Source organism: Massilia sp. NP310 (genome assembly GCF_019443485.1).
Classification (GTDB): Bacteria; Pseudomonadota; Gammaproteobacteria; order Burkholderiales; family Burkholderiaceae_D; genus Telluria; species Telluria timonae.
Map to the genome: position 1 here is coordinate 627,671 of NZ_CP080379.1, position 56,408 is coordinate 684,078.

56 protein-coding genes and 1 tRNA gene (2 of these 57 running past the window's edge) are annotated in these 56,408 nt (G+C 66.5%); 40 read left to right on the plus strand and 17 right to left on the minus strand.

Annotation, left to right across the window (positions count from 1 at the left end; translation table 11 throughout):
* Together KY496_RS02895 and KY496_RS02900 are read right to left on the minus strand one after the other, a co-directional pair.
* A protein-coding gene (locus KY496_RS02895; RefSeq protein WP_219863792.1) for a protein kinase crosses the window boundary here: on the minus strand, positions 1-538 show its 5' portion. The gene continues 425 nt to the left of window position 1, outside the view; 538 of the gene's 963 nt are visible here — the first part of the coding sequence; its start codon is at positions 536-538; its stop codon lies off the left edge, out of view.
* Between the two features lie 99 nt (positions 539-637).
* Positions 638-1,117, minus strand: coding sequence for a hypothetical protein (locus KY496_RS02900; RefSeq protein ID WP_005670065.1), 480 nt, complete (start codon positions 1,115-1,117; stop codon positions 638-640).
* 195 nt (positions 1,118-1,312) lie between these two features.
* Between KY496_RS02900 and KY496_RS02905 the strand changes: the two genes are divergently transcribed.
* Positions 1,313-2,449 carry a metallophosphoesterase gene (locus KY496_RS02905; protein ID WP_219863794.1) on the plus strand — a complete coding sequence of 379 codons (1,137 nt, stop codon included), beginning with the start codon at positions 1,313-1,315 and terminating at the stop codon, positions 2,447-2,449.
* 112 nt (positions 2,450-2,561) lie between these two features.
* The gene (locus tag KY496_RS02910; RefSeq protein WP_219863796.1) at positions 2,562-4,004 is read left to right on the plus strand and encodes a M20/M25/M40 family metallo-hydrolase; all 1,443 of its coding nucleotides are present in this window, start codon (positions 2,562-2,564) and stop codon (positions 4,002-4,004) included.
* A 23-nt stretch (positions 4,005-4,027) separates the two neighbouring features.
* Here KY496_RS02910 and KY496_RS02915 read toward each other — a convergent pair whose 3' ends face one another.
* A complete protein-coding gene (locus tag KY496_RS02915) occupies positions 4,028-4,399 on the minus strand; it encodes a DUF1566 domain-containing protein (RefSeq protein ID WP_005670069.1) in 372 nt (123 codons plus the stop codon).
* Between the two features lie 221 nt (positions 4,400-4,620).
* Between KY496_RS02915 and KY496_RS27285 the strand changes: the two genes are divergently transcribed.
* The 5 genes from KY496_RS27285 (at position 4,621) to KY496_RS02935 (ending at position 9,704) form a co-directional block, all read left to right on the plus strand.
* Positions 4,621-4,755: a hypothetical protein gene (locus KY496_RS27285; protein WP_267877517.1), complete on the plus strand. Its 135-nt coding sequence runs from the start codon at positions 4,621-4,623 to the stop codon at positions 4,753-4,755.
* Positions 4,752-5,096, plus strand: coding sequence for a hypothetical protein (locus KY496_RS02920; RefSeq protein ID WP_219863798.1), 345 nt, complete (start codon positions 4,752-4,754; stop codon positions 5,094-5,096). The genes KY496_RS27285 and KY496_RS02920 overlap by 4 nt, the downstream gene beginning before the upstream one ends.
* A 335-nt stretch (positions 5,097-5,431) precedes the next feature.
* A complete protein-coding gene (locus KY496_RS02925; protein ID WP_219863800.1) occupies positions 5,432-6,583 on the plus strand; it encodes a choice-of-anchor Q domain-containing protein in 1,152 nt (383 codons plus the stop codon).
* 324 nt (positions 6,584-6,907) lie between these two features.
* Positions 6,908-8,059 (plus strand): right-handed parallel beta-helix repeat-containing protein, encoded by a 1,152-nt coding sequence (locus KY496_RS02930; RefSeq protein ID WP_219863801.1) that lies wholly within the window; start codon positions 6,908-6,910, stop codon positions 8,057-8,059.
* Positions 8,060-8,321: 262 nt separating this feature from the next.
* Positions 8,322-9,704: a DUF4214 domain-containing protein gene (locus KY496_RS02935; RefSeq protein ID WP_219863803.1), complete on the plus strand. Its 1,383-nt coding sequence runs from the start codon at positions 8,322-8,324 to the stop codon at positions 9,702-9,704.
* 57 nt (positions 9,705-9,761) lie between these two features.
* Here the strand turns inward: KY496_RS02935 and KY496_RS02940 are convergent, their stop codons facing one another.
* Positions 9,762-10,442 carry an SOS response-associated peptidase gene (locus tag KY496_RS02940; RefSeq protein ID WP_005670078.1) on the minus strand — a complete coding sequence of 227 codons (681 nt, stop codon included), beginning with the start codon at positions 10,440-10,442 and terminating at the stop codon, positions 9,762-9,764.
* A gap of 122 nt (positions 10,443-10,564) precedes the next feature.
* On the opposite strand from KY496_RS02940, the gene KY496_RS02945 reads away from it, so the two are divergent.
* The 3 genes from KY496_RS02945 (at position 10,565) to KY496_RS02955 (ending at position 12,253) form a co-directional block, all read left to right on the plus strand.
* Positions 10,565-10,969 (plus strand): hypothetical protein, encoded by a 405-nt coding sequence (locus KY496_RS02945; RefSeq protein WP_071363126.1) that lies wholly within the window; start codon positions 10,565-10,567, stop codon positions 10,967-10,969.
* The gene (locus KY496_RS02950) at positions 10,970-11,179 is read left to right on the plus strand and encodes a hypothetical protein (RefSeq protein WP_184237667.1); all 210 of its coding nucleotides are present in this window, start codon (positions 10,970-10,972) and stop codon (positions 11,177-11,179) included.
* 99 nt (positions 11,180-11,278) lie between these two features.
* The gene (locus tag KY496_RS02955; RefSeq protein WP_219863805.1) at positions 11,279-12,253 is read left to right on the plus strand and encodes a GGDEF domain-containing protein; all 975 of its coding nucleotides are present in this window, start codon (positions 11,279-11,281) and stop codon (positions 12,251-12,253) included.
* Positions 12,254-12,305: 52 nt separating this feature from the next.
* Here the strand turns inward: KY496_RS02955 and paoC are convergent, their stop codons facing one another.
* From paoC to KY496_RS02995, 8 genes are all read right to left on the minus strand, one after another.
* Entirely contained in the window at positions 12,306-14,513 is a 2,208-nt protein-coding gene (gene paoC, locus KY496_RS02960) for an aldehyde oxidoreductase molybdenum-binding subunit PaoC (protein WP_219863807.1), read from the minus strand.
* A gap of 4 nt (positions 14,514-14,517) precedes the next feature.
* Positions 14,518-15,471, minus strand: coding sequence for a xanthine dehydrogenase family protein subunit M (locus tag KY496_RS02965; protein ID WP_219863810.1), 954 nt, complete (start codon positions 15,469-15,471; stop codon positions 14,518-14,520).
* Positions 15,468-16,121 (minus strand): aldehyde dehydrogenase iron-sulfur subunit PaoA, encoded by a 654-nt coding sequence (gene paoA, locus KY496_RS02970; protein ID WP_005670084.1) that lies wholly within the window; start codon positions 16,119-16,121, stop codon positions 15,468-15,470. The genes KY496_RS02965 and paoA overlap by 4 nt, the downstream gene beginning before the upstream one ends.
* A 322-nt stretch (positions 16,122-16,443) precedes the next feature.
* The gene (locus tag KY496_RS02975) at positions 16,444-18,252 is read right to left on the minus strand and encodes an alpha/beta hydrolase (protein WP_219863812.1); all 1,809 of its coding nucleotides are present in this window, start codon (positions 18,250-18,252) and stop codon (positions 16,444-16,446) included.
* Between the two features lie 28 nt (positions 18,253-18,280).
* The gene (locus KY496_RS02980; protein ID WP_219863814.1) at positions 18,281-19,129 is read right to left on the minus strand and encodes a universal stress protein; all 849 of its coding nucleotides are present in this window, start codon (positions 19,127-19,129) and stop codon (positions 18,281-18,283) included.
* Positions 19,130-19,535: 406 nt separating this feature from the next.
* Positions 19,536-19,781 carry a hypothetical protein gene (locus KY496_RS02985; protein WP_157225693.1) on the minus strand — a complete coding sequence of 82 codons (246 nt, stop codon included), beginning with the start codon at positions 19,779-19,781 and terminating at the stop codon, positions 19,536-19,538.
* A gap of 62 nt (positions 19,782-19,843) precedes the next feature.
* Positions 19,844-20,185, minus strand: a complete 342-nt coding sequence (locus tag KY496_RS02990; RefSeq protein ID WP_184237648.1) for a hypothetical protein — start codon at positions 20,183-20,185, stop codon at positions 19,844-19,846.
* A 244-nt stretch (positions 20,186-20,429) separates the two neighbouring features.
* Positions 20,430-20,942 carry a hypothetical protein gene (locus tag KY496_RS02995; protein WP_219863815.1) on the minus strand — a complete coding sequence of 171 codons (513 nt, stop codon included), beginning with the start codon at positions 20,940-20,942 and terminating at the stop codon, positions 20,430-20,432.
* A 197-nt stretch (positions 20,943-21,139) separates the two neighbouring features.
* Here KY496_RS02995 and KY496_RS03000 point away from each other — a divergent pair, with 197 nt between their 5' ends.
* Genes KY496_RS03000 through KY496_RS03010 form a run of 3 tightly spaced genes read left to right on the plus strand, consistent with a single transcriptional unit; the run spans position 21,140 to position 22,304 of the window.
* On the plus strand, positions 21,140-21,631 hold the full coding sequence (locus tag KY496_RS03000) for a type VI secretion system tube protein Hcp (RefSeq protein ID WP_184237909.1): 492 nt from the start codon (positions 21,140-21,142) through the stop codon (positions 21,629-21,631).
* Positions 21,631-22,119, plus strand: a complete 489-nt coding sequence (locus tag KY496_RS03005) for a hypothetical protein (RefSeq protein ID WP_219863817.1) — start codon at positions 21,631-21,633, stop codon at positions 22,117-22,119. Before KY496_RS03000 ends, KY496_RS03005 begins: the two co-directional genes overlap by 1 nt.
* Positions 22,116-22,304, plus strand: a complete 189-nt coding sequence (locus tag KY496_RS03010; protein WP_219863819.1) for a hypothetical protein — start codon at positions 22,116-22,118, stop codon at positions 22,302-22,304. Before KY496_RS03005 ends, KY496_RS03010 begins: the two co-directional genes overlap by 4 nt.
* 68 nt (positions 22,305-22,372) lie before the next feature.
* Here KY496_RS03010 and KY496_RS03015 read toward each other — a convergent pair whose 3' ends face one another.
* Both KY496_RS03015 and KY496_RS03020 read right to left on the minus strand, forming a co-directional pair.
* Positions 22,373-22,516 carry a hypothetical protein gene (locus KY496_RS03015; protein WP_005670096.1) on the minus strand — a complete coding sequence of 48 codons (144 nt, stop codon included), beginning with the start codon at positions 22,514-22,516 and terminating at the stop codon, positions 22,373-22,375.
* Between the two features lie 212 nt (positions 22,517-22,728).
* Positions 22,729-22,815, minus strand: a tRNA-Leu gene (locus KY496_RS03020).
* 150 nt (positions 22,816-22,965) lie between these two features.
* Between KY496_RS03020 and KY496_RS03025 the strand changes: the two genes are divergently transcribed.
* From KY496_RS03025 to KY496_RS03050, 6 genes are all read left to right on the plus strand, one after another.
* Positions 22,966-23,814 (plus strand): hypothetical protein, encoded by an 849-nt coding sequence (locus KY496_RS03025; protein WP_229520404.1) that lies wholly within the window; start codon positions 22,966-22,968, stop codon positions 23,812-23,814.
* 22 nt (positions 23,815-23,836) lie between these two features.
* Positions 23,837-26,080 (plus strand): penicillin acylase family protein, encoded by a 2,244-nt coding sequence (locus KY496_RS03030; protein ID WP_219863821.1) that lies wholly within the window; start codon positions 23,837-23,839, stop codon positions 26,078-26,080.
* A gap of 67 nt (positions 26,081-26,147) precedes the next feature.
* Positions 26,148-26,675 (plus strand): sugar O-acetyltransferase, encoded by a 528-nt coding sequence (locus KY496_RS03035; protein ID WP_307729064.1) that lies wholly within the window; start codon positions 26,148-26,150, stop codon positions 26,673-26,675.
* Between the two features lie 98 nt (positions 26,676-26,773).
* The gene (locus KY496_RS03040; RefSeq protein ID WP_005670104.1) at positions 26,774-27,325 is read left to right on the plus strand and encodes a thymidine kinase; all 552 of its coding nucleotides are present in this window, start codon (positions 26,774-26,776) and stop codon (positions 27,323-27,325) included.
* Between the two features lie 7 nt (positions 27,326-27,332).
* Complete coding sequence (locus KY496_RS03045) at positions 27,333-27,911, plus strand: hypothetical protein (protein ID WP_005670107.1); 579 nt, start codon at positions 27,333-27,335, stop codon at positions 27,909-27,911.
* 182 nt (positions 27,912-28,093) lie between these two features.
* Positions 28,094-30,397, plus strand: a complete 2,304-nt coding sequence (locus tag KY496_RS03050) for a carboxy terminal-processing peptidase (RefSeq protein ID WP_005670109.1) — start codon at positions 28,094-28,096, stop codon at positions 30,395-30,397.
* 82 nt (positions 30,398-30,479) lie between these two features.
* Here the strand turns inward: KY496_RS03050 and KY496_RS03055 are convergent, their stop codons facing one another.
* Complete coding sequence (locus tag KY496_RS03055) at positions 30,480-31,448, minus strand: IS1595 family transposase (protein ID WP_219863825.1); 969 nt, start codon at positions 31,446-31,448, stop codon at positions 30,480-30,482.
* Positions 31,449-31,839: 391 nt separating this feature from the next.
* Between KY496_RS03055 and KY496_RS03060 the strand changes: the two genes are divergently transcribed.
* The 5 genes from KY496_RS03060 to KY496_RS03080 all read left to right on the plus strand — a co-directional run bounded on the left by KY496_RS03060 (position 31,840) and on the right by KY496_RS03080 (position 36,148).
* A complete protein-coding gene (locus KY496_RS03060; protein WP_219863827.1) occupies positions 31,840-32,580 on the plus strand; it encodes a PEP-CTERM sorting domain-containing protein in 741 nt (246 codons plus the stop codon).
* 128 nt (positions 32,581-32,708) lie between these two features.
* On the plus strand, positions 32,709-33,920 hold the full coding sequence (locus tag KY496_RS03065; protein ID WP_219863829.1) for an acyl-CoA dehydrogenase family protein: 1,212 nt from the start codon (positions 32,709-32,711) through the stop codon (positions 33,918-33,920).
* Positions 33,921-33,927: 7 nt separating this feature from the next.
* Positions 33,928-35,163 carry an acyl-CoA dehydrogenase family protein gene (locus KY496_RS03070; protein WP_219863831.1) on the plus strand — a complete coding sequence of 412 codons (1,236 nt, stop codon included), beginning with the start codon at positions 33,928-33,930 and terminating at the stop codon, positions 35,161-35,163.
* Positions 35,160-35,693 carry a MaoC family dehydratase gene (locus KY496_RS03075; protein ID WP_373889466.1) on the plus strand — a complete coding sequence of 178 codons (534 nt, stop codon included), beginning with the start codon at positions 35,160-35,162 and terminating at the stop codon, positions 35,691-35,693. The genes KY496_RS03070 and KY496_RS03075 overlap by 4 nt, the downstream gene beginning before the upstream one ends.
* A complete protein-coding gene (locus tag KY496_RS03080) occupies positions 35,693-36,148 on the plus strand; it encodes a MaoC family dehydratase (RefSeq protein WP_219863833.1) in 456 nt (151 codons plus the stop codon). Before KY496_RS03075 ends, KY496_RS03080 begins: the two co-directional genes overlap by 1 nt.
* 7 nt (positions 36,149-36,155) lie before the next feature.
* Here KY496_RS03080 and KY496_RS03085 read toward each other — a convergent pair whose 3' ends face one another.
* Together KY496_RS03085 and KY496_RS03090 are read right to left on the minus strand one after the other, a co-directional pair.
* Complete coding sequence (locus KY496_RS03085; RefSeq protein ID WP_219863835.1) at positions 36,156-37,109, minus strand: diguanylate cyclase domain-containing protein; 954 nt, start codon at positions 37,107-37,109, stop codon at positions 36,156-36,158.
* Positions 37,106-41,221 carry a response regulator gene (locus KY496_RS03090; RefSeq protein ID WP_219863837.1) on the minus strand — a complete coding sequence of 1,372 codons (4,116 nt, stop codon included), beginning with the start codon at positions 41,219-41,221 and terminating at the stop codon, positions 37,106-37,108. Before KY496_RS03090 ends, KY496_RS03085 begins: the two co-directional genes overlap by 4 nt.
* Positions 41,222-41,522: 301 nt before the next feature.
* Here KY496_RS03090 and KY496_RS03095 point away from each other — a divergent pair, with 301 nt between their 5' ends.
* From KY496_RS03095 to KY496_RS03170, 16 genes are all read left to right on the plus strand, one after another.
* On the plus strand, positions 41,523-43,226 hold the full coding sequence (locus KY496_RS03095; protein WP_071363109.1) for a GspE/PulE family protein: 1,704 nt from the start codon (positions 41,523-41,525) through the stop codon (positions 43,224-43,226).
* Positions 43,227-43,237: 11 nt separating this feature from the next.
* On the plus strand, positions 43,238-44,470 hold the full coding sequence (locus KY496_RS03100) for a type II secretion system F family protein (RefSeq protein ID WP_071363108.1): 1,233 nt from the start codon (positions 43,238-43,240) through the stop codon (positions 44,468-44,470).
* A gap of 198 nt (positions 44,471-44,668) precedes the next feature.
* Entirely contained in the window at positions 44,669-45,148 is a 480-nt protein-coding gene (locus KY496_RS27345) for a type II secretion system protein (RefSeq protein WP_219863839.1), read from the plus strand.
* Between the two features lie 195 nt (positions 45,149-45,343).
* On the plus strand, positions 45,344-46,276 hold the full coding sequence (locus KY496_RS03110; protein ID WP_071363106.1) for an agglutinin biogenesis protein MshI: 933 nt from the start codon (positions 45,344-45,346) through the stop codon (positions 46,274-46,276).
* Positions 46,273-46,920, plus strand: a complete 648-nt coding sequence (locus KY496_RS03115; RefSeq protein WP_184237599.1) for a hypothetical protein — start codon at positions 46,273-46,275, stop codon at positions 46,918-46,920. Before KY496_RS03110 ends, KY496_RS03115 begins: the two co-directional genes overlap by 4 nt.
* Positions 46,917-47,585: a type II secretion system protein GspM gene (gene gspM, locus KY496_RS03120; RefSeq protein WP_184237597.1), complete on the plus strand. Its 669-nt coding sequence runs from the start codon at positions 46,917-46,919 to the stop codon at positions 47,583-47,585. Before KY496_RS03115 ends, gspM begins: the two co-directional genes overlap by 4 nt.
* Positions 47,570-47,929 (plus strand): hypothetical protein, encoded by a 360-nt coding sequence (locus KY496_RS03125; RefSeq protein ID WP_071363103.1) that lies wholly within the window; start codon positions 47,570-47,572, stop codon positions 47,927-47,929. Before gspM ends, KY496_RS03125 begins: the two co-directional genes overlap by 16 nt.
* A 14-nt stretch (positions 47,930-47,943) precedes the next feature.
* On the plus strand, positions 47,944-49,758 hold the full coding sequence (gene mshL, locus KY496_RS03130; protein WP_005670146.1) for a pilus (MSHA type) biogenesis protein MshL: 1,815 nt from the start codon (positions 47,944-47,946) through the stop codon (positions 49,756-49,758).
* The gene (locus tag KY496_RS03135) at positions 49,758-50,648 is read left to right on the plus strand and encodes an ExeA family protein (protein WP_005670148.1); all 891 of its coding nucleotides are present in this window, start codon (positions 49,758-49,760) and stop codon (positions 50,646-50,648) included. Before mshL ends, KY496_RS03135 begins: the two co-directional genes overlap by 1 nt.
* Positions 50,645-51,667 (plus strand): tetratricopeptide repeat protein, encoded by a 1,023-nt coding sequence (locus KY496_RS03140; protein WP_219863841.1) that lies wholly within the window; start codon positions 50,645-50,647, stop codon positions 51,665-51,667. The genes KY496_RS03135 and KY496_RS03140 overlap by 4 nt, the downstream gene beginning before the upstream one ends.
* A gap of 61 nt (positions 51,668-51,728) precedes the next feature.
* Entirely contained in the window at positions 51,729-53,006 is a 1,278-nt protein-coding gene (locus KY496_RS03145) for a TonB C-terminal domain-containing protein (RefSeq protein ID WP_157225696.1), read from the plus strand.
* Positions 53,007-53,087: 81 nt separating this feature from the next.
* Positions 53,088-53,984 carry an SPFH domain-containing protein gene (locus tag KY496_RS03150; protein WP_005670155.1) on the plus strand — a complete coding sequence of 299 codons (897 nt, stop codon included), beginning with the start codon at positions 53,088-53,090 and terminating at the stop codon, positions 53,982-53,984.
* A 12-nt stretch (positions 53,985-53,996) separates the two neighbouring features.
* Positions 53,997-54,188, plus strand: coding sequence for a hypothetical protein (locus tag KY496_RS03155; protein ID WP_005670157.1), 192 nt, complete (start codon positions 53,997-53,999; stop codon positions 54,186-54,188).
* The gene (locus tag KY496_RS03160) at positions 54,178-54,534 is read left to right on the plus strand and encodes a translation initiation factor Sui1 (protein WP_005670158.1); all 357 of its coding nucleotides are present in this window, start codon (positions 54,178-54,180) and stop codon (positions 54,532-54,534) included. Before KY496_RS03155 ends, KY496_RS03160 begins: the two co-directional genes overlap by 11 nt.
* 174 nt (positions 54,535-54,708) lie before the next feature.
* On the plus strand, positions 54,709-56,040 hold the full coding sequence (locus KY496_RS03165; protein WP_005670160.1) for a hemolysin family protein: 1,332 nt from the start codon (positions 54,709-54,711) through the stop codon (positions 56,038-56,040).
* 116 nt (positions 56,041-56,156) lie between these two features.
* Positions 56,157-56,408, plus strand: the 5' portion of a protein-coding gene (locus KY496_RS03170; RefSeq protein ID WP_184237574.1) for a hypothetical protein. It continues 225 nt past the right edge of the window; only the first 252 of its 477 coding nucleotides appear in the window; its start codon is at positions 56,157-56,159; its stop codon lies off the right edge, out of view.

Below are 56,408 nucleotides of genomic sequence, written 5' to 3' on the forward strand. Positions count from 1 at the left end.
GCAGGTCGTCGAGGCGGCGGTTGGTGCCGAAATCGGCCAGCTTGACCGAATCGCTAGCCGCGTCGAGCAACAGGTTGCCGGGCTTGAGGTCGAGGTAGCGCCAGCCGCTGGCGTGGACCTTGGCCAGCGCCTGGTTGACCTGGCCGATCCAGGCCAGGGCGCGGGCGGGGGCGATCGTGCGGCCGAGCGCCATCTCGCGGGCCAGGTGGCCGGCCAGGTCGCCGTCGAGCAGCTCGAGCGCCATCGCCGGCATGCCGGCGTGTTCGCCGCTGTCGAGCAGGCGCACGATGTGGCGGCCGTCCCACGGCGCCAGGCCGCGCAGGAAGGCGATCTCGGTGCTGGCGCTGGCCAGCCAGCGCGCGCGCAGGCTCGAGGGCGCGCGCGCCATCTGTTCCAGGTTGACCAGCTTGAGGGCCACGGCGCCGTTGGCGTGCAGGCTGTCGGCGCGCCACACGACGCCATAGGCCGAGCCGGCCAGCGCCTCGCGCAAGCGGTACTGGCCGCCGGCCAGCGAAATGACGGTGCCTGCTTCGTACATGGTGTCCCCCGAACCTGGCGCATGGCGCCGATGCGTGGGACTAGCGGAGGGGAGACGAAAAAAAGCCGCGGGGTGCGCGGCTCATTGGCTCGGCGTGGATCAGCGGCCGTGGCCGTGGTGGTGACCGCGACGGTCGTCGCGATCCCAGCGGTCATGGCGATCGTGGCGGTCATGGCGGTCCCAGCCGCGGCCGCGGTGTTCGACGTAGACCGGGCGCGGTTGCACGTACACCGGACGCGGCTGGACGTAGACCGGACGCGATTCCACGTACACCGGGCGTGGTTGCACGTAGACCGGGCGCGGCTGCACGTACACCGGTTGCGACTGGTAGTAGCCGTTGTTATAGCCATTGTGGTGGCCATAATGACGGCGATCGTCGCGGGTGTTGATGGAATTGCCCACCGCCGCGCCGATCACGCCGCCGGCGACCGCGCCGCCGGTGCCGCCGACCGTGTGGCCGACGACGGCGCCGAGCACCGCGCCAACGGCCGTGTTCGTACCACGATCACCGGCCATTGCCGCCGGCGATACCGCGACAGCGGCCAGCAGCACAGCACCAAGGGTTGTCGATTTCAACATGGTTTTTCCTCGTACCCTGGCGGAGATCGGGATGATGACTGCGACACCGGGTATGGACGTACTATATTCCCGGCGCACGATTGTGCCATTCGTTAATACAGTTTTTTTAAAACTGCATCTCAGCCGGTAACATTCTGCCTTGCAAGCAGCGTCTGGCGCCCCATCTAGGCACGACCATCCTCATTCGATCCCGCCATGCGCCCCAGCCGAAGCTTCGTCATCGTCCTCTCCCTGCTGGTATTGTTGCTGGTCTATATCGGCATGCGCCTGCTGCCCGACCTCGGGCTGACGCTGTCCGGCAATGCCTTCGCCATCCTCCTGTTGGGCCTGATCGGCGCGCTGGTGCCGGTCGGCCTGATGTCGTCCTCGCTGCGCCGGCGACGCTGGTCGAACCTGGTCGCCTGGCTCGGCCTGCTGTCGATGGGTCTGTTCTCGTCGCTGCTGGTCGCCACCCTGCTGCGCGACCTGGTGTTGCTGGCGCTGCTGCCCTTCGGCGCGCTGACGCCGGCGATTACCCACGGCAGCGCGCTGGCCGTGCCGCTGGTGGCGCTGGCCGTGACCGTGGTCGGCTACGTCAATGCGCGGCGGGTGGCGCGGGTGGTGAAGGTCGACGTGCCGATCCGGGACTTGCCGGCCGACCTGCACGGCTATGCCATCGCCCAGATCTCGGACATCCACGTCGGCCCGACGATCAAGCGGCCCTACCTGAACGCCATCGTCAACAAGGTCAACAAGCTCGAAGCCGACGCCATCGCCGTCACCGGCGACCTGGTCGATGGCAGCGTGCAGCGCCTGGCCATGCATACCGAACCGCTGGCGCGCTTGCAGGCGAGCGACGGCGTGTTCTTCGTCACCGGCAACCACGAATATTATTCCGGCGCGCTGGAGTGGATCGCCGAGGTGCGGCGCCTGGGCCTGACGGTGCTCATGAACGAACACGTGGTGCGGCGGCGCGGCGGCGCCGCGCTGATGATCGCCGGCGTGGCCGACTATACCGCCCACCATTTCCACCCCGAGCACAAGAGCGATCCACAGCGCGCCGTCCATGGCGCGCCGCCCGGGGTCGGCGTGAAGGTGTTGCTGGCGCACCAGCCGCGCAGCGCGCCGGAGGCCGCCGCGGCCGGCTTCGACCTGCAATTGTCGGGCCATACCCACGGCGGCCAGTTCTTCCCATGGAACCTGTTCGTGCCGCTGCAGCAGCCTTTCGTTGCCGGACTCAACCGCGTGCGCGATATGTGGGTGTACACCAGCCGCGGCACCGGCTACTGGGGGCCGCCGAAGCGCTTCGGCGCGCCGTCCGAGATCACGCTGGTGCGCCTGGTGCGGGCCTGAGCGCAGCGCGGCGCCCGCATTGTTTGCTTGTACGTACGGCAAAAAACAGGGGCGAAAAGTTGCCGAATGCGCTATCGTTTGAATCCTTTCGAACTAGCAAGGGTTTCCCCGCATGAAACGCAGCTTCCGTCTCCACCGCCTTCCCGTCATGGGCGTCATCGCCGCCGCACTGCTGAGCGTCCCGGCCCTGGCCGCCAGCCCCGGCAACGATCCCGCCGCCCTCGCCAAGATCCGCGACATGGCGATGAGCAGCGACTACGCCTGGCAACGCACCGAAGACATGACCGACCTGATCGGTCCGCGCCTGTCCGGCTCGCCCGGCGCGGCGGCGGCGGTGACCCAGGTGGCGGAAGCGATGCGCAAGCTCGGCGCCAAGGTGACCTTGCAGCCAGTAAAGGTGCCGCACTGGGTGCGCGGCATCGAGACCGGCGAGCTGGTCGAGTACACGGGGCGTCCGCAGGGCGTGACCCAGCGCGTCGTGCTGGCTGCACTCGGCGGTTCCGGCGCGACCCCGGCCGCGGGCCTGGTGGCGCCGGTGCTGGTGCTCAAGAGTTTCGATGAACTCAAGAGCCGCGCCGCCGAAGTGAAGGGCAAGATCGTCCTGTTCGACGTGGCCTTCGACCAGCACATGGCCGATCGCGGCCTGGCCGGCCACGCCTATGGCCAGGGCTCGGCCTACCGCCGCAACGGCCCGCGCATGGCGGCCGAGCTCGGCGCTGTCGGCGCGCTGGTGCGTTCGGTCGGCGGCGCCGCCTATCGCCTGCCGCATACCGGTTCGTCGGGCCTGCTCGAGAACGCGCGCATCCCGGCCGCCGCCGTCACGGCGGAAGACGCGATGCTGATGGCGCGCCTGGCCAAGCGCGGCCCGCTGAGCATGAAGCTGGTGCTGACCCCGCAAAACCTGCCGGATGCCGATAGCTTCAACGTGATCGCCGACTTGCCGGGCACCGAGAAACCGGACGAGATCGTGATCGTGTCGGGCCACCTCGATTCCTGGGACCTGTCGCCGGGCGCGCACGACGATGCCGCGGCCGTCGCCAGCGCGATGGCCGTGTTCGACGTGCTCAAGAAGCTCGACTACCGTCCGCGCCGCACCATCCGCTTCGTCGCCTGGATGAACGAAGAGAACGGCCAGCGCGGGGCGAGCACCTACCTCGCCGCCGAACAGGCGAACGCAGGCAAGCACTTCGGCGCGATCGAGAGCGACAACGGCGTCGGCCGCCCCTTCGGCCTGCGCGCCAGCGTGATGCCGCAGTCGGTCAAGCTGTTCGCGCCGCTGCAAGCGGCGTTGCAGCCGATCGGCGCCAACGTGTTCCAGCGCCAGGACGTGCTGGCCACCGGCGACTTGGCCGGTCTGGAACGCGCGGGCGTGCCGAGCTTCGCGCCGGTCGTCGACACCTCGAGCTATTTCGACTATCACCACACGCCGGCCGACACCCTGGACAAGGTCGATCCCGACATCCTGCGCCGTCACGTGGCGCTGATGACCGCCACCGCCTGGTACCTGGCAAACATGGAGCAGGACATCGGCGGCTCCAGCGTGCCGAAGCCCTGACCCCGTGTGCCCGCGCTGCCGGCTCAGGCCGCTGTGCTGATGCGGCGTATCGCGCGCGCATGGCCGCGGTAGGGCCGGCCATAGATGGTCTGGATGCCGCTGGCGAAATTCTGGCCCCAGACCAGCTGCGCGCGGGTGGCGTGCGGCTCGCTCGACCAGTACCAGTTGCGCTCGAACGATTCGCGCAGGTTCGCGAACAGCAGCGCCAGTTCGCGCCGCGTCGGCAGCGCCCCCCCGTGGCCGCTGGCCCAGTCCACGGCCGTGGGCCAGCTGACGTCGGAGGAGTCGCCTGGCAGCAGGACCAGGTGGTAGTCGGGTTCTTCCTTGCCCAAGATCAGACCGGCATATTCCTCTCCGTCTTGCAGCATGCCCCGGATTTGCATGTATTCGCCCATTGAAATCTCCTCGCGTTAAGTAGCCGTGGGATAAGACTGCTGAGCGCGACTTTTGGTTTCGTGCCGGGTTCGATCTAGATCATGGGAGTGTTTAATTTCTAAAAGGATGAGTCTCGTGGGGATTTGATATCACGTGGAAAAATTTCTTGGAGGGACTTGAACTAAGGAAGTTAGCGTCACTCAAAAGGGCACATTGTTTAATTGAGGTAAGGAACTTCCTGATGAAAAAACCTGTGACCTTCGCTTCGTCATTCCGTGTCAAGGCCGCGCTGTGCTGCAGCGTCGCCGTCCTGCTCACCGCCTGCGGCGGTACGACCGATGAGTTCGCCATCAGCAGTTGCTGGCTGCCACCGTGATCACTGACACCACGGAGGCATCGAGCGCCAGGACCACGGGCGCGATCGACGCCGACCCGGCAACGCCGGAGCCCATCGCGCAGGATACGGCCATGCCTGGCGCCGCCACACCGGCGGCCGACAGCGCAGCGCCGGCCATCCCGGAACCGGCGCCGATGGACAACGGCGTCGCCAATGCCGCGCCGGCCGCTCAGACTGCCGATGGCAATGCCCCGGCATCGAACGAGTTCAATCTCAACGGTTACCAGGAGGCAGCGTCCTCATCCGATCCTGCAATGCAGGGCGCGCCGGCGGCAGCCGGCGGCGACGGCCAGCAAGCCACGCAGCGACCGGCAGCGTAGAACCACTTCACATTCCCTTGCGCCTGCGACAGCAGGCGCAGCCGAGACATCGGCGCTTATCAGCAATCTTCCTCGGGCCCGCCGCGGCCCACCTCCTGAGCTGGCGCATCGCTGGCGTATCTGATGCCGCCGCAGCGCGCATATTCCCGGCTTCGCTCAAACCCGCAGCGCTGTGCTTGTCGTGTTCGGTAGGAAACTGCTGAGTATTCCATTTCTATAGATACATTGCCTCGCAAAAATTAGTGCTCACAGAAAAAATTTCTCAGAAAAAGTTGAACTTAGGAAGTTTCCTGCGCTCAAAGGGTTACATTGTTTAATTAGGGTAAGACACATTCATGACCTTCGCTACCTTCGTTTCGATCCGTACCAACGTCACCCGCGCCGCAGCCGCCGTCGCTTTGCTGGCCGCCGCCATGTCGGCCAATGCCGCCACCATCCCGACCACCCCGAACAATTTCTACGTCTCGCCAACCGGCTCGGACACCGCCGCCGGCACCAAGGCCGCGCCGTTCAAGACCCTGGCGCGCGCCGCCAAGGCCGCGACCAAGCCGGGCACGACCGTGTTCGTGGCGCCGGGCACGTATGCCGGTGGCTTCAAGACCACCGCCAGCGGGACCGCAAGCAGCCGCATCTACTGGGTGTCGACCACGAAGTGGGGCGCCAAGATCGTGCCACCAGCGAGCTCGACTAACAACAGTGCCTGGGACAACCGCGGCAACTACGTCAGCATCATCGGTTTCGACGTCGACGGCAGCAAGCTCGGCAGCGGCACGAAGTGGGTCCACGGCATCTATACGGGCGGTTCGTACAACGTCATCGAGGGCAACCATGTGCACCACATGGCGACGACCATTCCATGCAACAGCGCGGGCGGCTCGGCGATCGGCGTGGACAGCTACTACAAGGGCGTCAAGGGCGACGTGATCGGCAACGTCGTGCACGATATCGGCCCGGCCGGCTGCACCTACGTCCAGGGCATCTATCACAGCACCTCGGGCACGATCAAGAACAACATCGTCTACCGCGTCGGCTCGGCTGCGATCCACCTGTGGCACGATGCGACCGACGTCCAGATCGTCAACAACACGGTGAGCTCGTCGGTGTTCGGCATCATCGTCGGTGGCGGCGACTTCTATTTCACCAAGGCGGGCGCCAACAACGTCCACGTGCACAACAACATCGTGTACGACAACAAGTACGGCATCTCGGAGCAGGGCACCACGGGCAAGGGCAACACCTATAAAAACAACCTGGTCACCAGGAACACGACCTACAACTTCCAGCTGCGTAACGGCCTGACCCATACCGGCACCATCAGCTCGGAACCGCTGTTTGCCGGCTACTCGCGCACCGCAGCAACGCCGGATTACAAGCTGACGACCAGCTCGCCGGCAATCGGCCGCGGCCTGGCGACCTATGCGCCGAAGACCGACATCGACGGCAAGGCGCGCGGCACGGCCATTGACCTCGGCGCTTATCAACACTAAGCAGCACTCAGCAGCACCAGGCAGCACCAGGCTGTTCCGGCTCGACCAGTCCTCGTCGACAGAGCCGGGATTGCCGCCCTGCGTATGCGTGTGCATGCGCGTCTCGCGGACACCGCGCACCGAGCGCGGGTCTGCTTTCATACCTCAACAAGAGCATTCTCTTCCTGCGCCTCGCGTGGGCACTTCTGGCGAGTATGCAATTTCCATAGGGAAATTGTTCTTTAGAATTTAATACTCCCAGAAAAAATTTCCTAAAAAAAGTTGAACTTAGGAAGTTTCCTGCGCTCAAAGGGTTACATTGTTTAATTAGGGTAAGACACATTCATGACCTTCGCTACCTTCGCTTCGATCCGTGCCAACGTCACCCGCGGCGCTGCCGCCGTCGCTTTGCTGGCAGCCGCCATGTCGGCCAACGCCGCCACCATCCCGACCACCCCGAACAACTTCTACGTCTCGCCAACCGGCTCGGACACCGCCGCCGGCACCAAGGCCGCGCCGTTCAAGACCCTGGCGCGCGCCGCCAAGGCCGCGACCAAGCCGGGCACGACCGTGTTCGTAGCGCCGGGCACCTATGCCGGCGGCATCCGCACCACCGCCAGCGGTACCGCAAGCAGCCGCATCTACTGGGTCTCGACCACGAAGTGGGGCGCCAAGATCGTGCCGCCTGCCAATTCGACCAACAAGACTGCCTGGGACAACCGCGGCAACTACGTCAGCATCATCGGTTTCGACGTCGACGGCAGCAAGATCGGCAAGGGCACCAAATGGGTGCTCGGCATCTACACCGGCGGTTCGTACAATGTCATCGAGGGCAACCGCGTACACCACATGGCAACGACCATCCCGTGCAACAGCGCCGGCGGCTCGGCGATCGGCGTGGACAGCTACTACAAGGGCGTCAAGGGTGACGTGATCGGCAACGTCGTGCACGATATCGGCCCGGCCGGCTGCACCTACGTCCAGGGCATCTATCACAGCACCTCGGGCACGATCAAGAACAACATCGTCTACCGCGTGGGCTCGGCTGCGATCCACCTGTGGCACGATGCGACCGACCTCCAGATCGTCAACAATACCGTGAGCTCGTCGGTGTTCGGCATCATCGTCGGTGGCGGCGACTTCTACTTCACCAAGGCGGGCGCCAACAACGTCCACGTGCACAACAACATCGTGTACGACAACAAGTACGGGATTTCGGAGCAAGGCACCACCGGCAAGGGCAACACCTATAAAAACAACCTGGTCACCAAGAACACGACCTACAACTTCCAGCTGCGTAACGGCCTGACCCATACCGGCACCATCAGCTCGGAACCGCTGTTCGCCGGCTACTCGCGCACCGCCGCAACGCCGAACTACAAGCTGACGACCAGCTCGCCGGCAATCGGCCGCGGCCTGGCGACCTATGCGCCGAAGACCGACATCGACGGCAAGGCACGCGGCACCGCCATCGACCTCGGCGCTTATCAACACTAAGCAGCACGAAGCAGCACTAAGCAGCGTCATGCAGCAACCCCTGCAGTAACCCCTGCAGTACCGACCCGGACCGAAGCCAGCCCCGGCCAGCTTCATCCGGCGTCACCCGCGCCAGCGCCAGCTGGCGGATCTCGTGGACGGGCGCATGCGCCCCGTCCGCTCCGACACATCAGGAGAAGCCCACGTCCCGCGTGGACTGCCGCGCCCTGCGCGTGGCCCCTCCATTGCCCGGTCTTTTTTCCGGACTAGAAGGAAACCTCAGATGAAAAGCAGCACCATGATCGCCTCGAACCTCCGTACCAACCTGACCCGCGTCGCCGCGGCAGCAACCCTGCTGCTGGCCGCCACCGCATCGGCCCAAGCCGCCACGGCCCCGCAAAGCGCGGCGCCAGCCGCCACCGCCGCCGCCTCGGCCCAGGAACAAGTGCGCCAGCTGTACCTGACCTTGCTCGGCCGTGAGCCGGATGCGGGCGGGCTGCAGTACTGGACCCAGGCCGTGAGCCGCGGTGTCAGCCTGGCGACCGTCGAAGCGGAGATCAAGCGCAGCGCCGAGTATACGAAGCGCAATCCAGCTCCTGTCGCCGGCCCGAGCATCCCGGCCACGCCGTATAACTACTATGTCTCGCCGAACGGTTCGGACAGCGCCGCCGGCACCAAGGCCGCGCCGTTCAAGACCCTGGCGCGCGCCGCCCAGGTCGCGACCAAGGCCGGCACCACCGTGTTCGTGGCGCCGGGCACCTATGCCGGCGGCATCCGGACCACCGCCAGCGGCACCGCAAGCAACCGCATCTATTGGGTCTCGACCACCAAGTGGGGCGCCAAGATCGTTCCGCCTGCCAATTCGACCAACAAGACCGCCTGGGACAACCGCGGCAACTATGTCAGCATCATCGGTTTCGACGTCGACGGCAGCAAGATCGGCAAGGGCACCAAATGGGTGCTCGGCATCTACACCGGCGGTTCGTACAATGTCATCGAGGGCAACCGTGTGCACCACATGGCAACGACCATTCCGTGCAACAGCGCCGGCGGCTCGGCGATCGGCGTGGACAGCTACTACAAGGGCGTCAAGGGTGACGTGATCGGCAACGTCGTGCACGATATCGGCCCGGCCGGCTGCACCTACGTCCAGGGCATCTATCACAGCACCTCGGGCACGATCAAGAACAACATCGTCTACCGCGTGGGCTCGGCTGCGATCCACCTGTGGCACGATGCGACCGACCTCCAGATCGTCAACAACACGGTGAGTTCGTCGGTGTTCGGCATCATCGTCGGCGGCGGCGACTTCTACTTCACGAAGGCGGGCGCCAACAACGTCCACGTGCACAACAACATCGTGTATGACAACAAGTACGGCATTTCGGAGCAAGGCACCACCGGCAAGGGCAACACCTATAAAAACAACCTGGTCACCAAGAACACGACCTACAACTTCCAGCTGCGCAATGGCCTGACCCATACCGGCACCATCAGCTCGGAACCGCTGTTCGCCGGCTACTCGCGTACCGCGGCAACGCCGGATTACAAGCTGACGGCAAGCTCGCCGGCCGTCGGCCGCGGCATCGCCACCTACGCGCCGAAGACCGACATCGACGGCAAGGCACGTGGCAGCAGCATCGACCTGGGCGCGTATCAGCGATAAGCAGCGTTCATCGCTGCCAGGTGAATGGCCCGGACGTGGAAGCGTCCGGGCCATTTTTTATTCGGTTTCGGTATCGATCGGCTGCACGACCTCGGGGCCGCCAAGCCCGGCACGGTTGACCAGCGTGCTGACCGCGTGCCATTCGAATGCATCCGAGGGCAGGGCGGCGCGGCGCGCGAACGCCAGCGCTTCCTCGCTCGAGAGCGCCGGATCGAGCCAGGTCTCGGCGTCGCGCGCATCGAGCACCACCGGCCGCCGGTCGTGGATGTCGAGCATGCCGCCCGAGGCGTCGTCGGTCACCAGCACGAAACCGGCTTCGGCGCGGTTCTCGGTAAAGCCGCCGAAATTGGCCAGGGCCAGCATGAACAGCGGCGCGCCGTCGCGGCGGTGGATATGCCATGGCTGCTTGTGGCCTTTTTCTCCGGTCCATTCATACCAGCCTTCGGCCGGCACCAGCGCCCGGCCCGACTTGAGCAGGCCGCGCCAGTAGCGGTTGGTGAGCTTGTCCATGCGCGCATTGATCGTCACCGGCACCTTGCCCTTGGCCCAGCGCGCCTGGTAGCTCCAGTACACGTCGTCCACCCGCCGCTCGCCGTCCTGGATGTGCAGCACGGGCCGGTAAGTGCCGGGCGGCACGTTATAGGCCGGCGCGGATTCGCTGTCGTATACCGCGTCGAGCCAGCCGATGGCGCTGGCGTAGTTGCGAGCCGTCTGGCTCTGGTCAAATCGTCCACACATGGCTTGATACTAGCGCAAGCCGCTGCAAGGCAGCACGCGGCAGGCGTGCCAGGCGTGCGGCGTTTGGCCGCGCCGTCCGGCAATGGTATGCTCCGGGCTCACACGATTGACAAGGAGCAGGTATGGCAGCAGGCTGGTGGACCGTATTGAAGACCGTCCCGTGGAGCGAGGTGATCAGCGCCGCGCCCCAGGTGGCGACCGGCGCGCGCCGCCTGTGGGACACGGTCAATCGCAAGCCGGGCGCGGTAGACCCGGCGACCGGCTTGAGCCCCGAGATGGCGGCGCAAGAAGACGACATCATCGGCCTCCTGATCGCGCGTTCCGAACAGAACGACGCGGAGCTGAACGACTTGCGCAACCAGATGCGCTCGGCCTCCGAACTGATCGCCAACCTGGCCGACCAGAACGCCCAGCTGATCGCCAAGATGGACGTGCAGCGCCAGAAGCTCACCTGGCTCGGTGTGACCGCCGGCCTGTCGGCGCTGCTCGCCGTGGTGGCCCTGATCCTGGTGGCGGTGCGAACCTGAATGAAAGTAGTACTGATCTGTGCGACCCTGTTCATCTTCATCTCGATGCTGCTGAACGGGGCGCGTCGGCGCGGCAAGCTCAATGAGAGCGCCAACCGCGCCGTGACGGGGCTGGCCAATTCGATGCGCATCTTCGTGTTCGGCCTGCTGTTCTTCGTGGCGATCGTCTGCGTGGCGATGGCCTGGCACATGCTGCAAAGCCCGCCTTGACCCCGGCCGGCGCGGCTGCGGCAATCGGCGTTTCTTTCGGTGGCCCAGGAAATTCCGGTATGATTTGAATTGTTTCCTAAATTCAACATCTGCCGATCCGTGACTCAAAAGCCAGAATCCATCAGCAGCCTGCCCGCGCGGGTCCTCAATCTCGTCGACTGCGGTGTGATCGTGCTCGACCAGGAAGGATGCATCGTCCTCTGGAACGGCTGGCTGGTGCCGCGTTCCGGCCGCGGCGTGGCCCGCATGCAGGGCCATGCGCTGATCGACGTCTTTCCCGACCTGCGCGGATCGCGCGTCGAGGCGGCGATCCTCGCCGCGCTGCTCGAAGGCGTCGCCACCGAGCACGTGCCGCCCTCGCATAACCGCGCGCCATTCCCGCTGCGCGAACCGGGCAGTTTCGACGGCGCCCTGATCGACCAGGCGGTCGCGGTCACGCCCTTCGACGAGGGCGGCCAGCGCTTCTGCCTGGTCGAGATCCGCGACGTGAGCGGCGTCGCGGTGCGCGAGCGGCGCCTGCTGGAGCACGCCGAGTCGCTGCGTGCGCGGTCGTATATCGACGGCCTGACCGGCATCGCCAACCGCCGCCATTTTGACGTGGCGCTGGAGCGCGAACTGCGCCGCGCGCAGCGCGCCGATGGCGCGCTGGCGCTGCTGCTGGTCGACATCGATTCGTTCAAGGCCTATAACGACCACTTCGGCCACCAGCAGGGCGACAGCTGCCTGACCATGGTCGCCCAGGAGCTGGCCGGCATGCTCAAGCGCCCGGCCGACCTGGCGGCGCGCTACGGCGGCGAAGAGTTCGCGGCCGTGCTGCCCGACACCACGCTCGAGCAGGCGCGCGTGCTGGCCGACCGCATCCGCGCCCACGTCGCCGGCCTGGGCCTGCAGCAGGCGCCCGCCGCCCACCATCCGGAGGTCACGCTCAGCATCGGCGTCGCCGCCTTCGACCGCGCGCGCCTGAACGCGCCGGAAGCGCTGATCGAGGCGGCCGACAAGGCCTTGTACGCGGCCAAGCGCGGCGGACGCAATCGCGTGGTCGCCGACGGCGACCAGGTGGACGCCGTCGCCTGAATGTCGGCCTGAATGTCGGCCTGAATGCGCGCCTGAACCAGGCCGCCTGCGGTCAAGCGGACAGCGGCATCTTCTCGATCAGCTTGTCGAGCGTGATCGGATATTCGCGCACCCGCACGCCGGTGGCGTTGTAGACCGCGTTCGCGACCGCGGCGGCGACCCCGCAGATACCGAGTTCGCCCACGCCCTTGGCCTTCATGGGCGAGGACAGCTCGTCTTCTTCCTTGAGGAAGATGACTTCCTGGTGAGGGATGTCGGCATGCACCGGCACCTCGTAGGTGGCGAGATCGTGGTTGGCGAAGAAGCCGAGGCGCTTGTCGACCACCAGGTGTTCCATCAGCGCGCCACCGACACCCATGGTCATGGCGCCGATCACCTGGCTGCGCGCCTGCTTCGGATTGAGGATGCGGCCGGCCGCGCACACGGCCAGCATGCGCCGCACCCGCGTTTCGCCGGTGACCGCGTCGACCGCCACTTCGACGAAGTGGGCGCCGAAGGTCGACAGCTGGTTCTTCTTGTCGAGGCCCCCGGAAAACTCGATCGTGTCCTCGGCCACCAGCTCGCCGCCGGCGGCGGCTTGCGCCAGCGGCAGGTTGCGCCCGCCCGCACGGACCGTGCCGTCCACGAACTCGGCCTCGCGTTCAACCACGCCGAGCTCCTTCGCCACCAGTTCGCGCAGCTTGGCGCAGGCGGCATACACGCCCGAGGTCGAGCTGTTCGCGCCCCACTGGCCGCCCGAGCCGGCGGAGGTGGGGAAGGTGGAATCGCCCAGGCGCACCTCGACCCGCTCGAGCGGCACGCCCAGCATCTCGGCCGCGGTCTGGCCGATGATGGTGTAGCTGCCGGTGCCGATGTCGGTCATGTCGGTTTCGACGATCACCTTGCCGTCCTTCGCGAGCCGCACCCGGGCCGCCGACTTCATCACCGGGCTGTTGCGGAAGGCCGAAGCCACGCCGTAGCCGATCAGCCAGCGGCCTTCGCGCGTCTGGCCGGGCTTGGGATTGCGCTTGTTCCAGCCGAACTTCTCGGCGCCCATGCGCATGCACTCGACGAAGCGGCGCTCGGAGAATGTGCGGATCGGCTTTTCGGGATCGACCTTGGTGTCGTTCAGGATGCGGAACTGCACCGGATCGATGTTCAGCTTTTCGGCCATCTCGTCGATCGCGATCTCGAGCGCCATCATGCCCGGCGCCTCGCCTGGCGCGCGCATCGCATTGCCTTCGGGCAGATCGATCAGGGCGACGCGGGTCGCGGTCATGCGGTCGGCGCCCGCGTACAGCAGGCGGGTCTGCTGGGTCGCGACTTCCGAGCTGCCCTTGGGCAGGTTGCCGTTCCACGACTCGTGGCCGATGGCCATGATGCGGCCGTCGCGGCCGGCGCCGATGCGGATGCGCTGGATGGTGGCCGGGCGGTGGGTGGTGTTGTTGAAGATGAGATGACGGTGCAGCGCCACCTTGACCGGGCGCTTGGCCGCGCGCGCGCCGAGCGACGCCAGCAGGGCGTCGGCGCGCAGGAACAGCTTGGAGCCGAAACCGCCGCCGACATAGGGCGAGATCACGCGCACCTTCTCCTTCGGCATGTTCAGCGTCTTGGACAGGTCCTGGACGCACCAGTTGATCATCTGGTTCGAGGTCCACACCGTCAGCTTGTCGCCTTCCCAGAGCGCGGTGGACGCATGCGGCTCCATCATCGCGTGCGACTGGTCCGGGGTGGTGTAGGTGGCGTCGAGTTTCACGGGCGCTGTATCGAAGCCGCGCTGGAAGTTGCCGGCGCTGGAGTCGGACGGGTCGTCTTCCCAGTCCGGCTTGACCGCCTTGTCCTTCTCGGCGGCCAGGTCGAAGCGTCCTTTCTCTTCGACGTATTTCACGCGCACGAGGGTAGCGGCGGCGCGCGCCTGCTCGAAGGTCTCGGCCACCACCAGGGCCACGGCCTGGTGGTAGTGCTCGATCTTGGGGCCGGCCAGCAGGTGGGCGACGTTCTTGTCGCCCTTGCCCAGCTTGCCGGCATTGGCGGCCGTGACCACGGCCAGCACGCCGGGCGCGCGGCGCGCGGCCTCGATCTCGATCGAGGCGATGCGGCCCTTGGCGATGCTGGAGCCGACCACGAAGCCGTGGGCGGCGTTCGGCACTTCCTTGTGGTGCTCGTAGGCGTAGGGCGCCGTGCCGGTGCATTTGAGCGGGCCGTCGATGCGATCGAGCGGCTGGCCGACGTAGCGCTGGCGGTCGATGGGATTAATGGTGGCGGGAGTGGTGAATTTCATGGGGTCAGCCTTTCTTCGCTGCGTTCATCGCTTCCGCGAGGGTGCGGTGCACCAGGGCCACCTTGAAGGCATTGTCCCCGGTGGTGCGGGCGCCGGCCATCAGGCGATCGGAAACCGCCTTGGCGCCTTGCGTCATCTGCCGTTCGGCCTCTTCGACCCGCCATGGCTTGTGGGCCACGCCGCCGACCGCCACGCGGCCGCTGCCGTCGGGCAGGATCACGGTGGCGACCGAGACTAAAGCAAAAGCATATGAAGCGCGGTCGCGCACCTTGCGGTAGGCGTGCACGCCGCCCAGCGGCTTCGGCAGCTTGACCGAGGTGATCAATTCGCCCGGTTCGAGCACGGTCTCGATGTGCGGGGTGTTGCCCGGCAGGCGGTGGAAGTCGGCGATCGGGATGCTGCGCATGCTGCCGTCGGCTTTCACGGTCTCGACCTCGGCGTCGAGCAGGCGCATGGCGATCGCCATATCGCTCGGGTGGACCGCGATGCAGGCGTCGCTGGCGCCCACCACGGCGTGGTGACGGGTGAAGCCGCCGATGGCGGCGCAGCCGCTGCCCGGCTGGCGCTTGTTGCAGCGCTGCGCCGTGTCGTAGAAATAGGGGCAGCGGGTGCGCTGCAGCAGGTTGCCCGAGGTGGTCGCCTTGTTGCGCAGCTGGGTCGAGGCGCCGGCCAGCAGGGCGCGCGACAGCACGGCGTAATCCTTGCGCACGCGCGCGTCGGCCGCCAGGTCGGTGTTGCGCACCAGGGCGCCCACGCGCAGGCCGCCGTCCGATGTCGGCTCGATCTTGTCGAAGCCCAGGCCGTTGACGTCGACCAGGGTGGTCGGGGTCTCGATCTCGAGCTTCATGAGGTCGAGCAGGTTGGTGCCGCCGGCGATGAAGCGGGCGTTCGGGGTACGGGCGACGAGCTGGGCGGCTTGACCCGGCGAAGTGGCGCGCTGGTAGGTGAATGCCTTCATGCCTTGACCCCTCCCACTTCGGTGATCGCGTCGATGATGTTCGAGTAGGCGCCGCAGCGACAGATATTGCCGCTCATGCGTTCGCGGATCTCTTCCACCGAGAGCAGGGGCTTCGCATTCAGGTCGGCGGTCACGTGGCTCGGAATGCCCTGGCGGATTTCCTCGATCACCGACACGCTGGCGCAGATCTGCCCGGGGGTACAGTAGCCGCACTGGTAGCCATCGTGCTTGATGAAGGCGGCCTGCATCGGGTGCAGCTTCTCCGGCGTGCCGAGGCCCTCGATGGTGGTGATCTCGGCGCCTTCGTGCATGACCGCCAGCGACAGGCAGGAATTGATGCGGCGGCCATCCATGATGACGGTGCAGGCGCCGCACTGGCCCTGGTCGCAACCCTTCTTGGAACCGGTCAGGTGCAGGTGCTCGCGCAGCGCGTCGAGCAGGCTGGTGCGGGTGTCCAGCTGCAGGGTGACCTGCTTGCCGTTGACGGTGAAGGTGACGCCGGTGGTGACCGGCTCGGGAGTGGTGGTCGCGGTAGCCGTCGGTGCGGCCTCCTGGGCGTGCGCTCCCGGTACGGCCGCGGTCGATACCGACAGCGCGCCGGCGATCAACAGGTCGCGCCGGGTGAGCTTGACGTCGCTGAATTGGTCCATGCTTGTGGCTTCCTTCTCTAGAGTGCGTTGCCCACGCCCGTACCCGGCGTCGATTTGGCGGCGCCAGCAGGTGTGGAAGGGCTTGCGGAGTTGTCGAAATGATTCTAAGTCAGCTGTCGGGAAGGCCGCGTTCCCTTGAAACCTGAAGTATCTTGTTGACTGTAAATATCAGCCGGCAAAATGGGTACCCCGGCAGGCGAGCACGCGAGCAGGCATGGCGGCACGGGCGGCACGGGCGGCACAGGCGGCACAGGCGGCACAGGCGGCCCGCGTGCTGGTCGGAGGGGCGGACCAGCCGTTGGCGCGTTAGGAGGAGGCCGGTCTACTGCTGAAGGACGTAGTCGCCCGGCGCGGGCGCCGTGTCCGGGATCGGCGCCGGCGGCGGCACATGTTTGCCGGCGTGGCGTACGAGCCATTGGTCCCAGGCGGGCCACCAGCTGCCCTCGAGCTGGGGCACGCGCGCCAGCCAGCGGTCGGGATCGATGTACGGATCGTCATGCCGGTGCACGGCGACCTGGTAGCTGCGGTTGGCGCTGCCCGGCGGCGAGACCACGCCGGCATTGTGGCCGCCGCTGGTGAGGATGAAGGTGATCTCGGTGTCGGTCAGCGGGATGATCTTGTACACCGAGCGCCATGGCGCGACGTGGTCGGTGAGCGTGCCGACCGCGCAGATGGGCACGTCGATGTCGCTCAGCGAGACAGGCCGTCCGCCGGCCAGGTAACGCGAGCTGGCCAGGCTGTTGCGCAGGAACAGGCGGTGCAGGTATTCGGCATGCATGCGATAGGGCATGCGGGTGGCGTCGGCATTCCAGGACATGAGGTCGCTCTCCTGCTCGGGCAGGTCGAGCAGGTAATGGCGCAGGCGTCGCGACCAGATGAGGTCGTTGGAGCGCAGCAGCTGGAAGGCGCCGGCCATCTGGCGCGTGTCGAGGTAGCCCTGCTGCCACATGGCGGCTTCCAGGAAGCTGACCTGGCTGTCGTCGATGAACAGCGACAGCTCTCCAGGCTCGGTAAAGTCGACCTGGGCCGCCAGCAGCGACATGCTGGCCAGGCGCCGGTCGTGGTCACGCGCCATGGCGGCGGCGGCGATCGCGAGCAGGGTGCCGCCCAAGCAATAGCCTGCCGCATTGATCTTGCTGGCGCCGGTCTGGGCCACGATGGCGTCCAGCGCGGCGGTGACGCCCAGCTGGCGGTAGTCGTCCATGGTGAGGTCGCGGTCGTCGGCCTGCGGATTTTTCCACGACACCATGTACACGGTATGTCCGCGCTCGACCAGGTAGCGCACCAGGGAATTGTGCGGCGACAGGTCGAGGATATAGAACTTCATGATCCAGGCCGGCACGATCAGCAGCGGCACTTCGTGCACGACGGGGCCGACGGGGTCGTAGCGCAGCAGTTCGATCAGCCGGTTCTGCATCACGACCTTGCCCGGCGTGATGGCGACTTCGCGCCCGGGCCGGTAGTTGACCGCGCGCGGCTTGCCCGCGAGGAGGCCTTGCGCGTCGCGCCAGGCGCGCATGGCGCCGTTGACGAGGTTCATGCCGCCGCTGGCGAGCACGGCGCGCTGCACGACGGGGTTGGTGGTGACGAAGTTCGACGGCGCCACGCAGTCGAGCATCTGGCGCGCGACGAAGGTGACGACGTCGGCATGGTGCGGCGCGACTCCGCGCACGGTGGAGGTGGCGCGGTGCCACCATTGCTGGCTCAGCAAAAAGCCCTGGCTGAGCTGGCGCCAGGGCGAAGCGTTCCAGGCCGGATCGACGAAGCGTTTATCCTGAGCCAATGGCCGCACCGGGTCGACCGCGTCGTCGGCCGGCGTGGCCAGGTATTGGAGCCAGCGCTGCCAGCCGATGACGGCGTCGGTGGCCAGCTCGTGCTGCTTGTCGGGCGACATCATGAGGTGGCAGGCCCAGTCGAACCAGGCCATGCCGAGCGCGGCCGGCGACAGGTTGCCGGTGAGGCGGCCGAGCCAGGCCCACAGCACCAGGTCGGCATGGACCTGGCCGCCGCCGGCGACCCGCGCATGGCGGTGGGTGCCGCCGAGCCAGGCGCTGCCTTCGACCCGGCGCGTGCTGCCGACGGCATCCGGGCGGGGATCGGGACGGGGACCGGGCCGGGTATCGGGCGCCATGGCGGAGGCTCGCGGCTAGCGCTTGCGCTCAGTGCGCAATCAGGAGCGGCGTCGTGCTGCCGGCCAGCAACGAGCGGGTGACGCCGCCGAGGACGAACTCGCGGTAGCGGCTGTGGCCGAAGGCGCCCGTGACCAGCAGGCCGGCATCGTGCTCGCGCGCCACCTTCAGGAGCGCCTCGCCGGTGCTGCTGCGCGTGGTCTCGATGAGGACGTCGACCTTGACCCCGTGGCGCGCCAGGTGCAGCGCCATGTCGGCGCCCGGTTCTTCTCCATGCATCTCGGCCATGGCGCCGGGATTGATGAGCGTGAGCTTGACCGTATCGGCTTGCCGCAGCAGGGGCAGGGCGGCGGAAATCGCGCGGATCGCCTGCATGCTGCCGTCCCAGCCGACGACGGCGGTGCCGGGCAGGGGCCGTTCTTTCCAGCCGGGCGGCACCACCAGCACGGGGCGCGCGCCGTGCAGCGCAATGTATTCGGGCAAGCCGCGCGTCTGGGCTGGAATGCCCGGCACGGCGATCGGTTCGGCGTCGCGGCTGACGATCACGAGGTCGGCGTAGCGCGATTCGAGCAGCAGGGCGTAGCGGGCGTCGTCCTCGAGCATGCGGGTTTCGAAACTGCCCACGCCATGGCGCTGGACGGCGGTGCTGAATTCTTCCAGCCGCGCCTCGACCGCCTCGCGCACGCCGTTGAAATCGGATTCGGGCATCATCGGCGCGCCCATCGAGCCGACCAGCAGGGAATAGTCGAACCAGGAAATGCCGGTGGCGGCGCTACCGACGAGGTGGGCGTCGAAGGCATTGGCCAGTTGCGCACCGGCGCGCAGGCGCGCCTCTTGCTCGGGACTGCCGTCGACGTGAACCACGATGGTCTTGTACATGCTCGTTCCTTTCTTCTCGGTAAAAGCGGACTCGGGCGGATAGGCGTGCCGGTATCCGCCACCGGAGCGGACCCTGGATGGCATCTGGCCTATACGCTTGGATTACTCGAAGTCCACTTTATTCCCGGACTGGGAGCGTGTCAGGGACGTGGTTGATGTGAATCAAAAAAGCAAGAAAGAAGGACGGAGGAACGCGAATCGGAATTGTCTTCTGTGCGTACGACTGTTCTGACGCAAGGACGCGGTGGCGATTACCTCCTTCAGGCCTTGTGACTGTGCGGGGTGGCCGCATACTTATGTCATTACCGGCGATGTGGTCGGTTCTCTTGTGTCTCCATCTCGGCCCTGCCGAGGACTTGGCCGTTGCCTGCTTCGTGCGGCAGCGGCCTTTTTTTATGTTTTATGCTCAGGTGGAGGCGCCTGGGGTGCGTGCCGCGACCAGGTCCGGCGCGGCGACAGGGCGCGGCTCGGCGGGCGCCGGCCTGGTGGCATGCGCGCTCGGGTCGCCGGGCGCAAGCACTTCCCAATTCGTGCTGACCAGGTCGAGGACCATTTCTTCTTGCCGGCCGCAGCAGGTGCAGGTGCGCTGGTCTCGGGATGCGTTGTACTGCCAGGAATGGGTCGTCGTCAGCGCGCTTGCGATGGCGGACAAGACCGATTTTGATGCCGAGAAAAATCCCATGATGCTCACCAGAAGTTAACTTGGTCAGCGTATTACGGAACTTGTAAATGCGCAAGATCTCGAACGGGTAAATGCACCGGGTTCTTGATCACGGTCACTCGAGTGTTGCGAAATGGATGAACGGGCGGGCACCACCGCACGCCAGCCGTTCCGTCCATTACACCATCCATATAGCCCATCGCCCGCTTGCGGCGGATCGACGCCAGATCGCTGTCGGGCAGGGGGCGCATATCGCGCACGAATTGCTCGCCGGTCATCGCGGGTACATGCGGCGATTGGGGCGCCCCGGCGGCCGACGCGGCCCAAGCTAGCACCAATACGCTGAGCGCGCCTGCAATACCCAATTTTGGGACTATGGCTTTCCGTTTTTCCATCTGATCTCCTTTGTGGGCCACCCATGTTCGCTGTAGTATGCGCGCCGCAAATTTGGGGAGGTCAACTTAGAAGTGGAAGAAACGCATGGTCAAGACGATCATCGACCCGACGCTGATTGCGTTCGGGACCAGCAAGCGGTGTCAGAAGCGGTCTCAAGTTTGACATCTGGACACGGGCGCCAGTTCGGCGCGGCCGAGGTCGCCGCTGGCGAGAGTCGTCGTCCAGCAGGCCTGCATTGATGAACTACACGTCAGGATTAGGAGGATCGTTTAAATTGTCACATTGTGCGAACTCTGACGGATACCATTTCCTAAGCAGTTGAAGCGTAAGCGATCCTATTTTCTTGGCTGCAACGTCGAAGCCATCCTGATCCAGGTCTTGAAGCGCGATGAGGACGCTCAAGGGATCGGTTCTACCTTCTTTCTGGTGCGTAATCACGAGGCTGTCGTTGTCTACACTTATCGATACACAAGGAAGCTTCATAATTTCCTCAATGAAAGCAGGAGCACTGCAGTGCACCGTGCTGACCTTACGGTTCAGATGGTCGGGATTTATCTCCAGCTTCGGCTTGCGATCGTCGGGATAGTCACCAGTATAGGCGACGGATGAGTGCCTGAGAGACCGTAATCGATCCAGAGGCGTCTCTGCAATAGAGACGGAAAAAGCGATGGGATCGAACCGAAGGTCGCGAAAATCGGGTCGCCTGTGAATCAAGCGAGCATTGCGGAAGTAATCCGCTTTTGCGGAACTATTCACATTCCAAAATTTTCTGCGAAAGGTGCTTGGATATCGTCCGAATGTCGGACCTGACACCATCGGTGGCTGGCCGAAGTAAGGCCGCCGCCGCGCGCGCCCGTTGATTTGCTTCCTGTGTTGCGATGCGTGAAGCCAATGCCCGCTAGGTGCTGCCGAACAAGAATGATATTTATTTGGCAACCATCTACGAGGTCAGTATGGCAAGCGACGTTTATCTCAAAATCGAAGGTATCGCGGGCGAGTCGACGGATGACAAGCACAAGGACTGGATCGAAGTTGCGAACGTCAATTACGCCGTGCACCAGTCGAGGGCTGAAACAGTGTCAACGGCCGGCGGCCACTCAAGCGGACGGGCAGAACTGTTTCCGCTCAGCTTTACGAAGTTGGCCGACATCGCGTCGCCCGTCCTGCTGCAAACCTGCGCGACAGGCAAGACCATCCCGAAAGCGACGTTCGAGTTCATGCGCGCCGACGGCGATGGCAAGCCGATCCCGTACTTTAAGATCGAGCTGGAAAACTTGATGTTCTCGAACATCTCGCCCGACAGCGGCGAGGGCGGAATCATCACGGAGCGGGTGCACGTTGCGTACGCCAGGATCAAGTGGAGCTATCTCCGCCAGTCCATCCGTGGCGGCACGCAGGGCAATACGTCGGGTGGCTGGGACTGCTCCGCCAACAAGGTGTGCTGATGGGCCGCGCCACCAATAGCGCCATGCAGGCGCAGCCGAACAGCGCGTTGCAGGCAAGCGCGAAAAATGTACAGCGCTACGTCGGCGACGTCATGCTCAACTGCGTGGTGAGCCCATCAGCCTTCACGCATTGCCGCGCCGTGATCGTCAGTGGCGACCCAGGCAACCCCTGCGGTCATTCGCTGTTGCACACTGGCGGCGGATGGTATCTTCACGTGGCCTGCGAAAACACTGTCCCTAGGTTCATGAGCGAAGGAGGGTACAAACGCTATCTCCGGGAAAACAGCATGCGCGAGATTCGACGCTGGCCTATCAAGGTGCCGGATCCGCATGGCGCGCATCGGAAGCTGCAGGAGCTACTCGCGCGCAAGTGGCTCTGGTTGGGCATTCCTAATAATTGTGTGTCTTTTGTGAAGGAGGTTGTTCGGGCTGGTGGCAGCAAGGCCGGGATGTATTTCAACTGCCCGTCAGCGGAGGCGTTCGCATGAGCCGCGCTCTTATTTCCTTCGGTGCTGCCGTTTTCGTGGCGTTTTCGATATGGCTGACCATCGCAGTGCTTGCACCAATGCTGTACGTCGAGACGGCGTTTGTCATCATCTTTTATCCTTCGATCGCCTCCGGAATCGTCACAGCACTGGCACTGTGGGCGCATGCACGCAAGCGGCGAGTATAGGCCGCGCCGCTTCGGATTGGCACGCTACTGCGAGCTCGCGCCCACCATGATAGCCCGCCGCCCGACGGTTACGTGAGCACGCGTTCGATAATCGTTTGGAGCACATCGGCGCACGCCGTCATGCGCTCGGCCTCCTCGACGCCGATCATCGGCAGCAGGATGAGGGTGACGTCGACGCGGCTGGCGGTCATATGGTCGGTTTGGATGCGCATCCGCCCAGCGTAGTCGAATGGCTGGCGCCGCGAGCAGGGGCAAGTTTGTTCAGCGTGCGCCCCACAGTAAGCACAAGAAAGCTACGGGATCGAGTTGAAGGTTCGCGCGAAATCATTGAGGCCGCCGGTCAGTTGAGCGAGATTTGCGCAACTACTTCGTTTTTGCGGCACTACTCCCGATTGCGAGAGTGAGCTCCTATCCGCATAGGAACTGGTGCCCGGAGCCGGAATCGAACCGGCACGCCATTGCTGGCAGCAGATTTTAAGTCTGCGGTGTCTACCAGTTTCACCATCCGGGCAACGCCGGCGATTCTAGCACAAGCGTGCTCAATTCGGAGCAGTTCGGCAACTTTATCCCCCTGATAAGCCCATTGTCACGGCATGATCGCCCGCGCATACCACCCTGGCGATCTCTTGCATCTTTGGAACCCCCGCCCGGATGGTGTAGCATGCCAACCGGCGTCACCCATGGCGCCACCCCAGGCAAGACCACGCAAGGACAAGAATTGGACATCAAGATCAATGACGAGCTGCGGTCCTTCGTCGACCCGCTCACCGACATCGAATACGCCGCGCTCGAGCGCAGCCTGCAGGCCGAAGGCTGCCGCGACGCGCTGGTGCTCTGGCGCGACACGCTGATCGACGGTCATAACCGCTACGAGATCTGCAAGAAGCACGGCATTCCGTTCCGCACCGTCCACAACAACAACTTCGCCTCGCTCGAGGACGTGATGCTGTGGATGATCGACAACCACCTGGCGCGCCGCAGCGTGTCGGACTTCCAGCGCGGCGTGTTCGCCCTGCGCAAGAAGGAAATCGTCGCTGCGCGCATGGCCGAGAATCCGCCGGCGGAAGAGGGCGACAAGAACGCCCCGGCCGACGACACCTCGCCGCCATGGAATACGCGCGAGGACGTCGCCCGCGCGGCCCGCGTCTCGAGCAATACCATCAGCCAGATCGAACGCATCCAGAAGGCCGCCACCCCGCAGCTGCGCGAGGCGGTGCGCACCGGCGCCATCTCGATCAACGCCGCCGCCAACGTGGCGCAGCTGCCCGAAGAGCAGCAGATCGCCGCCGTCGCCGGTGGCCGCAAGGAATTGCAGCAGGCGGCGCGCCAGGTGCGCGAGCAGAAGATGGCCAGCCGTCCGAAAAAGGAGAAGGTCGAGCTCGACCCGGAAGACGAGCTGGCGGCCCTGCGCAAGGAAGTGGCAAGCCTGAAGGACCGCATGGCGACGCTGCTGACCGATAACCAGCGACTCAAGCAGCGCCTGGCCAACGCCGGCCTGGACGACGAATAACACGACCTGAAGGAAGACAAAGATGCGCATGCCCCGTTCGTTCACGCCGGTCCTGCTCGGCGCTCTCCTGGCTGGACTGGCCGCTCCCGGACTCGCCGTTGCCCAGGGCAAGGCGGCGACCAGCGCCGCGCCCGCAGCCCAGGCCTTCAGCGCCGCCGACGTCGCGCGCTGGAAGGCGACCGCGCAACGGGTGACGATCTTGCGCGACAAATGGGGCATTCCGCACATCTATGGCGGCACCGACGCCGACACCGTGTTCGGCATGCTATACGCCCAGGCCGAGGACGACTTCAACCGCATCGAGCTCAACTACATCAATGCGATGGGGCGCCTGGCCGAGGTCGAGGGCGAGAAGGAAATCTGGCGCGACCTGCGCATGAAGATGTACATCCAGCCGGCCGACATGCAGGCCAAGTACGCCGCCAGCCCGGTGTGGCTGAAGAACCTGATGAATGCCTTCGCCGATGGCCTGAACTATTACCTGCACACCCATCCCGAAGTAAAACCGAAGCTGCTGACCCGCTTCGAGCCATGGATGGCCCTGACGTTCAGTGAAGGCAGCATCGGCGGCGACATCGAGTCGATCGACCTCAAGGAACTGGAACGTTTCTATGGCAAACGTCCGGTGCTCGCCAGCGTCGGCGTCGACAAGGGTTTCGATCCCGAGCCACGCGGTTCGAATGGCTTCGCCATCGCCCCCAGGCGCTCGGCCAACGGCCATGCGCTGTTGATGATCAACCCGCACACCTCGTTCTATTTCCGTCCCGAAGTGCACATGGTCAGCGACGAGGGGCTCAATGCCTATGGCGCCGTGACCTGGGGCCAGTTCTTCGTCTACCAGGGCTTTAACGACAAGCTGGGCTGGATGCACACGTCGGGCGGTGGCGACGTGATCGACGAATACCTCGAGACCGTGGTCGAGCGCGATGGCGAGTTCTTCTATAAATACGGCAAGCACGAAGGCCGGATGCGCACCGCGCAGATCAACCTGCCGTACAAGACGCCCAACGGCGGCATGGCCAGCCGCACCGTCACCGCCTATTTCACCCACCACGGCCCGGTCGTGCGCCAAGAGGGCAAACAATGGGTGTCGGTCAAGATGATGGACGACCCGCTCAACGCGCTGACCCAGTCCTATACCCGCACCAAGGCGCGCGACTACAACGCTTTCTACAAGGCGATGGAGCTGCGCACCAATTCGTCGAACAACACGGTGTATGCCGATGCGCAGGGCAATATTGCCTACTTCCACGGCAATTTCATTCCGAAGCGTGACCCGCGCTTCGACTGGACCAAGCCGGTCGACGGCAGCAATCCGGCCACCGAGTGGCAGGGCCTGCACGAGATCAAGGAAACGATCACCCTGCTGAACCCGGCCAGCGGCTACATCTCCAATACCAACAACTGGCCGTGTAATGCGGCCGGCGCCGGCAGCAGTCCTCAATGCGCCCGCTACCCGGCCTATATGTGGTCGCTGCCCGAGAATGCCCGTGGCCGCAACGCCGATCGCGTGTTCAAGGAAGCGAAAGGGCTCGACGTCGATGGGCTGATCGCGGCGTCCTACGACACGCGCCTGGCCGCGTTCGAGCCATTGGTGCCGGCCGTGGTGGCCGATTACGAAGCGCTGCCCGAAAGCGATGCGCGCAAGGCCGCGCTGCTCGAGCAGATCGCCGTGCTGCGCGACTGGAACCTGCGTTACGCGATCGATTCGGTGCCGACGTCGCTCGCGGTCTATTGGGGGCAAGAGATGGTGGCGGAGCATGGCGCGCGTGCGCGTGCCGAACACATTCCGGCGGTAGACTACATCGCTACTCGCCTGAGCCCGGCCGACCGTCTTGATGCGCTGGTGCGCGCCTCGAACAGGCTGCAGGCCGACTTCGGCAACTGGCGCACGCCGTGGGGCGAGATCAACCGCTTCCAGCGCATCAGCGGCGACGTCGACCAGCAGTACGACGACAGCAAGCCCAGCATCCCGGTGGCTTTCGCCTCGGCCAACTGGGGTTCGCTGGCCTCGTTCGGCATGTCGGCCAAGCAGAAGACCAAGCGCATCTATGGCGATCGCGGCAACAGCTTCGTCGCGGCGGTCGAGTTCGGCCCACGCATCAAGGCCAAGAGCATCCTGGCCGGCGGCCAGAGCGGCGATCCGCGCTCGCCGCACTTCAATGACCAGGCGGCGATGTATGCGCGCGGCGAGTTCAAGGACGTGCTGTTCTACAAGGAAGACATCGAGCGCAACCTGGAGCGCAAATACCATCCCGGGCAGTAAGGCCTGCCGCCGCAGGCGCTGCGCCCGCTACTGAAAGGACCGCGTGGAACTGAGCGAAAAACAGAAAATGTTGGCTGGCATGCCGTACCACGCCAGCGATCCCGAGCTGCGCGCCGAGCAGAACGCCACGGCCGCCTGGCTGGCGCGCTACAACGCGGCGCTGGGTGAACCGGCCAGCTGGCAGGCGCTGCTGGGCGAGCGCATTGCGCGCGCGGGGCAGGGCACGACCGTGCGTCCCCCCTTCCACTGCGACTACGGCTGGCACGTCACCCTCGGCGCGCGCGTCTTCGTCAACTTTGATTGCGTGTTCCTCGACGTGGCGCCGATCACGATCGGCGACGATTGCCGCATCGGCCCGGGCGTGCACATCTATACGGCCGACCATCCGCGCGACCCGGCGCTGCGCCGCGCCGGTTTCGAGTCCGGGCGCCCGGTCACCATCGGCCGCAACGTCTGGATCGGCGGCGGCGCCATCATCCTGCCCGGCGTGACGATCGGCGACGATGCCATCGTCGGCGCCGGCAGCGTGGTGACCCATGACGTGGCGCCCGGCACCCAGGTCGCGGGCAATCCGGCGCAGCCGATTTCGGGCTGATCGCGGCCCTGTCCGGCGCCGAATGGCTGGCGGCGCCTGTTTCCCGCTTGCTATAATCGCAGCTTCGCATCGAAAGCACAGCAAGGCAGGACAGGGCAGTGGCCAAACTCTATTTCAGGTACTCGGCGATGAACGCCGGCAAATCGACTGCCCTGTTGCAGGTCGCCCATAACTACGAGGAGCAGGGCCAGCAGGTCAAGCTCTACACGGCGGCGATCGACAACCGCTATGGCGTCGGCCTGATCACCTCGCGCCTGGGCGCGCAGCGTAATGCCGAGGTGTTCGATAGCGACACTAATTTCCTTGAACAAGTGTCTGGCGTGGCTTGCCTGCTGGTCGATGAATCGCAATTTCTCTCCAGTGCACAGGTCAGCCAGCTGCACCAGCTGGCCCAGGTGCGCGGCGTGCCCGTCATCTGCTACGGGCTGCGCAGCGATTTTCGCGGCGAACCGTTCCCCGGTTCGGCCTACCTGCTGGCGCTGGCCGACGATATCGAGGAAATCAAGAATATCTGCACCTGCGGCAAGAAGGCGACCATGAATATCCGCGTCGACGACCAGGGCCGCCGCATCCGCGAAGGCGAACAGGTCAGCATCGGCGGCAACGAGCGCTACCGCCAGGCCTGCGGGCGCTGCTTCTACTCGGCCTGAGCCGGCCATGGCGTTCGCTTGCGGCGCCTGGCTTCCGGCCGCCGCCTGCGCCGCGGCCGGGCCCGCGCTCGACATCTTTCTGTACCTGATCCCGTCGGCCGCGCTGGCCGTGTTGCTGTGGATCGCCTCCAGCGCCCACCCCGCCTTCTTCGTCTTCACCGCCGCCGGCACGCTGTGCCATGAGCTCGCCCATTTCTCAGTGGGCTTGCTGACCAATGCCGAGCCGGTCGGGATGAGCGTGTTCCCGCGCCGGATCAAACGCCCCAAAGGTGGCCATAACTGGGAACTCGGCTCGGTCACCTTTGCCAACCTGCGCTGGTACAACGCCGCCCCGGCCGCGCTGGCGCCGCTGCTGGTGCTGCTGGTGCCGCTCGGCGTGGCATGGTGGCGCACGCGTGGGGGCCTGGCCTTCGAGCCGGTCGACCTGGCCATCATGTTCTTCCTCGCGCCCCAGTTCCTGTCATTCTGGCCATCCCCGGTCGACTGGAAGCTGGCGGCCCGTTCCTGGCCCTGGGCGCCACTGCTGGCGCTGGTCCTGGCATGCTGGTATTTCAAGGATGCCGCCCTGGGGCTTATCAAGGCGTAAATACTTGGCGAAAAATCGCTTACGGCAGACTTAATTTCCGGCGATTCCGGCGCTTCAAGCGGGACAAGCCGCCTCTGGCACGTGGTTCTATCCTGTAGAATGGACCGCAAAGCGCGGTATGGCTGGCTTATCGATATTGGTCATGTCGCAATCCGCAGGAATCCCGTACGGAGAAACGCAGAATGAAGAAGCACGTGCTCATCGCCGCCATGGCATTCGCCATGTCCGCCCATGTGGTGACCGCACAGCCCGAGAAATCGGCTGCCATCGCAACGCCCGCGGCGCCTGCCAAGCCGGCGGACTCCAAGAAAGCCGCCCCGGCCCCGTCCTCGCTCGAGATGAAGCCGATCGCCGCCCAGACCCAGGCCGCCCTGTGGGCCTCGCGCGTGCTGGGGCGCTATCACTACAGCCCGGTGCCGCTGGACGACGCGATGTCGGTCAAGATCTTCGACAGCTACTTCGATGGGCTCGATGGCGAGAAGCTGTACTTCGTGCAGGCCGACCTGGATCACTTCGCCGCGCTGCGCACCCAGATGGACGACGCGATCAACAACGAAGACCTGACCGCGCCGTTCGCCATCTACAACCTGTACCAGAAGCGCTTCGCCGAACGCATGGCCTATGCGCGCGGCCTGCTCAAGACCAAGTTCGACTTCACCTCCGACGAGACCATGGAGCTCGACCGCGAGAAGGCGGCCTGGGCCAAGAACGAGGACGAGATCCGCGACCTGTGGCGCAAGCGCGTCAAGAACGACTGGCTGCGCCTCAAACTGGCGGGCAAGGACGACAAATCGATCCGCGAGACGCTCGATAAGCGCTACGACAACTACGTCAACCGCATCCGCAAGCTGAACAACGAGGACGTGTTCCAGATGTTCATGAACGCGTACGCCACCGCGATCGAGCCGCACACCAACTACCTGGGTCCGCGCTCGGCCGACAACTTCGACATCGCGATGCGCCTGTCGCTGGAAGGCATCGGCTGCGTGCTGCAGTCGCGCGACGACTACACCATCATCCGCGAGATCGTGCCGGGCAGCCCGGCCGACAAGTCCGGCAAGCTCAAGGTCGGCGACCGCATCGTCGGCGTGGCCCAGGGCGACAAGCCGTTCGTCGACGTGCTGGGCTGGCGCCTGGACGACGTGGTGGCGCTGGTGCGCGGCGAGAAGGGCTCCACCGTGCGCCTGGACGTGATCCCGGGCGACGGCGGCGTCGATGCCAAGCACGTGACCGTCGCGATGGTGCGCAACAAGATCAGCATGGAAGAGCAGGCCGCCAAGAAGTCGATCATCAAGGTCAAGGAAAACGGCGTCGAGCGCCGCATCGGCGTGATCTCCCTGCCGACCTTCTACCAGGATTTCGAAGCGCGCCGCAAGGGCGACCGCGATTTCCGCAGCGCGACCCGCGACGTCGAGCGCATCCTGACCGAACTCAAGAAAGAGAAGGTCGACAACGTCCTGATCGACTTGCGCAACAACGGCGGCGGCTCGCTGACCGAGGCGGTCGAACTGACCGGCCTGTTCATCGACAAGGGCCCGGTCGTCATGCAGCGCACCGCCGAAGGCCGGGTCGAGGTCGAGAGCGACACCAAGCCGGGCCTGGCCTGGGACGGTCCGATGGGCGTGCTGATCAACCGCGGTTCGGCCTCGGCGTCCGAGATCTTCGCGGCGGCGATCCAGGATTATGGCCGCGGCCTCGTGATCGGCGAGCCGAGCTTCGGCAAGGGCACGGTCCAGACCCTGATCGACCTCGACCGCTTTGCGCCGAACGAGAAGATGCGCTACGGCGAGCTGAAGATGACCATTGCCCAGTTCTTCCGCATTAATGGCGGCACTACCCAGTTGCGCGGCGTGACGCCGGACATCAAGCTCCCGGTGCTGACCGATATGGACACCTTTGGCGAATCGTCCTACGACAATGCGTTGCCGTGGGTGGCGATCAAGCCGGCGCAGTACATGCCGCTGGGCGACCTGAAGGAACTCGTCGCACCGCTGCAGAAGCGCCATGAGGAGCGCATCGCCAACGACAAGGACTTCCAGTTCCTGCAGGAAGACATCAACGAGGTGCTGAAGCTGCGCAAGGAAAACGTCATCTCGCTGAACGAGACCGTGCGCCGCAAGGAGCGTGACGCCCAGGACGCCCGCTCGAAACTGCGCGAAGCACGCCTGGCGGGCGTCTCGGTGAACCAGGACGAGCCGGCCAGCGGTCCGGGCAGCGCCGAGAAGCGCGCCGAAGGCCCGGATCCGACCAAGCCCAAGAAATCGGTGGTCGCCGTGCGCGGCACCCCGCGCCAGGACGATGGCCTGCAAGGCGACGAGCGCGATCTCCAGGCCGAGCTGGCGGCCGAGAAAGCGGCCAAGGATGCCAAGGACGTGTTGCTGCAAGAGGCGGCGAACATCCTGGCGGACGAGGTCGGCATGCTGAAGACCGATACCCGGATGGCGTCGCGCGTGATGCCGTATATGACGGTGGTTCAAAGCAAGTAAGCACGCAGCACCGCGGCGCGAGGCCGCACTGGGAAAGGCCGCACCGTGACAGGTGCGGCCTTTTTTTATGGCGCTGTCATCGTTAGCTGTTGATGACCCCGAATGCAATACGCAGCAATTGCTCGACAGAAGTGACCCGCCCGCCATCGCGCGCCCATTGCCAGCCCAGATAATTTGGCAACCAGCGTGACGCCACGCCATGGAAGCGCGCCAGCCATCCCTTGAAGCGCCGGTGGTAGGCGTTCACGTTTTGCACATGGATGGCGCCCTCGATGCCATTGCGGACTCGCTCTCCGGCGCTGAGATTGACAGCCTGGTGTGCGATGCCATGGGCACGGGCGAAGGCGGGATAGGCGGCGTTGGTGTCGGTGACCAGCAGCGCTTGCGGATCGAGTTTCGGCAGAAGGTGCCTGACCAGCTGGGCCACTTTCAGGGCGCCGCGGCCGGTGACGGCGTCGATGGTCTGGCCGCTGCGGTCGCGCGCCACCAGGATGCAGTCGAGGTGATGCGAGATGCCGCGCAGGGCGGCCCTGCCACCGCGCTTGCGCGCCTGGCGGTCGAGCTTGCGCGAACCCTTCTGCGATTCGAGCAGGAACATTTCGTCGGCCTCGACGATACCCAAAAGGCGCTCAGGCCGGTCGTCCTTGACCCGGTCGAGGAAGCGGTGACGCCAGCGGAAGGTCGTGTTGCGGTGCACGCCGATACGCTTGGCCGCGGAGCGGACTGTGCGGGAGTCGAGCACCGTTTCCAGATAATCGAGCCACTTGCTTTTGTGCCTGAGCCGCGCCAGCGGCGTGCCGGTCAGGTCGTTGAAGGTGCGGCCGCATGCACAACAGCGAAAGCGCTGCAAATCGTTGGCCTGGCCGTGCCGGTGGCATCGATCGCAGGCGCAGTCGGGGCAGCGTCGCCCCTTTGATCGGATCTCACCGATGAGGGCGATCACCCGGTCGAGCCCGGCTGCCGGATGCAGCGCAGCCAGCACCTGCTGGCGCTGCGGCTGGTTCAGCAGCGCTAGCTGGGCGAACAGCTCTTCAAACTTCGGCGCTTGCATGGCGTGCTCCCCGGTCGATGGCGACCGGGATTGGACTGCGCGTCAGCTCAGCAGTTCAATGCTCATCCATGTCTAACGAGTACAGCGCCTTTTTTATCGGCATTCATAGCAGTGCGTCTCACCGCGTTTCTTGCTGGAATAACTAGCAAAGTTATCAGGCCGCGACCAGCCGCGGCACGGCCCTCTCAAAAGTCGATGTTCCTTAGGCAAGCTGAAGAGTAAAACATGAATGCTGTAAATAGCTGAAAGATGGCATGAAATGACCAGTACTCAACAGTAAAATCGCATGCACGATTTGCGGTGGGTCAAAACTTAAGTTTTTTTAGTTTGTGATACGATAACTATGTAGTTGTAAAAATAATAATCCTTACTTATCTTAGGAGTTATCTTCATGTCAACACGTCACCTCGTTGTTGCTGCCCTCCTGGCGTGCGCCGGCGCAGCCCAGGCAGATGTCGTTTCCACGACAGGCTTCCAAAATGGCTGGACCGCCGGTAACGGCACCAGCGTGATCGGTTCGGGTGTGCTCGGTAGCGACGTCAGCCTGGTCGGCGGCGTCGCGCACGGTACCACCGACAGCCTGATCGGCAAGGCCAGCGCCAGTCTGTCGTCCGCCGACGCACAGAAACTCTTCGTCCAGCAAGGCATCGACGCCTCCTACGTGCTGAGCGCCGGTAATGGCCTGCTCGCAGCCCGTTATGGCAACTCGGTGTCGGTCATCAACGACGGCGACGGCGTGAAGATCGTGCCTGGCCAGAATGCAGGTGGCGGCATCGCGGCGCCTGCCGCGCCAGTCGCCGGCGGTGGTAGTGCCGGCGGCGGCGCCGCGATCGGCGGTGGCGGTGGCGCCGCGGTTGGCGGTGGCGGTGCGACATCGGGCGGCGGCAGCGCGGCGCCAGGCGGCAGCAGCGGCAGCCCGGCCGTGCCGGATTCGGGCAGCGACAGCGGTGGCGGCAACGTGACCGTGCCGGCGCCGGATGCCGATCCGATCTTCACCCTGCCAGTCCAGGACCAGGTCGGCGCATTGCCGGATCAGGTCAACGCCGTGCCGGAACCAGGCACCATCGCGCTGATGCTGGCTGGCCTGATGGGCGCCGGCGCGTTCTCGCGTCGCCGCAACGCCAAGCAGTAATCGCCTTCGGGCTGGGCCCGGCGTCCAGCCCGATCGGCCGCGCCGCCCACGCTTGGCGGCGCGGCCGTTTCAGGTACAATCCTTGTGAACGATCGTGCTATTCATGACGACAACAACAAGGAGACGACGTGGACCTGTACTACTCCGACGAGGACCTGGCCTTTCGCGACCAGGTCCGCGCCTTTCTCGCTTCCCATCTTCCCCCTGAACTCCAGCACAAGGTTCGCCAGCACCTGCGCCTGAGCCGCGACGACTACGTCCGCTGGCACCGCGTCCTGGCCGCACAGGGTTGGGCCGCGCCCGGCTGGCCGGTCGAATACGGCGGTCCGGGCTGGACGCCGCTGCAGCGCCACATCTTCGAAGAGGAATGCGCGCTTGCCGGCACGCCGCAGGTGCTGCCGTTCGGCGTCAATATGGTGGCGCCCGTGATCATGGCCTTCGGCAGCCAGCAGCAGAAGGACTATTACCTGCCGCGCATCCTGTCCTGCGAGGACTGGTGGTGCCAGGGCTATTCCGAACCCGGCGCCGGCTCCGACCTGGCCGCGCTCAAGACGGGCGCCGTCCATCAGCAGGACAGTGCGGGCGATCACTACATCGTCAACGGCCAGAAGACCTGGACCACCCTGGCCCAGCACGCCGACATGATCTTCTGCCTGGTGCGCACCGATCCCGGCGTGCGCAAGCAGGAGGGCATTTCCTTCCTCCTGATCGACATGCGCAGTCCCGGCGTCACCGTGCGCCCGATCGCGATGCTCGACGAAGACCACGAAGTCAACGAAGTCAACGAAGTCTTCTTCGACAACGTCAAGGTGCCGGTCGCCAACCTGGTGGGCCAGGAAAACCGCGGCTGGACTTATGCCAAATACCTCCTCGGGCACGAGCGCACCGGCATCGCCGCCGTCGGCCGCTCCAAGCGCGAGCTGGCCTTCGTCAAGCGCCTGGCGCTGCGCGAACGCAAGCGCGGACGGGCGCTGCTGGACGATCCCCTGTTCGGCGCGAAAGTGGCGGCGCTCGAGATCGAATTGATGGCGCTCGAGATGACGGTGCTGCGCGTGCTGGCCAGGGGCGAGGCTGCGCCCGGTCCCGAAGCGTCGATGCTGAAGGTCAAAGGCACCGAGATCCAGCAGGCCCTCACCGAGCTGATGATCGAAGCGGCCGGCCCGCTGGCGCTGCCCTTCGATCCGGCCTACCTGTCCGGCGCGAGCGAACACGCCATCGCGGGCGACGACGATGCGGCTCCGCTGGCGGGCTACTACTTCAATTACCGCAAGACGTCGATCTACGGCGGATCGAACGAAATCCAACGCAACATCATCTCCCAGATGATCCTGGGACTGTGAGGACGGCATGCATTTCGAACTGAACGGGGAACAGCAGCAGCTGGCCGATGCGATCCGGCGCTGGATCGGCCGCGACTACGGCTTCGAGGCGCGGCGCGCGATCGTCCATTCCGAGCCGGGCGTCTCGCCAGACGCCTGGGCCACGATGGTCGAACTCGGCCTGACGGCGCTGCCGGTGCCCGAGGAACACGGCGGTTTCGGCGGCGACGCCCTCGCCATGTTCGGCGTGATGCAGGAACTCGGCCGTGGGCTGGTGGTCGAACCGTATGTGGCGACGGTGCTCGGTGTTGAATTCCTGCGCCGGGGTGGCGGGCACGGTGCGCTGCTCGAACGGGTCGCCGCCGGCAACGTCAAGCTCGCCTGCGCGCTGGGCGAACAACGATCGCGCCACGACGCCTTCGAGATCGCCACGCGGGTCGAGGCCGTCGACGGCGGCTATCGCCTGCATGGCGAGAAGCGGGTGGTGCTGCATGGCGCCGAAGCCGATGCCCTGATCGTATCGGCACGCGGCGCGCATGGCGCGGTGAGCTCGGGGAGCACAGGCGATGTGGGCAGTGTGGGTAGTAGGGACAATGGGCAGGGCATGGATGGCGTGAGCCTGTTCGTGGTGCCGCGCGACAGCGCCGGGCTGCGCGTCACCGGTTACCGCACGCTCGATGGCTTGCGTGCGGCTAACGTCGTGCTCGACGGCGTGGTGGTCGGGCCAGACGCCGTGATCGGGGCCGTGGAAGAGGGCGGCGCCATTCTGGATGCGGCGCTCGATTACGGCGCCGGCCTGCTGTGCGCCGAGGCGCTGGGGGCGATGCAGGCCCTGTTCGACACGACGCTCGAGTACCTCAAGACGCGCCAGCAGTTCGGCGCGCCGATCGGGAAGTTCCAGGCGCTGCAGCACCGGATGGCCGACATGGCGATCCACCTCGAGCAGGCGCGGTCGATGGCCTTGCTGGCGGCGCTGGCGCTGGCGCGTTCGGGTAGCGGGGCCGATGCCAATGTCAGTCGCGATGCTGCTGCGAACATCGAGACGCGCCGGCGCGTGGTGTCGGCCGCCAAGTACCGCGTGGGCCTGGCCGCGCGCTTCATCGGCCAGGGCGCCATCCAGCTGCACGGCGGCATGGGCGTGACCGACGAGCTGCCGGCCTCGCATTACTTCAAGCGCCTGTCGATGATCGAACTGACGCTGGGCGATATGGACCACCACCTGGAGCGCTTCATCGCGCAGCCGGGATTCCGGGAGGCCGCATGACGGCAGGACCAGACGAGGGAGCGGGCATGGCGGCCAACGCGCGCGCGCACGTCCAGGCCGATGCGCCGGCCGGCAAGCGCTGGTATTTCGAAGATTTTTATCCCGGCCAGGAAATCGACCTGGGCGAGCGCAGCGTCACCGAAGCCGAGATCCTCGCCTTCGCCAGCGCGTTCGACCCGCAGTCCTTCCACGTCGACGCCCAGGCGGCGCAAGCGTCGCCGTACGGCGGCCTGATCGCCAGCGGCTGGCATACCTGCAGCATGATGATGCGCATGGTGGTCGACGGCCTGTTGAGCGCGGCCGACGGCATGGGTTCGCCCGGCCTCGATGGCGTGCGCTGGCTGCAGCCGGTGCGCGCCGGCGACACGCTGCGCGTGCGCTATCTCACGCGCCAGGTCAAGGCGTCCGCCAGCAAACCCGATCGCGGCGTCGTCTGGTCGACCTGGACCGCCACCAACCAGCACGGCGTCCCGGTGTGCACGGTCGACGGCATCGGACTCTACGGGCGCCGGCCCGCCAGGGAGCAATGATGGCCACCACGATCGCACTCGATGCATTGCCGGCGCGGGTCGGCAGCGAAGTCGCCGTGTCCGACTGGTTCGAGGTCGGGCAAGAGCGCATCGCCACCTTTGCCGAAGCCACCGACGACCGCCAGTGGCTCCACCTCGATCCGGAGCGCTGCAAGCGCGAGTCGCCGTTCGGCCAGCCGGTGGCGCATGGCTTCCTCACGCTGTCGCTGCTGCCGGCCATGCTCACCAGCGCGCTGGCGATCGAGGGCATGCGGATGGGCGTCAACTATGGCCTGAACAAGGTGCGCTTCCCGAGTCCGCTGCCGGCCGGCAGCCGGGTGCGCGGGCGCTGGACCCTGCGCGGCGCCGATGCGGTCGCCGGCGGTTGGCAATTCAGCTGGGACGTGACGATCGAGGCCGACGGGGCCGCCAAGCCCGTGTGCGTGGCCGAGTTCCTGATCCGCTGCTACGCCTGACGCATCATCATGCAACGTGGCCGCCGGCATTGCCGAGCGCGCCCACGCCGCCCATCCGGTACTGATTGCGCCCGCCCGCCTTGGCCTGGTAGAGCAGGGCGTCGGCGCTGGCCACCAGCACGTCGGCGCCTTGCGCATCGCCCGGCACCAGGCTCGCCAGCCCCAGGCTCATCGTCAGGTGCGGGGCCGTGGGCGACGCCGCATGCGGCAGGCCGAGCTGGGCCAGTTCGGCCTGCAGGCGATGCGCCACGCCTTCGGCGCCGAGCGCATCGAGCTGGGGCAGCAGGATGGCGAATTCCTCGCCGCCATAGCGGGTGACCAGGTCGTGGGTGCGGCCGGCGCCGCGCCGCAGCGCCGCCGCCACCTGCACCAGGCAGGCGTCGCCGGCCTGGTGGCCGTAGTGGTCGTTATAGGCCTTGAAATGATCGACGTCGGCCAGGATCAGCGCCACCGGCAGCCCGGCGCGCGCGCAGCGGCGCCATTCGGCTTCCAGGCGCTCATCGAAAGCGCGGCGGTTGGCCACGCCCGTCAGCGGATCGGTCAGGGTCAGCGCGCGCAGGGCGTCGGCCTGGCGCTTGACGGTCAGCTGGGTGCGCACGCGGGCGCGCACCACCGCCGCATTGACCGGCTTGGTGATGAAGTCGGCAGCGCCGGCCTCCAATGCGCGGGTCTCGTCCTCCGGCGTCTTGAGCGCGGTGACGAAGATGACCGGGATGTCGCGCGTCTCGGGGGCTGCGCGCAGGGCCGCGCACACGGCGTAGCCGTCCATGTCGGGCATCATGGCGTCGACCAGGATCAGGTCGGGGTGCTGGGTGCGCGCCAGCTCGAGCGCGCGCTCGCCATCCAGCGCGAACAGCACTTCCTGCTCTTCCTGCAGCGCCGCATGCAGGATCTGGATGTTTTCCATCGCATCGTCGACCACCAGGATGCGGCCATTGAGTGCCATCTCGGTCCAGCTCACGGATTTCCCTTTCGCTTCATGAGGTCTGCCACCTGGCGCGCCGCCTCGTCGAAGCGCAGGGTGGCGACGGCATCGGCCAGCGCGGCCGCGGCCGGCTGCCCGGCGGCAAGCGCCAACGCCGGCCGCAAGGCGCCTTCGGCGGCGATCGCCCTCATATTGTTATTCTCCAGTAAGTGGAGCAGGCGCGCCAGCGGAGCGTGCAGCGTGGCGCCGTCATCCATGTCGGGTAGGTCGTGGGCCGCCTCCCGGGTCAGGTCGTGGGCGGCAGGCGGCGCCAGCTCGCGCGCGGTCGCGGCCACGGCATCGAGCGCGCGCGCCAGGTCGGCCAGGCGCAGGCGCACCGTGCCGTCGTCGGCGTCGCGCAGCGCGTGCTCGAGCGCATGGGCCGCCTCGGCCGCTTCGGTGGCGCCGAGATTGGCGCTCACGCCGCGCAGCCGGTGCGCCAGCTGGCCGGCGGCGCCGCGTTCGCCGGCCTCGACGTGCGCGCGCAGTTCGCCGAAGGTCTGCGCCTGGCCGTCGGCGAAGCGGATGAACAGCTCGCAGAAGCGCTCGACGCTGCCGGCGAAACGCGGCAGGGTCGATTTCAGGTCGATGCCGGGCAGATGCGGCAGCGACGCAGGCGGCGCCGGCTCGGCGTTTGCCGTCGCGGGCGTGTGCTGTCCGCGTTGCGTTACCCGCGACAAGGTCGCCACCAGCGCATCGACGTCGATCGGCTTGGCCAGGTGGGCCTGCATGCCCGCGTCAAGGGAGCGCTGGCGGTCTTCGTCCATCGCATTCGCGGTCATGGCGACGATCGGCAGGTCCAGGCCGGCGGCGCGGATCGCGGCGGTCGCCTCGAAGCCGTTCATCACCGGCATCTGCAAGTCCATCAGCACCACGTCGAAGGCGGCGTCTTCCTGCAGCATGCTCAGCGCGGCGCGGCCATTGGCGGCGATCTCGAGCGTGGCGCCGGCGTGGGCCAGGATGAAGCCCGCCACTTCCTGGTTGATCTGGTTGTCCTCGACCAGCAGCACGCGCAGGCCGCGCAGGGCGCCGGCCAGCGGCGTGCTGGCGGTGATCGGATGCGCCGCTCCGGCGCCGCCCAGCAGCCGCTCCACGGCCGCGCCCAGGCTGGCGCGTGTGAAGGGTTTGCCCAGCACCGCCGTCACGCCCAGCCCATTGGCCGGGTCGTCGGCCAGCTCGGCATAGCGCTCGGTGTCGGGGTCGGGCGCCAGCAGGCAAAAGCGCGGCGCGGGCACTTGCGCCGCGCGCACGGCCGAGATCAGGGGCAGGCCGTCCAGGCCCGGCATGGCGCTGTCGACGAAGGCGATGTCGTAGCGCGCGCCGCGCAGCGCCTCGAGGGCGGCGGCGCCATCCGGCGCTGTGTCCACCCGCCAGCCGAAGGCGGCGCAGGCCGCGGCCAGGGCGGCGCGCGCGCTGGCGTTGTCGTCGGCCACCAGGACGCGCAGGGCGTCGTCTTCGGGGGCCGGCGCCTCGGGCGCGGCTTCCAGCACCGGGAACGACAGCGCGAAGCGGAAGGCGGCGCCGGCGCCGGGCACGCTGTCCAGGCGCAGGGCGCCGCCGGCCAGCTCCACCAGCCGGCGCGCGATCGACAGGCCCAGGCCGGCCCCGCCATACTTGCGCACGGTCGAGCTGTCGGCTTGCGAGAACACTTCGAAGATGCCGGCCTGCACCTCGGGGGCGATGCCGATGCCGGTGTCGCGCACCTCGAACGCCAGGCGCGCCTGGCCGTCGGCCTCGCCGCGCAGCGCGATCGACAGCACGATCTCGCCGCGCTCGGTGAACTTGACCGCATTGCCGACCAGGTTGAGCAGCACCTGCTCGAGCCGCACCGGATCGCCTTCCAGCAATGGCGGCAGGCGCGGATCGACCGCGAACGCCAGCTCCACGCCCTTGGCCCAGGCGCCTGGGCCGTGCAGCACCGCGATGCTGGCCAGGATCGCGTCCAGGCGCAGCGGGATGCGCTCCAGGGTCAGCTGGCCGGCTTCGATGCGCGAGAAGTCGAGCAGGTCGCTCAGCATGCCCAGCAGCGAGCGGGCGGCGGTGCGCATGCGCGCCACGTAGCCGCGTTCGCGCTGGCCCAGCTGGCCTTCCTCGAGCAGGCGCGCCAGGCCGACGATGGCGTTCATCGGCGTGCGCAGCTCGTGGCTCATGTTCGCCAGGAACTCGCTCTTGGCGCGGCTGGCCTGTTCGGCCAGGCGCAGCGCCGCCTCGAGCTGGACGCCGGTCGCGCGCAGCGCGGCCTCGGCCGCGACCCGGGTGCTGATGTCGCGGATCGTGGCCTGCATCATGCCGACGCCGCCGATGTCGACCCGGGTCAGCAGGATGTCGGCATGGAACACGCTGCCGTCGGCGCGCAGGTGCAGCCACTCGAAGGCGTCGCGGCCTTCCTCCAGCGTGCGCCGCATGTGCTCCAGCGCCACCTCGTTGCTCGGGCGGCCGTCGGCCTGCAGCAGCGGCGACAGGCTGGCCGGCGATTCCTCGAGCAGGGCGGCCGGGGTGGCGAAGCCGAACAGGTCGGCCGCCGCCTGGTTGGCGCTGACGTAGCTGGCGCCGTAGGCCAGCAGCAGGTGGGCGTCGCCGGCGGCCTCGAACAGGGCGCGGAACATCTCCTGGTGGTCGCGCTCGCGCTGCAGCTGGCGCTTGCGCTCGGTGACGTCGAGCACCACCGCGTTCACGCCCATCAGCTCGTGGTCGGGCCCATACACGGGGAAGTAGCTCGAGATCCAGTGCCGCGTGCTGCCCGGCGCCGATGGGGCGTCGCCGGTGGCCTCGATCTCGACCAGCGGCCGGCCGCTGGCGATCACGCGCCGGTAGTTCGCTTCGAATTCCTCGCCGATCGGTCCCAGCAGCTCCGGCAGGCTGTGGCCGGCGTGGTCGCGCGCCGGGCGGCCGTTGATGTCGGCCAGGTAGTCGTTGACCATCACCACCCGCAGTTCGGTGTCCATGAAGCACAGGCCGACGGGGATCGAGGCATACACCGTTTCCAGCTGCGCCTTGGAGCGCTCCAGCTCTTGCGTGCGCTCGGCCACCAGCGTCTCGAGGCCGCGCCGGTGTTCCTGCAGCTCGGCGTCGACCCGGCGCAGCGCGTGCGCCACCGTCTCCACCTCGCGGATGCTCGAAGACGGCAAGACCAGCGGCTCGCCGCGTCCGAGCCGCTCGGCGGGACCGGCCAGGCCCTGCACGGCGCGCGCGATCGAGCCGCCCAGGGCCCAGGCCAGGGCCAGGCTGATCGCCAGCAGGACGGCGATCACGGCCACTGTCTTGGCCATCGACTGCCCCAGCAGTTCGCCGGCCGCGTTGTACGGATAGCGGATCGTCACCACCCAGCCGTGCTCGGGCGCACGCGCGAAGGCCGCGTAGCCCGGCGCGTCGCTGCTCCGCGGCAGTTCGACGATGCCGGCGCTGCTGCGCGTCACGGCCGTGGCCAGCGCCGGTTCCATCGGCAAGCCCAGGTGCTGGCCGCCATCGGCGCTGCGCGAGATGGTCAACAGGTGGCGGTCGTAGATGCCGGCGATCCAGCCCTCCGGCAGGTGCTGGCTGTCGAGCAGCTCGGCCATGCGGCGCGGGCGCAGATGCACCGACAGCACGAAGCGCACCTCGCCCTCGTGCCAGATCGGCACTTCGACCGACAGCGCGTGCTGGCCGCCGCCGTCCAGCCTGTGCAGGCCGGATGCCACGGTGTTGCCGGTCTCGGCCACGCGCCGGATGTCGTCCTCGTTGCCGGCGCGCGGCAGCGGCACGCCGATGGGATAACGGGTATTGATCAGTGGCATGCCGTTCGGCAGGCTCAGGACGAAGGCCTGCGCCGGGAAGTCGGGCCGCAGCAGGCTTTTGGCCACCTCGTGGATGGCGACCATGTCGCCCCTGGCCATCATCGCCGTGTTGGCCAGGACCCGGGCCGCCGTCTCGCCGCTTTCGATGTCGCGGTCGACCGCCGCCGCCAGCACCTCGGCCACGGTCTGGGCGTCGCGTGAAACGTGGTCGCGTTCGCGCAGCGCGGCATCGCGCGCCAGGGCGATGTAACCGACCAGGATCGGCAGCGCGCAGGCCAACACCAGGATGTAGAGCTTGACGCGGATCGAGGGCAGCGACAGACGGACAAATGGCAAGGACGACTCCTGGTTTAAACACGGTAATGGACGCAGGCCTCATGTTAGCTGGCCCCATCCATACCGCATAGCGTCGGTTTTGATTGCCGCCACGCATCGTCTTTACGCTGCAACATGCCGGATCGGCCATATTGTCCTGAATGAATGTCGCGAACCGGTCAGTCGATGGCGGATTGTTACCGTAAGGCGTGGGCAACGAGGCGAAATCGAGACAGTATCGCGCGCCAGCACGATGCCGATAATCACTATTGTTCCCTCAGGCATTAAAATCCCTCTTGCAAGAATTAACCCAAGGGATGGTATGGCAAGGCCAGAGAAAGTCCGCCTCGGCGAAGTGCTGATGCAGCAGAAACTGTTGAGCGAAGAGCAACTGCAGCAGGCGCTCGCCGACCAGAAGCGCACCGGCCGCAAGCTCGGCCGGGTATTCGTCGAAAGCGGCTTCGTCACCGAAGACCAGATTTCGGGCGCGCTGGCGCGCCAGCTCGACATCCCTTACCTGAACCTGAAGTTCTACAACATCAACGCCGACCTGGTGCGCCTGCTGCCCGAGACCGCGGCGCGGCGCTTCCGCGCGCTGGTGCTGGAAGACCGCAGGGAGACGATGCTGGTCGGCGTATCCGACCCGACCGACCTGTTCGCCTACGACGAGATCGCGCGCCTGCTTAAAAAAGGCGTCGAGCTGGCGGTGGTCAACGAGACCGAGGTCCTGGGCGCGATCGACCGCATCTACCGCCGCACCGGCGAGATCACGGGCCTGGCGCGCGAGGTCGAGGCCGACCTGGGCGACGCCTCGATCGACTTCGGCGCGCTGGCCGCCAATCCGGGACTGGAGGAAGCGCCGATCGTCAAGCTGCTGCAATCGGTGTTCGACGACGCGGCCCAGGTGCGCGCATCCGACATCCACATCGAGCCGCAGGAAGGCCGGCTGCAGATCCGCTTCCGTATCGACGGCGTGCTGCACCTGCAGACCGAGGCCGACCTCAAGGTGGCCACGCCGCTGGCGCTGCGCCTGAAACTGATGGCCGATCTCGACATCTCCGAGAAACGCCTGCCGCAGGACGGCCGCTTCGCGGTCAAGGTGCGCAACCAGCGCATCGACGTGCGTATCTCGACCATGCCAACCCAGTACGGCGAATCGGTTGTCATGCGTCTGCTGAACCAGGTCGCCGCCCACCTGCGGCTCGACGCGATCGGCATGCCGGCGCGGCTGGTCGAGCGTTTTCGCGCCATCGTCGCCCGGCCCAACGGCCTGGTGCTGGTGACCGGGCCGACCGGCAGCGGCAAGACCACGACGCTGTACAGCGCCTTGTCAGAACTGAACTCGGTCGAGAAAAAGCTCATCACGGTCGAGGATCCGGTGGAATACCGCCTGTCGGGCATCAACCAGGTGCAGGTCAACGACAAGATCGAGCTGTCGTTCGCGCGCGTGCTGCGCTCGGCGCTGCGGCAAGACCCGGACATCGTGCTGGTTGGCGAGATGCGCGACCAGGAAACCGCCGCCATCGGCCTGCGCGCCGCGATGACGGGCCACCTGGTGCTGTCGACGCTGCACACCAACGACGCCGCCTCGACCCCGCTGCGCCTGATGGACATGGGCGTGCCGCGCTATATGGTGAGCGGTTCGCTGCAGGCGGTGCTGGCGCAGCGCCTGGTGCGCGTGATCTGCGAGAGCTGCAGCGTCGACTACCAGCCGGCCGCCAACGAGGTCGACTGGCTGCGCGCCGAACTGGGCGAGCATGCCGCGACCACGCGCTTTTATCACGGCAAGGGCTGCTCGCACTGCAACGGCACCGGCTATCGCGGCCGCACCGGCGTCTATGAGTTGCTGGAGATGACGCGCGCCGTCACCGACGCGGTCAATCATCCGGATCCGGGGCATTTCCTCAAGGTCGCCCACACCGAGATGCGCGGCGAGACCCTGCGCCGCCACGCGGTGAGCCTGGCGGTGCAAGGGCGTTCGACCATCGCCGAGGCGATGCGGGTCAGTAACCAGATGGACGACTGATCTAGAAGCCCATGCCATATTTCGCCTACAAGGGCCGCAACGGACGCGGCGAGCAGGTAACGGGCGTGCTCGAAGGCGCCGACAGCGGGGCCGTGGCCGACCAGCTGTTCGGCAGCGGCGTGACGCCGACCGAGATCACCGTCACCCGCAAGCGCGCCACGACCGGTGGCCCGGGCTGGCGCGAGCGCCTGTTCGAGAAGAAGGTCACGTCGATGGACGTGCAGCTGTTCAGCCGCCAGATCCATACCCTGCTCAAGTCCGGCGTGCCGATCATGCGCGGCCTGGCCGGGCTGCAGGAGTCGGCGATCAGTCCGGCGTTCGGCCGCGTGATCAAGGACCTGCGCGAGTCGCTGGACGCGGGCAGGGAATTGTCCGCCGCCATGATGCGCCATCCGCGCTGCTTCTCGCCGTTCTACCTGTCGATGGTCAAGGTCGGCGAGATGACGGGACGCCTGGAAGAAGTCTTCCTGCGCCTGTTCGACCACCTGGAATTCGACCGCGACATGCGCGAGCGGGTCAAGACGGCGCTGCGCTATCCGAGCTTCGTGGTGATCGCGATGGTCATCGCCATGGTGGTGGTCAACATCTTCGTCATTCCGCAGTTCGCCTCGGTGTTCAAGTCGTTCGGGTCCGAATTGCCGCTGATGACGCGTGTGCTGCTGGCCACCTCGGGCTTCACGGTCAAGTGGTGGCCGGCCATCGCCGGCGCCGTGGCGCTGGCCTGGTTCGGATTCAGGGCCTGGACCCGCACCGCGCAGGGGCGCTTGGCGTGGGACCGCTACAAGCTGCGCCTGCCGATCGCAGGCAAGATCATCCACAAGGGCACGATGGCCCGCTTCGCGCGCAGCTTCGCGCTGTCGATGCGCAGCGGGGTGCCGATCGTGCATGCGCTGACCGTGGTGTCGCAGACGGCCGACAACGCCTATCTGAGTTCGCGCATCGAGCAGATGCGCGACGGCGTCGAGCGCGGCGACAGCATCCTGCGCACCTCGACGGCGGCGAACGTGTTTACGCCGATCGTGCTGCAGATGATCGCGGTGGGGGAAGAGACCGGGTCGATCGACGACCTCATGGATGAGATCGGCCAGATGTACGAGCGCGAGGTCGACTACGAGCTCAAGACGCTGTCGAGCCAGATCGAGCCGATCCTGATCACCTTCCTGGGGGCGATGGTGCTGGTCCTGGCGCTGGGGATCTTCATGCCGATGTGGGACCTGGGGCAGGCGGCGATCCATCCGAAATAGGCGCACGCGGTGCGCGCTGTTGCAAAAAGAACGCATCGGCTTGAGCAAACTTAAAATTCCATCAATGAAACATTGCCTTTAAGCGATCCTTTTGCTCTCAAGACATCAAAGTTGCAGTTTCTCACGGTAGAATTGAGCAGCAAGTACATGTTCAGCAGGACGGCCACTCGTCCCCACCACCGTAACGGAGAAAAAAGAATGAAAACCAGTTTCAACAAAAAGGCGCAGAGTGGTTTCACCCTGATCGAACTGATCGTGGTGATCGTCATCCTGGGCATCCTGGCCGCCACCGCGCTGCCGAAGTTTTCCGGCCTGAACGGCGATGCGCGCATCGCGAGCCTGAATGCGGTGAAGGGTTCGCTGGCGTCGACCTCGGCCATGCTGCATGGCCGTGCCCTGATCAACCCGAATCCGCAGAACGGCGTGTTCCAGGTCGAAGGCGGCATCAACGTTCCGATGGGAACCACCGGCTACGCGAATGCATCGACCGAGCTCGCTGCCGCCGCCGGATTGAGCACCGATGACTACACCGTCGCCGACGAAGACACGGTGCTGAAAATCACGCCGAAGAGCGTGCCTTCCGCGCTCGCGACGACCTGCCATGTCACTTATACGGAAGCCGCCAGCGCCAATGCCGCGCCGGTCATCGCCCTCGCCAGCAACCTGAAGTGCGAGTAAGTTTCGCCTGATGCACGACGGGCGCTGCGATTGCAGCGCCTTTTGTTTATGGACAGCCCGCGTGCTTGTGCTTTCTGACCACACTCGGCGGCCAACTTGCGCTGGATCAGCGATTTTTTACGATTCCGGCGCGTGCGTCTTGTCTATAATCAAGTCTTCAAAAGCCGACAATGTACGATCACCGACACAGCTTGCATGCGTTTGTTTAAGAAAGCGAAAAGAAGGGATGGCTGGCTGACCGTGGCGCTCCATCGCGATGGCATGGCGCTTGCAAGCGTCGAGCGTCATCCGGATGGCAAGCCGCTGGTGCATCTGGCCCAGTTCCTTCCGGGATCGACCGGAGCCGACGCGCTCGAGAAGGCCGGGCGCGACGTGCAGGCGCATCTGCGCCACTGCATCGCCTTGCTGTCCGGCGGCGAATACCAGATCCTCAACGTCGAAGCGCCGAACGTGCCGCGCGAGGAAATGAAGACGGCGATCCGCTGGCGCCTGAAGGACATCCTCGATTTTCCGGCGCTCGAGGCCACCATCGACGTGCTCGACATCCCGCTCGACGCCAACGCGCGCGCCCAGCAATCGATCTTCGCGGTCGCCGCCCGCAACACCGTGATCCAGCCGCGCCAGAAGCTGTTCCTCGACGCGAAAGTCGACCTGCACGCGATCGACATCCCCGAGATGGCCCAGCGTAACGTGTCGGCCATGCTGGAGCCGGAAGGGCGCGGCGTCGCCATGCTCTCGTTCGGCGACGACGGCGGCCTGCTGACCGTGTCGTATCGCGGCGAACTGTACCTGTCGCGCCGCTTCGACGTCACCCTGGCCCAGCTGCTCGAGCCGGACCACGAGCGCAAGCACCAGGCCTTCGACAAGATCACGCTGGAGCTGCAACGCTCGCTCGACCATTTCGAGCGCCAGTACTCCTTCATCAGCGTTGCCAAGCTGGTGCTGGGACCGTCGGCCGTGAGCGGCCTGGACGAATACCTGTCGAGCAATCTGTACACGCCGGTCGAGACGCTCGACCTGGCCACGCTATTCGACCTGTCGCGCACGCCCGCGCTGGCGGACCAGGCGCAGCAGCAGCGTTTCTTTCTCGCGATCGGCGCCGCGCTGCGCGAAGGCGGGGCCGCATGAAGCAACAGATCAACCTGTTCAATCCGGCCTTCCAGCCGCAGAAGCAGGTACTGTCGAGCGCCACCATCGCGCTGGCGGTCGGCGCCGTGCTCGCCGGCGTCGCCATCCTCGCCGTCATCGGCAAGATGGAAACGGCCGAACTGCGGCGCCAGGCCGACAGCGGCGCCGTCCAGCTCGAGAAACGCCAGGCGCGCCTGGCGTCGGCCAACCGCGAATTCGTCCCGCGCCAGAAGGATGCGACGCTGGAGGCGCAGATCGCCGAGGCCAACACGCAACTGGCCGCGATGCGCCACATCTCCGGTGCGCTGTCGCGCGGCGAACTGGGCGACACGGGCGGCTTCGCCGGCTATTTCAGGGCGCTGGCGCGCCAGAGCGCGCAAGGCCTGTGGCTGACCGGCGTGACGGTCGGCGCCGGCGGCGCGCAGATCGGGATCAAGGGCCGCACGGTCGATCCGGCCATGGTGCCGGGCTACCTGAACCGCCTGACCCATGAGCCGCTGATGCAAGGCAAGTCGTTCGCCAGCCTGCAGATCGGCGAAGCCGCGCCGCTGCAGGTGCCGGATGCGGACGGCAAGCCCGCCACGCGCCCGGCGCCCTACATCGAATTCAGCCTGCAATCGGTGCCTGAGGAGCAGGGCAAATGAAGGAGCGGATCCTGACCCTGCGCGCGCGCATCGACGCGCTGTCGCTGCGCGAACGCGCCCTGGTGTGCCTGGCGGCGTGCGCGCTGCTGGCCTTCCTCGGCCACGCGCTGGTGCTGGCGCCGATGGAAGCGGCCCAGGAGGCGCTGCGCGCCCAGATCGCCCAGCAGCGCAGCGGGATGGCGGCCATCGACGAGGCCATCACCGGCCGCGTGCAAGCCTTCCAGCACGACCCCGACGCGCAAGCGCGCACGCGCCTGAATGCGCTGCGCCAGGAGATGGGCCAGCTTGGCGACCAGCTGCTGGCCATCGAGCACGGCCTGGTGCCGCCCGAGCGCATGGGGCCGCTGATCGACGGCATCCTGCGCGCCAACGGGCGCCTGAAACTGGTGTCGATGCGCACCTTGCCGGTCGAGCCGCTGGCGGGACCGGGAACGCCGGCGCCGGCGCCCGCGCCGGCCGCCGCCCCCTTGCTGTACCGCCACGGCATCGAAGTCACGGTGCGCGGCAATTATCTCGACATGGTCGACTACATGAGCGCACTCGATGCGATGCCGACCCGGATGTTCTGGGGCCGCGCCCAGCTCGACGTGGAGGAGTATCCCGCCGCGCGCCTGACGCTCACCCTGCATACCCTGAGCCTGGACCGACAATGGATGAAGCTGTGAAGAACCTGTTCCTGACCGTGCTGGCCTGCCTGGCGCTGGCCCAACCCGCGAGCGCGCAGGCGCTGCTCGACCCGACCCGCCCGCCGCCGGGCATGGACCGGATCGCGCCGCAGGCCACCGCCGCCGACGATGCGCCGCGCCTGCAATCGGTGCTGATCGCGCGCCATGCGGGCGGCCGTCACGTGGCCGTGATCGACGGCGAGACGGTGCGCCTGGGCGAGACCTTCAAGGGCGCGCGCGTGGCGCGCGTCAGCGCCAACGAGGTCGTGCTGGTGCGCGGCAGCGAACGCCAGGTGCTGCGCATGGACGCGCCGCTGCCGGGCATGACGCCGGCCGCCAAATGACAAGGGATTCCACCATGACGAAGCTTTTCGCGACTCCCTGCGCGCTGGCCGCGGCGCTGTTGCTGGCCGCTTGCCAGAGCGCGCCGCCGAACGCCACCTACGACGCCATCGCCCAGGAGATGGCCAAGGCCAACAGCCAGCCGGCGCCGCGCCCGGCGGTCGACGATGCGGTGGCCAATGCGCTGCTGCCGCCGGCCGCGACCCTGGCCAGCCAGCTGCCGAAAGCGCGGCCGGCGCTCGAGGAGCGCTTCAATGTCGCCTTCAACAACGTGCCGGCGCAGCAGTTCTTCCGCTCGATCGTGGCCGGCACCCGCTACAACATGCTGGTGCACCCGGACGTGAGCGGCAATATCAGCGCCAACCTGAAGGACGTGACCCTGGTCGAGACGCTGGAAGCGGTGCGCGACATGTACGGCTACGACTACAGGATCGATGGCGCGCGCATCAGCATCCGTCCGCTGACCATGCAGACCCGGATGTTCCAGGTGAACTACCTGACCGCCAGCCGGCGCGGGATGTCGAACACGCGCGTGTCCTCGACCTCGGTGGCGGACGCCGGCAATAACAGTAACAACGGCGGCAACAACAGCGGCGGGATGGGGCAGGGCTTCGGCAACCAGGACGGGCAGAACGGCCAGAACGGCCAGAACGGCCAGAACGGCAACAACCTGAACGGCCAGCGCCAGCTCAACAGCACCGACGTCCAGACCCGCTCCGACAACGACTTCTGGAAAGACCTGAAGGAATCGATCGTCGCCATCGTCGGCACGCTCGAAGGCGGACGCAGCGTGGTGGTCAGCCCGCAGTCCGGCGTGCTGGTGATCCGCGCCATGCCGGACGAATTGCGCAACGTCGATGCCTACCTGAAGGCGACCCAGCTGTCGGTGGACCGCCAGGTGATCCTGGAAGCGAAGATCCTCGAGGTGGAACTGTCCGACAGCTACCAGAGCGGCATCAACTGGGCCTCGTTCGCTTCGTTCCGCGGCGGCACCGCCAACCGCGTCTCGGGCGGCATGATCGCGCCCGGCGCGAACCTGGCGCCGCTGCCCTACGGCGGCGGCCAGCCGGCCGTGATCAACAACGGCTCGGGCCTGTCGGCCAGCACCGGCTTCTCGCTGTCGAACGCGGCCAGCGCGGCCGGTTCGCTGTTCGGCTTCGCCTTCCAGACCAATAACTTCGCGGCCCTGATCACCTTCCTGGAGTCGCAGGGCAGCGTGCACGTGCTGTCCAGCCCCCGCATCGCGGCGATCAACAACCAGAAGGCCGTGCTCAAGATCGGCACCGACGAATTTTTCGTCACCGGCATTACCAACAACATCAACACCACCAACAGCAGCACCATCGTCAGCCCGAGCGTGACGGTGCAGCCGTTCTTCTCGGGCGTGGTGCTGGACGTGACGCCGCAGATCGACGATAAAGGGAATATTCTGCTGCACGTGCACCCGTCGGTGAGCCAGGTCACGACCGTCAACAAGGACGTCGACCTCGGTTCTGGCGGCACCCTGCGCCTGCCGCTGGCGGCGTCGAGCACCTCGGAGCTCGACAGCATCGTGCGCGGCCGCGACGGCCAGGTGGTCGCGATCGGCGGCCTGATGCGCCAGGCCTCGAGCGGCGACACCGACCAGCTGCCGGGCGCCGACAAGATCCCGCTGCTGGGCAATCTGTTCCGCAACAAGAACCGCACGAGCCAGAAGCGCGAGCTGGTGGTGCTGATCAAGCCGACCATCGTCGAAGGGGCGAGCGACTGGAGCCAGGACATGCTCGACGCCGGCCGCCGCATCGAACAGCTCGATCCGCGCAGCCGCGGCCGTACTTTGGACGCGGACTGATGTACGCGGCGCACTTCGGCCTGCGCGAGCTGCCGTTCGGGATCACGCCCGACACCAGCTTCTTCTTCGGCAGCCCGCGTTCGCAGGAAGCGCTGAACACGCTGCTGGTGGCGACCCGCGGCGGCGAAGGCTTCATCAAGATCACCGGCGAAGTCGGCACCGGCAAGACGCTGTTGTGCCGCAAGTTCATGGCCACGCTGGGCGAGGGCTTCGTCACCGCCTACATCCCGAATCCCTACCTGGAGCCGCGCACCCTGATGCTGGCGCTGGCCGACGAGCTGGAAATCCCGCTCGAGCGCGACGTCGACCAGCACCAGCTGCTCAAGGCGATCAACCTGCGCCTGCTCGAGCTGGCCGGGCAGGACTTGCGTGTGGTGCTGTGCCTCGACGAGGCGCAGGCGATTCCGGTCGAAAGCCTGGAGGCCCTGCGCCTGTTGACCAATCTCGAGACCGAGAAGAGAAAGCTCCTGCAGATCGTCCTGTTCGGCCAGCCGGAACTGAACCGCAAGCTCGAACTCGCGTCGATTCGCCAGCTGGCCCAGCGCATCACCTTTCATTACCACCTCGGTCCGCTGAGCCGCGACGACCTCGATTTCTATGTGGCGCACCGCCTGCGCGTGGCCGGTTTTACCGGCGCGCGCCTGTTCTCGGGCGCCGCGATCCGTGGCTTGTATAAAGCCAGCGGTGGCGTGCCGCGCCTGGTCAACATCATGGCGCACAAGGCGCTGATGCTCAGCTACGGCCAGGGCAAGCAGCAGGTGATCAAAAGCCACGTGGCGATCGCCGCGCGCGACACGGTGGGCGTGACGCGCACGATCTGGACCTGGTTGCTAGCGGGCGCCGTCGTCGCCGGGGCGGCGGCCGGCTTGGCCTGGGCGTTGGCGCTATGAGCCTGATCAACAAGATGCTGCAAGACCTCGATGCGCGCGCCGGCCAGCCCGGCGCCGCGCCGCTGCCGGCCGACGTGCGCCTGGCGCCGGCGCCCGAGCCGAGGGCGAGGTGGATGCGTGGCGCGCTGGCGGGCGGGGCGGTGATCGCCGCCGCCGCTGCCGGCGTGATCGGCTGGCAGGACATGGGCGAGCCGCAGGCGCCGGTGGCTGCGGCTGCGCCGGCGCAGCCTGCGGCGCTCGCGCTGCCGGTGGCGGCGCCGGTGCCAGTGGTGGACGTTGCGCCGCCACCACCGCCGCCTGCGCCGCAGTCCGTGCCGGAGCCCGAGCCGGAACCGGCGCAGGCTCCGCCAGCACCGCCCAGGGACACCGCGCGTGCGTCGGCCAGGGCCGCGCCCGCGCCCGCGCCACGCAAGCCGGCGGCGCCCGCCGTCGTGGGCGGCCGCAGCGAGACGGCGGCGCAGCGCACCGAGAACACCTACCGGCGCGCGTTGCTGGCGCTGGAAGACGGCCGCGTCACCGAGGCGATCGCGACCCTGCAGGCCGCCCTGAAGCTCGATCCGCGCCATGAGGCGTCGCGGCAAACGCTGGTGGGCCTCCTGATCGAGGCCAGGCGGCCGGACGAGGCGATGCGCCAGCTGCAGGCGGCGCTGGCCCTCGATGCGCGCCAGCCTTCGCTGGCGATGTTGCTGGCGCGCCTGCAGCTGGAGCGGGGCGGCCCTGCGCTCGACACCTTGACGCGCACCCTGCCGCATGCGGCAGGCAATGGCGAGTACCACGCCTTCCTGGCCGGCGTGCTGCAGCGCGAAGGCCGTCATCGCGAAGCGGCCGGGCATTACCAGGCCGCGCTGCGCACCGCGCCGGGCAATGGCGTGTGGTGGATGGGCCTGGGCATCTCGCTGCAGGCCGAGAAGCGCGATCCGGAAGCGGTGGCGGCGTTCTGGCAGGCGCTGGGCAGCGGGACGCTGTCGCCCGAACTGACGGCCTTCGTCGAGCGCCGCCTGGGACAGCTCGAGCGCTAGCGGCCGGCCATTCATGTTGTTGTGATAGCATCGCCGGGTTCGTTTCATCCCTGGCATTTATTTGCAAACTCACGTGGCCACATCGACGCAGTTCGTCCCTCCAGCGGCGCCATGGCGCATGCGCATGGCGTTAGCGCTGTCCGTGCTGCTTCATGTGCTGTTATTGGGCATTCCCATGGAAGGGGAAGTCTTCGGGCTGTCCGGCCTGCGCTTCCCGTGGGAAGAGCGGCGGCTGGCGGCGCGCGATCTGCAGATCGTGCTGGCGCCCGCGGCGCCCGCTGCCGCGCCAGCGCCGATCCCGGCGCCTCCGACACCATCCGCCCCTGTTCCACGCAAGCCGGCGGCGGCTGCGCTGCCAGCAAGCGCGCCGGTCCCGCCGCCGGCAGCCGAGCCCCCCGCCCCAGCGCCATCCCGCAGCGACGCCATTGCAAGGGTGGCAGCCGATCCCGAACCCGAACCCGAACCCGAACCCGAACCCGAACCCGATCGCGACGCCGCGGAGCAGGCGCGCGAGGTCGAGCTGATCGCGCTCGCGCGTGAGCAGGCCGAACGCGAGGCGAGCGCGCGCGTGGAGGCCGAACGGATCGCAGCGCGTCGGCGGGAAGAGGCGCGTCTCGAAGCCGAGCGTCTCGAAGCCTTGCAGCAGGCGCAGAAGGCGGAACAGGAGGCGGCGGCGCAGCGCGAGGCCGCGCGCCAGGAAGCAATCCAGCAAGAGCAGGCGCGGCAGGAACAAGCTAGGCAGGAACAAGCGAGGCAGGAACAAGCGAGGCTTGACCAAGCGCAGCGCGAACAGGAACGTGCAAGCGAGGCCCAGGCCCAGGCCAGCCAGGCGGCGGCGCAACAGGGGCCGGGCGATCGGGGCCCTCCCGCGCAACTGGCGCCACGCGCCGAACGGCTGCGCGCGATCGCCGAACAGCTCTCACGCGAAGCCGCCGGGCGCGACCGTGCGGGCAGTGCGCCGGGTGTGCCGCCACCCACGGTCAGCGGCCTGCGCCGTGGCTGGCTGTTCGGACGCGCCGACCCCAACCAGGACCTGGTCCTGTATGCGCAAGCCATGGGCCGCAAGATCGAATTGAACCGGACGCTGGACATGGTGCGCGAAGCGGTGAAGCAGCCGCATACGCAGCCGGTCGTGACGGTGGCGGTACGCGCCGACGGTTCGGTGGAGAAGGTCACGTTCGAGACGTCGAGCGGGGTGCCGGCGATCGACGACGGCATCCGCAGGATCATCGCGAGCCAGGCGCCATACGGTCCGTTCCCGCCGGCGCTGGCGCGGCAGTACGACGTGGTCGAGATCCGGCGCACCTGGCTGTTCGACGTCGCCGTACGCTTGCAATAAATGTCATAAAGTTGCTTGACAAGAACTCGCCGTGATCCTAAAGTGATATCACTTTGATGTTATTTACACGAGGAGACAAGCATGCACGCAGCACATACGCGCCGTGAATCGGCGTTTTCGTCGGCAAATGGCTATCTGGCGGCCTGCGCCGGGATCGTCCTGCTGCTGTTGTCCGCCTATCTCTTCAAGAGGATGGCCGAGTCGTCGGACGGCTTGTGGTTCCTGCTCGCCAGCGTGGTGGTCGGCATCGGGGGCCTGTTGCTCCTGAGCGGCCTCTACATGCTGCAGCCGAACGAGAGCGCGATCCTGACCCTGTTCGGCAAGTACATCGGCACCGACCGCAGCGAAGGGTTGCGCTGGGCCTTCCCGTTCTACGTCAAGCGCCGCCTGTCGCTGCGCGCCCGCAACTTCAATGCGCCGACGCTCAAGGTCAACGACAAGCGCGGCAACCCGGTCGAGATCAGCGCGGCGGTGGTCTGGCGCGTGCGCGACACCGCCCAGGCCGTGTTCGAGGTGGACGACTTCGAGCGCTATGTGTCGATCCAGGCCGAAGCAGCGCTGCGCCACCTGGCGTCGCAGTATGCCTACGACGAAGGCGAAGACCTGGCCCCGGGCGAGACCACCTTGCGCGCCGGCATGGACGTGGTGGCCGATACGCTCAAGGGCGAGCTGCAGGCGCGCTTCGAGGCGGCCGGCGTCGAGGTGCTCGACGCCAAGCTGACGCACCTGGCCTATGCCGCCGAGATCGCGCAGGTCATGCTGCGCCGCCAGCAGGCCGAAGCCATCATCAGCGCCCGCGCTAAAATCGTGCATGGCGCCGTGAGCATGGTGGAGACGGCCCTGAAAGGCCTGTCCGAGCGCGGCATCGTCGAGCTCGACGACGAGCGCAAGGCGGCGATGGTCAGCAATCTGCTCGTCGTGCTGTGCTCGGACAAGGAAACCCAGCCGATCGTGAATACCGGCACCCTGTACAACTAGCAGCGAAACGGCATGGCAAGTCCCGGCAAAAAAGCGTTCCCCCTGCGGATCGATCCAGCCCTGTGGGAGGAACTGCAGCGTCTCGCGGCGCGCGACCTGCGCAGCGTGAACGCGCAGATCGAGTTCCTGCTGCGCGAGAGCCTGGCCCGCCGCGGCGTGAAAGTCGGGGAAGCAAAGACCAGAAGTGGTGAAGATGAAACGTAGTTCGAGCGGTGGCCTGGTCTATTCCACCGAGAGCGGGCGCATGTGCCCCGACTGCCGGCAGCCGGTCGCCGCCTGCGCCTGCTCGGCCGCGGCGCGTGTGGTCGGGGACGGCGTGGTGCGCGTCTCGCGCCAGTCGAAAGGGCGGGGCGGCAAGACGGTCACGCTGGTCAAGGGCGTGGCGCTCGATCCGGTTGCGCTGGCGCTGCTGGGCAAGCAGCTGCGCACGGCCTGCGGTTCGGGCGGCACCGTCAAGGATGGCGTGATCGAAGTCCAGGGCGACCATTGCGAGCTGGTGATGGATACGTTGACCAGGCTGGGTCACGCGCCGAAACGGGCCGGGGGCTGAGCTGCGGCGGCGGCCCGCCCGCCGGGCAAGAGCGGTCAAGAGGGCAGCCATGTGCTAAAGTGACATGATTGCTGGTTGCGGACGCGACCGGCACGCCTTGATCCGCGCATGGCGGACGAGGCGGCGCGTATTCCCCCGGTCAAAGCGACCCAAATAATAAACCCCGGGTGTCCCATGAATCTGTTCGAACATTTGGCTGTCCTGGCGCTGCTGGTGCTGGCGGCCGGCTTCCTGTCGTTGACCGAGATCGCGCTCGCCGGCGCACGCAAGATCAAGCTGAAACTGCTGGCCGAGGCCGGCGACGAGCGGGCCCAGAAGGTGATGTCGCTGCAGGCCCAGTCGGCCGACTTTTTCGCCGCGTCGCAACTTGGCCTGAACGCCATCGCCATCCTCGGCGGCATCCTGGGCGAGGGCGCCCTGCGGCCGTTCTTCCTCGACTGGCTGTCGCTGTTCTACAGCGGCCCGGGCCGCGACAACGTGGCCTTCGCGCTCTCTTTCGTGTTCGTCACGACCCTGTTCGTGCTGTTCTCGGACCTGATGCCCAAGCGCCTGGCGATGATCGCCCCCGAGGCCACGGCGATGGCCGTGATCCGCCCGGTGCTGTTCGTGATCCGCCTGTTCCGGCCATTTTCCTGGGCGCTGAACAAGATCGCCAATATGCTGTTCCGCCTGTTCGGGGTCGACATGACGCGCGAAGACCGCATCACCTTCGACGAGATCTCGGCCGTCGTCGAAGCCGGCGCCCAGGCCGGTGTGTTGCAGAAGCAGGAGCAGCACTTCATCGAGAACGTGTTCGAGCTCGAATCGCGCACGGTCACCTCGACCATGACGACGCGCGAGAACGTCGTGTTCTTCGACCTGACCGAGCCCGAGGAAAGCATCCGCCAGAAGATCGCCAATCACTCGCTGTCGAAGTTCCCGGTGTGCGACGGCGTGATCGACCGCGTGGTCGGCTATGTCGACACGCGCGACATCCTGGTGCGCCTGCTGAGCAAGCAGACCAGGTTCCAGCTGAGCGAACTGACCATCCGCACGGCCCTGATCATCCCGGACACGCTGACCCTGTCCGAGATGCTCGACCGCTTCAGGTCGAGCAAGGAAACCTTCGCCATCGTCATCAACGAATACGCCTTCGTGGTCGGCGTGATCACGCTGAGCGACATCATGGTCACCGTCATGGGCCGCTGGGGCAGCCCGCTCGAAGCCGACCAGCAGACCTTGCAGCGCGACGACGGCTCGTGGCTGATCGACGGCAGCACGCCGGTGGCCGACATGAAGCGGGTGCTCGACCTGCAGTCGCTGCCCGAGGAAGAACGCTACGAAACGGCGGCCGGCTTCATGATGTACATGCTGCGCAAGGTGCCCAAGCCGACCGACAGCGTCGAGCATGAGGGCATGCGCTTCGAGGTGGTCGACGTCGACCACTACCGGATCGACCAGTTGCTGGTGAAGCGCCTGGAACGCGCCGACACGTCGCCCCTGTCGGTGGGTTCGCTGACCGACTAGGCAGGGGCGCCGGCGTCACGGCTGAGCCGTGCGTCAATATATCGCGCGCTTTGGTAGCCTGAGCTGGTCCGGCTCGCACGTGGATGCGGGCCGCCACCAACCACAGGAGCCCTTACATGTCTATCCGCAACCTGCTTTCTTCGATCCTGATCGGCGCCGTCGCCAGCGCGCGCTCGATGACGCCCATGGCCACCATCGCCACCGCGCGCCTGGCCGGCCGCGGCACCTCGGGCGACCTGTTCCTGCTGGACCGCCCGACCTTCAAGTATGGCGCGCTGGCGATGGGCGTCGGCGAGCTGCTCGGCGACAAGATGAAGAGCGCGCCCGACCGCACCGTCTTTCTCGGCCTGCTGGCGCGCGTGATGAGC

Coding starts and splice junctions, on each gene's coding strand:
- KY496_RS03055 (WP_219863825.1), bottom strand. CDS start 31,448: ATGCAAGCGCCGAAGTTTGAAGAGCTGTTCGCCCAGCTAGCGCTGCTG.
- KY496_RS03060 (WP_219863827.1), top strand. CDS start 31,840: ATGTCAACACGTCACCTCGTTGTTGCTGCCCTCCTGGCGTGCGCCGGC.
- KY496_RS03075 (WP_373889466.1), top strand. CDS start 35,160: ATGACGGCAGGACCAGACGAGGGAGCGGGCATGGCGGCCAACGCGCGC.
- KY496_RS02965 (WP_219863810.1), bottom strand. CDS start 15,471: ATGAAGGCATTCACCTACCAGCGCGCCACTTCGCCGGGTCAAGCCGCC.
- KY496_RS02925 (WP_219863800.1), top strand. CDS start 5,432: ATGACCTTCGCTACCTTCGTTTCGATCCGTACCAACGTCACCCGCGCC.
- KY496_RS03160 (WP_005670158.1), top strand. CDS start 54,178: ATGAAACGTAGTTCGAGCGGTGGCCTGGTCTATTCCACCGAGAGCGGG.
- KY496_RS03155 (WP_005670157.1), top strand. CDS start 53,997: ATGGCAAGTCCCGGCAAAAAAGCGTTCCCCCTGCGGATCGATCCAGCC.
- KY496_RS03025 (WP_229520404.1), top strand. CDS start 22,966: ATGCCAACCGGCGTCACCCATGGCGCCACCCCAGGCAAGACCACGCAA.
- KY496_RS02930 (WP_219863801.1), top strand. CDS start 6,908: ATGACCTTCGCTACCTTCGCTTCGATCCGTGCCAACGTCACCCGCGGC.
- KY496_RS02990 (WP_184237648.1), bottom strand. CDS start 20,185: ATGGAAAAACGGAAAGCCATAGTCCCAAAATTGGGTATTGCAGGCGCG.
- KY496_RS03165 (WP_005670160.1), top strand. CDS start 54,709: ATGAATCTGTTCGAACATTTGGCTGTCCTGGCGCTGCTGGTGCTGGCG.
- KY496_RS03150 (WP_005670155.1), top strand. CDS start 53,088: ATGCACGCAGCACATACGCGCCGTGAATCGGCGTTTTCGTCGGCAAAT.
- KY496_RS03110 (WP_071363106.1), top strand. CDS start 45,344: ATGCGTTTGTTTAAGAAAGCGAAAAGAAGGGATGGCTGGCTGACCGTG.
- KY496_RS03050 (WP_005670109.1), top strand. CDS start 28,094: ATGAAGAAGCACGTGCTCATCGCCGCCATGGCATTCGCCATGTCCGCC.
- KY496_RS03045 (WP_005670107.1), top strand. CDS start 27,333: ATGGCGTTCGCTTGCGGCGCCTGGCTTCCGGCCGCCGCCTGCGCCGCG.
- KY496_RS03070 (WP_219863831.1), top strand. CDS start 33,928: ATGCATTTCGAACTGAACGGGGAACAGCAGCAGCTGGCCGATGCGATC.
- KY496_RS03125 (WP_071363103.1), top strand. CDS start 47,570: ATGGATGAAGCTGTGAAGAACCTGTTCCTGACCGTGCTGGCCTGCCTG.
- paoC (WP_219863807.1), bottom strand. CDS start 14,513: ATGAAATTCACCACTCCCGCCACCATTAATCCCATCGACCGCCAGCGC.
- KY496_RS02910 (WP_219863796.1), top strand. CDS start 2,562: ATGAAACGCAGCTTCCGTCTCCACCGCCTTCCCGTCATGGGCGTCATC.
- KY496_RS03005 (WP_219863817.1), top strand. CDS start 21,631: ATGGGCCGCGCCACCAATAGCGCCATGCAGGCGCAGCCGAACAGCGCG.
- KY496_RS03030 (WP_219863821.1), top strand. CDS start 23,837: ATGCGCATGCCCCGTTCGTTCACGCCGGTCCTGCTCGGCGCTCTCCTG.
- KY496_RS02980 (WP_219863814.1), bottom strand. CDS start 19,129: ATGTACAAGACCATCGTGGTTCACGTCGACGGCAGTCCCGAGCAAGAG.
- gspM (WP_184237597.1), top strand. CDS start 46,917: ATGAAGGAGCGGATCCTGACCCTGCGCGCGCGCATCGACGCGCTGTCG.
- KY496_RS27285 (WP_267877517.1), top strand. CDS start 4,621: ATGAAAAAACCTGTGACCTTCGCTTCGTCATTCCGTGTCAAGGCCGCG.
- KY496_RS02905 (WP_219863794.1), top strand. CDS start 1,313: ATGCGCCCCAGCCGAAGCTTCGTCATCGTCCTCTCCCTGCTGGTATTG.
- KY496_RS03010 (WP_219863819.1), top strand. CDS start 22,116: ATGAGCCGCGCTCTTATTTCCTTCGGTGCTGCCGTTTTCGTGGCGTTT.
- KY496_RS03140 (WP_219863841.1), top strand. CDS start 50,645: ATGAGCCTGATCAACAAGATGCTGCAAGACCTCGATGCGCGCGCCGGC.
- KY496_RS03080 (WP_219863833.1), top strand. CDS start 35,693: ATGGCCACCACGATCGCACTCGATGCATTGCCGGCGCGGGTCGGCAGC.
- mshL (WP_005670146.1), top strand. CDS start 47,944: ATGACGAAGCTTTTCGCGACTCCCTGCGCGCTGGCCGCGGCGCTGTTG.
- KY496_RS03015 (WP_005670096.1), bottom strand. CDS start 22,516: ATGCGCATCCAAACCGACCATATGACCGCCAGCCGCGTCGACGTCACC.
- KY496_RS27345 (WP_219863839.1), top strand. CDS start 44,669: ATGAAAACCAGTTTCAACAAAAAGGCGCAGAGTGGTTTCACCCTGATC.
- KY496_RS03035 (WP_307729064.1), top strand. CDS start 26,148: ATGTTGGCTGGCATGCCGTACCACGCCAGCGATCCCGAGCTGCGCGCC.
- KY496_RS02900 (WP_005670065.1), bottom strand. CDS start 1,117: ATGTTGAAATCGACAACCCTTGGTGCTGTGCTGCTGGCCGCTGTCGCG.
- paoA (WP_005670084.1), bottom strand. CDS start 16,121: ATGGACCAATTCAGCGACGTCAAGCTCACCCGGCGCGACCTGTTGATC.
- KY496_RS02935 (WP_219863803.1), top strand. CDS start 8,322: ATGAAAAGCAGCACCATGATCGCCTCGAACCTCCGTACCAACCTGACC.
- KY496_RS03135 (WP_005670148.1), top strand. CDS start 49,758: ATGTACGCGGCGCACTTCGGCCTGCGCGAGCTGCCGTTCGGGATCACG.
- KY496_RS03000 (WP_184237909.1), top strand. CDS start 21,140: ATGGCAAGCGACGTTTATCTCAAAATCGAAGGTATCGCGGGCGAGTCG.
- KY496_RS02940 (WP_005670078.1), bottom strand. CDS start 10,442: ATGTGTGGACGATTTGACCAGAGCCAGACGGCTCGCAACTACGCCAGC.
- KY496_RS03095 (WP_071363109.1), top strand. CDS start 41,523: ATGGCAAGGCCAGAGAAAGTCCGCCTCGGCGAAGTGCTGATGCAGCAG.
- KY496_RS03100 (WP_071363108.1), top strand. CDS start 43,238: ATGCCATATTTCGCCTACAAGGGCCGCAACGGACGCGGCGAGCAGGTA.
- KY496_RS02975 (WP_219863812.1), bottom strand. CDS start 18,252: ATGGCGCCCGATACCCGGCCCGGTCCCCGTCCCGATCCCCGCCCGGAT.
- KY496_RS03115 (WP_184237599.1), top strand. CDS start 46,273: ATGAAGCAACAGATCAACCTGTTCAATCCGGCCTTCCAGCCGCAGAAG.
- KY496_RS02915 (WP_005670069.1), bottom strand. CDS start 4,399: ATGGGCGAATACATGCAAATCCGGGGCATGCTGCAAGACGGAGAGGAA.
- KY496_RS02950 (WP_184237667.1), top strand. CDS start 10,970: ATGAAAGTAGTACTGATCTGTGCGACCCTGTTCATCTTCATCTCGATG.
- KY496_RS02945 (WP_071363126.1), top strand. CDS start 10,565: ATGGCAGCAGGCTGGTGGACCGTATTGAAGACCGTCCCGTGGAGCGAG.